General features: G+C 63.0%; 54 protein-coding genes (2 of these 54 cut by a window edge). 36 read left to right on the top strand and 18 right to left on the bottom strand.

Features of this window, described 5'->3' with window-relative positions:
* A protein-coding gene (locus BHQ40_RS01690; RefSeq protein WP_070151542.1) for a GDSL-type esterase/lipase family protein crosses the window boundary here: on the top strand, positions 1-350 show its 3' end. It extends 376 nt beyond the left edge of the window; only the last 350 of its 726 coding nucleotides appear in the window; its start codon lies beyond the left edge, outside the window; it ends in the stop codon at positions 348-350.
* A gap of 9 nt (positions 351-359) precedes the next feature.
* Here BHQ40_RS01690 and BHQ40_RS01695 read toward each other — a convergent pair whose 3' ends face one another.
* Both BHQ40_RS01695 and BHQ40_RS01700 read right to left on the bottom strand, forming a co-directional pair.
* On the bottom strand, positions 360-1,121 hold the full coding sequence (locus BHQ40_RS01695) for an enoyl-CoA hydratase/isomerase family protein (RefSeq protein ID WP_070151544.1): 762 nt from the start codon (positions 1,119-1,121) through the stop codon (positions 360-362).
* Positions 1,118-1,804: an HAD family hydrolase gene (locus tag BHQ40_RS01700; protein ID WP_070151793.1), complete on the bottom strand. Its 687-nt coding sequence runs from the start codon at positions 1,802-1,804 to the stop codon at positions 1,118-1,120. Before BHQ40_RS01700 ends, BHQ40_RS01695 begins: the two co-directional genes overlap by 4 nt.
* 183 nt (positions 1,805-1,987) lie before the next feature.
* Here BHQ40_RS01700 and glmU point away from each other — a divergent pair, with 183 nt between their 5' ends.
* Together glmU and BHQ40_RS01710 are read left to right on the top strand one after the other, a co-directional pair.
* On the top strand, positions 1,988-3,280 hold the full coding sequence (glmU, locus tag BHQ40_RS01705) for a bifunctional UDP-N-acetylglucosamine diphosphorylase/glucosamine-1-phosphate N-acetyltransferase GlmU (RefSeq protein ID WP_070151795.1): 1,293 nt from the start codon (positions 1,988-1,990) through the stop codon (positions 3,278-3,280).
* 315 nt (positions 3,281-3,595) lie between these two features.
* Positions 3,596-3,781, top strand: a complete 186-nt coding sequence (locus tag BHQ40_RS01710; RefSeq protein WP_070151546.1) for a hypothetical protein — start codon at positions 3,596-3,598, stop codon at positions 3,779-3,781.
* 190 nt (positions 3,782-3,971) lie between these two features.
* Here the strand turns inward: BHQ40_RS01710 and BHQ40_RS01715 are convergent, their stop codons facing one another.
* Together BHQ40_RS01715 and BHQ40_RS01720 are read right to left on the bottom strand one after the other, a co-directional pair.
* Complete coding sequence (locus tag BHQ40_RS01715; RefSeq protein WP_070151548.1) at positions 3,972-5,597, bottom strand: NAD(P)/FAD-dependent oxidoreductase; 1,626 nt, start codon at positions 5,595-5,597, stop codon at positions 3,972-3,974.
* Between the two features lie 196 nt (positions 5,598-5,793).
* Positions 5,794-6,927 (bottom strand): PQQ-dependent sugar dehydrogenase, encoded by a 1,134-nt coding sequence (locus BHQ40_RS01720; protein WP_070151550.1) that lies wholly within the window; start codon positions 6,925-6,927, stop codon positions 5,794-5,796.
* A 246-nt stretch (positions 6,928-7,173) separates the two neighbouring features.
* Here BHQ40_RS01720 and rimP point away from each other — a divergent pair, with 246 nt between their 5' ends.
* The 8 genes from rimP to BHQ40_RS01760 all read left to right on the top strand — a co-directional run bounded on the left by rimP (position 7,174) and on the right by BHQ40_RS01760 (position 15,287).
* Positions 7,174-7,698: a ribosome maturation protein RimP gene (gene rimP / locus BHQ40_RS01725; protein WP_070151552.1), complete on the top strand. Its 525-nt coding sequence runs from the start codon at positions 7,174-7,176 to the stop codon at positions 7,696-7,698.
* An 11-nt stretch (positions 7,699-7,709) separates the two neighbouring features.
* Positions 7,710-9,314 (top strand): transcription termination factor NusA, encoded by a 1,605-nt coding sequence (gene nusA, locus BHQ40_RS01730; protein WP_070151554.1) that lies wholly within the window; start codon positions 7,710-7,712, stop codon positions 9,312-9,314.
* A gap of 144 nt (positions 9,315-9,458) precedes the next feature.
* Complete coding sequence (locus BHQ40_RS01735; RefSeq protein ID WP_083276627.1) at positions 9,459-10,142, top strand: DUF448 domain-containing protein; 684 nt, start codon at positions 9,459-9,461, stop codon at positions 10,140-10,142.
* A gap of 65 nt (positions 10,143-10,207) precedes the next feature.
* Entirely contained in the window at positions 10,208-12,739 is a 2,532-nt protein-coding gene (gene infB / locus BHQ40_RS01740; protein WP_070151556.1) for a translation initiation factor IF-2, read from the top strand.
* Positions 12,740-12,839: 100 nt separating this feature from the next.
* On the top strand, positions 12,840-13,232 hold the full coding sequence (gene rbfA / locus BHQ40_RS01745; RefSeq protein WP_070151558.1) for a 30S ribosome-binding factor RbfA: 393 nt from the start codon (positions 12,840-12,842) through the stop codon (positions 13,230-13,232).
* 18 nt (positions 13,233-13,250) lie between these two features.
* Complete coding sequence (locus BHQ40_RS01750) at positions 13,251-14,153, top strand: alpha/beta hydrolase (protein WP_070151559.1); 903 nt, start codon at positions 13,251-13,253, stop codon at positions 14,151-14,153.
* Positions 14,153-14,737 carry a thymidine kinase gene (locus tag BHQ40_RS01755; protein WP_070151560.1) on the top strand — a complete coding sequence of 195 codons (585 nt, stop codon included), beginning with the start codon at positions 14,153-14,155 and terminating at the stop codon, positions 14,735-14,737. The genes BHQ40_RS01750 and BHQ40_RS01755 overlap by 1 nt, the downstream gene beginning before the upstream one ends.
* Positions 14,724-15,287: a GNAT family N-acetyltransferase gene (locus BHQ40_RS01760; protein WP_139139136.1), complete on the top strand. Its 564-nt coding sequence runs from the start codon at positions 14,724-14,726 to the stop codon at positions 15,285-15,287. The genes BHQ40_RS01755 and BHQ40_RS01760 overlap by 14 nt, the downstream gene beginning before the upstream one ends.
* An 83-nt stretch (positions 15,288-15,370) precedes the next feature.
* Here BHQ40_RS01760 and BHQ40_RS01765 read toward each other — a convergent pair whose 3' ends face one another.
* Entirely contained in the window at positions 15,371-15,898 is a 528-nt protein-coding gene (locus tag BHQ40_RS01765) for a hypothetical protein (RefSeq protein WP_070151561.1), read from the bottom strand.
* A 191-nt stretch (positions 15,899-16,089) separates the two neighbouring features.
* Positions 16,090-16,776 (bottom strand): twin-arginine translocation pathway signal protein, encoded by a 687-nt coding sequence (locus tag BHQ40_RS01770; protein WP_253183221.1) that lies wholly within the window; start codon positions 16,774-16,776, stop codon positions 16,090-16,092.
* A gap of 202 nt (positions 16,777-16,978) precedes the next feature.
* On the opposite strand from BHQ40_RS01770, the gene truB reads away from it, so the two are divergent.
* The 10 genes from truB (at position 16,979) to ligA (ending at position 28,638) form a co-directional block, all read left to right on the top strand.
* The gene (truB, locus tag BHQ40_RS01775) at positions 16,979-17,929 is read left to right on the top strand and encodes a tRNA pseudouridine(55) synthase TruB (protein ID WP_070151562.1); all 951 of its coding nucleotides are present in this window, start codon (positions 16,979-16,981) and stop codon (positions 17,927-17,929) included.
* 18 nt (positions 17,930-17,947) lie between these two features.
* Positions 17,948-18,217 (top strand): 30S ribosomal protein S15, encoded by a 270-nt coding sequence (gene rpsO / locus BHQ40_RS01780; RefSeq protein ID WP_070151803.1) that lies wholly within the window; start codon positions 17,948-17,950, stop codon positions 18,215-18,217.
* A gap of 291 nt (positions 18,218-18,508) precedes the next feature.
* On the top strand, positions 18,509-20,812 hold the full coding sequence (pnp, locus tag BHQ40_RS01785; protein ID WP_070151564.1) for a polyribonucleotide nucleotidyltransferase: 2,304 nt from the start codon (positions 18,509-18,511) through the stop codon (positions 20,810-20,812).
* Between the two features lie 163 nt (positions 20,813-20,975).
* Positions 20,976-21,689, top strand: coding sequence for a helix-turn-helix transcriptional regulator (locus tag BHQ40_RS01790; RefSeq protein ID WP_070151568.1), 714 nt, complete (start codon positions 20,976-20,978; stop codon positions 21,687-21,689).
* A 233-nt stretch (positions 21,690-21,922) separates the two neighbouring features.
* On the top strand, positions 21,923-22,336 hold the full coding sequence (locus tag BHQ40_RS01795; RefSeq protein WP_139139137.1) for a hypothetical protein: 414 nt from the start codon (positions 21,923-21,925) through the stop codon (positions 22,334-22,336).
* Between the two features lie 146 nt (positions 22,337-22,482).
* Positions 22,483-23,496 (top strand): sensor histidine kinase, encoded by a 1,014-nt coding sequence (locus BHQ40_RS01800; RefSeq protein ID WP_070151572.1) that lies wholly within the window; start codon positions 22,483-22,485, stop codon positions 23,494-23,496.
* Positions 23,497-23,571: 75 nt separating this feature from the next.
* A complete protein-coding gene (locus BHQ40_RS01805; protein WP_070151574.1) occupies positions 23,572-24,357 on the top strand; it encodes an outer membrane protein assembly factor BamD in 786 nt (261 codons plus the stop codon).
* A gap of 19 nt (positions 24,358-24,376) precedes the next feature.
* Entirely contained in the window at positions 24,377-26,041 is a 1,665-nt protein-coding gene (gene recN, locus BHQ40_RS01810) for a DNA repair protein RecN (protein ID WP_070151576.1), read from the top strand.
* A 36-nt stretch (positions 26,042-26,077) separates the two neighbouring features.
* Positions 26,078-26,455 carry a putative quinol monooxygenase gene (locus BHQ40_RS01815; RefSeq protein WP_070151578.1) on the top strand — a complete coding sequence of 126 codons (378 nt, stop codon included), beginning with the start codon at positions 26,078-26,080 and terminating at the stop codon, positions 26,453-26,455.
* 50 nt (positions 26,456-26,505) lie between these two features.
* Positions 26,506-28,638 (top strand): NAD-dependent DNA ligase LigA, encoded by a 2,133-nt coding sequence (ligA, locus tag BHQ40_RS01820; RefSeq protein WP_070151579.1) that lies wholly within the window; start codon positions 26,506-26,508, stop codon positions 28,636-28,638.
* Between the two features lie 10 nt (positions 28,639-28,648).
* Here ligA and BHQ40_RS01825 read toward each other — a convergent pair whose 3' ends face one another.
* A complete protein-coding gene (locus BHQ40_RS01825) occupies positions 28,649-28,873 on the bottom strand; it encodes a hypothetical protein (RefSeq protein ID WP_070151582.1) in 225 nt (74 codons plus the stop codon).
* Between the two features lie 84 nt (positions 28,874-28,957).
* Positions 28,958-29,629, bottom strand: a complete 672-nt coding sequence (locus BHQ40_RS01830; protein WP_070151584.1) for a TIGR02117 family protein — start codon at positions 29,627-29,629, stop codon at positions 28,958-28,960.
* A gap of 279 nt (positions 29,630-29,908) precedes the next feature.
* On the opposite strand from BHQ40_RS01830, the gene BHQ40_RS01835 reads away from it, so the two are divergent.
* Both BHQ40_RS01835 and BHQ40_RS01840 read left to right on the top strand, forming a co-directional pair.
* Positions 29,909-32,227, top strand: a complete 2,319-nt coding sequence (locus BHQ40_RS01835; RefSeq protein ID WP_070151586.1) for a TonB-dependent receptor — start codon at positions 29,909-29,911, stop codon at positions 32,225-32,227.
* A 2-nt stretch (positions 32,228-32,229) separates the two neighbouring features.
* Positions 32,230-33,294, top strand: coding sequence for an alkaline phosphatase D family protein (locus BHQ40_RS01840; RefSeq protein ID WP_070151588.1), 1,065 nt, complete (start codon positions 32,230-32,232; stop codon positions 33,292-33,294).
* Between the two features lie 90 nt (positions 33,295-33,384).
* Here the strand turns inward: BHQ40_RS01840 and BHQ40_RS01845 are convergent, their stop codons facing one another.
* The 3 genes from BHQ40_RS01845 to BHQ40_RS01855 all read right to left on the bottom strand — a co-directional run bounded on the left by BHQ40_RS01845 (position 33,385) and on the right by BHQ40_RS01855 (position 36,491).
* Positions 33,385-34,392 (bottom strand): 50S ribosomal protein L11 methyltransferase, encoded by a 1,008-nt coding sequence (locus BHQ40_RS01845; protein ID WP_070151590.1) that lies wholly within the window; start codon positions 34,390-34,392, stop codon positions 33,385-33,387.
* Complete coding sequence (locus BHQ40_RS01850) at positions 34,382-35,065, bottom strand: SDR family NAD(P)-dependent oxidoreductase (RefSeq protein WP_070151592.1); 684 nt, start codon at positions 35,063-35,065, stop codon at positions 34,382-34,384. The genes BHQ40_RS01845 and BHQ40_RS01850 overlap by 11 nt, the downstream gene beginning before the upstream one ends.
* Before the next feature lie 91 nt (positions 35,066-35,156).
* Positions 35,157-36,491, bottom strand: a complete 1,335-nt coding sequence (locus BHQ40_RS01855; RefSeq protein WP_083276629.1) for a methyl-accepting chemotaxis protein — start codon at positions 36,489-36,491, stop codon at positions 35,157-35,159.
* A 218-nt stretch (positions 36,492-36,709) separates the two neighbouring features.
* Here BHQ40_RS01855 and sdhC point away from each other — a divergent pair, with 218 nt between their 5' ends.
* From sdhC to BHQ40_RS01880, 5 genes are all read left to right on the top strand, one after another.
* The gene (gene sdhC, locus BHQ40_RS01860) at positions 36,710-37,105 is read left to right on the top strand and encodes a succinate dehydrogenase, cytochrome b556 subunit (protein WP_070151594.1); all 396 of its coding nucleotides are present in this window, start codon (positions 36,710-36,712) and stop codon (positions 37,103-37,105) included.
* Entirely contained in the window at positions 37,105-37,497 is a 393-nt protein-coding gene (gene sdhD / locus BHQ40_RS01865) for a succinate dehydrogenase, hydrophobic membrane anchor protein (protein WP_070151596.1), read from the top strand. Before sdhC ends, sdhD begins: the two co-directional genes overlap by 1 nt.
* On the top strand, positions 37,497-39,314 hold the full coding sequence (sdhA, locus tag BHQ40_RS01870) for a succinate dehydrogenase flavoprotein subunit (RefSeq protein WP_070151598.1): 1,818 nt from the start codon (positions 37,497-37,499) through the stop codon (positions 39,312-39,314). The genes sdhD and sdhA overlap by 1 nt, the downstream gene beginning before the upstream one ends.
* Positions 39,315-39,460: 146 nt before the next feature.
* Positions 39,461-40,195 (top strand): phosphatase PAP2 family protein, encoded by a 735-nt coding sequence (locus BHQ40_RS01875; RefSeq protein WP_171905730.1) that lies wholly within the window; start codon positions 39,461-39,463, stop codon positions 40,193-40,195.
* Between the two features lie 146 nt (positions 40,196-40,341).
* Complete coding sequence (locus BHQ40_RS01880; protein ID WP_070151602.1) at positions 40,342-41,031, top strand: VIT1/CCC1 transporter family protein; 690 nt, start codon at positions 40,342-40,344, stop codon at positions 41,029-41,031.
* On the opposite strand, the gene BHQ40_RS01885 is transcribed toward BHQ40_RS01880, so the two are convergent.
* Positions 41,028-41,348 carry a hypothetical protein gene (locus BHQ40_RS01885; RefSeq protein ID WP_070151604.1) on the bottom strand — a complete coding sequence of 107 codons (321 nt, stop codon included), beginning with the start codon at positions 41,346-41,348 and terminating at the stop codon, positions 41,028-41,030. The genes BHQ40_RS01880 and BHQ40_RS01885 overlap by 4 nt on opposite strands.
* A 197-nt stretch (positions 41,349-41,545) precedes the next feature.
* On the opposite strand from BHQ40_RS01885, the gene BHQ40_RS01890 reads away from it, so the two are divergent.
* Positions 41,546-42,853 carry a M20/M25/M40 family metallo-hydrolase gene (locus tag BHQ40_RS01890; RefSeq protein ID WP_070151606.1) on the top strand — a complete coding sequence of 436 codons (1,308 nt, stop codon included), beginning with the start codon at positions 41,546-41,548 and terminating at the stop codon, positions 42,851-42,853.
* Between the two features lie 5 nt (positions 42,854-42,858).
* Here BHQ40_RS01890 and chrA read toward each other — a convergent pair whose 3' ends face one another.
* Positions 42,859-44,163, bottom strand: a complete 1,305-nt coding sequence (gene chrA / locus BHQ40_RS01895) for a chromate efflux transporter (RefSeq protein ID WP_070151807.1) — start codon at positions 44,161-44,163, stop codon at positions 42,859-42,861.
* A 208-nt stretch (positions 44,164-44,371) separates the two neighbouring features.
* Between chrA and BHQ40_RS01900 the strand changes: the two genes are divergently transcribed.
* Complete coding sequence (locus BHQ40_RS01900; protein ID WP_070151608.1) at positions 44,372-45,400, top strand: aldo/keto reductase; 1,029 nt, start codon at positions 44,372-44,374, stop codon at positions 45,398-45,400.
* Between the two features lie 26 nt (positions 45,401-45,426).
* Here the strand turns inward: BHQ40_RS01900 and ypfJ are convergent, their stop codons facing one another.
* A complete protein-coding gene (gene ypfJ, locus BHQ40_RS01905; protein ID WP_070151610.1) occupies positions 45,427-46,323 on the bottom strand; it encodes a KPN_02809 family neutral zinc metallopeptidase in 897 nt (298 codons plus the stop codon).
* A gap of 176 nt (positions 46,324-46,499) precedes the next feature.
* On the opposite strand from ypfJ, the gene BHQ40_RS01910 reads away from it, so the two are divergent.
* The 4 genes from BHQ40_RS01910 (at position 46,500) to BHQ40_RS01925 (ending at position 51,641) form a co-directional block, all read left to right on the top strand.
* Positions 46,500-47,693 (top strand): DUF3734 domain-containing protein, encoded by a 1,194-nt coding sequence (locus BHQ40_RS01910; protein WP_070151612.1) that lies wholly within the window; start codon positions 46,500-46,502, stop codon positions 47,691-47,693.
* A gap of 8 nt (positions 47,694-47,701) precedes the next feature.
* On the top strand, positions 47,702-48,487 hold the full coding sequence (locus BHQ40_RS01915; RefSeq protein ID WP_070151809.1) for a 3-hydroxybutyrate dehydrogenase: 786 nt from the start codon (positions 47,702-47,704) through the stop codon (positions 48,485-48,487).
* A gap of 105 nt (positions 48,488-48,592) precedes the next feature.
* The gene (locus BHQ40_RS01920; RefSeq protein ID WP_070151614.1) at positions 48,593-50,257 is read left to right on the top strand and encodes a hypothetical protein; all 1,665 of its coding nucleotides are present in this window, start codon (positions 48,593-48,595) and stop codon (positions 50,255-50,257) included.
* A gap of 67 nt (positions 50,258-50,324) precedes the next feature.
* Entirely contained in the window at positions 50,325-51,641 is a 1,317-nt protein-coding gene (locus BHQ40_RS01925) for an amidohydrolase (RefSeq protein WP_070151616.1), read from the top strand.
* Between the two features lie 9 nt (positions 51,642-51,650).
* Here BHQ40_RS01925 and BHQ40_RS01930 read toward each other — a convergent pair whose 3' ends face one another.
* The 3 genes from BHQ40_RS01930 to BHQ40_RS01940 all read right to left on the bottom strand — a co-directional run bounded on the left by BHQ40_RS01930 (position 51,651) and on the right by BHQ40_RS01940 (position 53,896).
* Positions 51,651-52,049 carry a hypothetical protein gene (locus BHQ40_RS01930; protein ID WP_070151618.1) on the bottom strand — a complete coding sequence of 133 codons (399 nt, stop codon included), beginning with the start codon at positions 52,047-52,049 and terminating at the stop codon, positions 51,651-51,653.
* A 74-nt stretch (positions 52,050-52,123) separates the two neighbouring features.
* Positions 52,124-53,068, bottom strand: a complete 945-nt coding sequence (locus tag BHQ40_RS01935; protein WP_070151621.1) for a hydrogen peroxide-inducible genes activator — start codon at positions 53,066-53,068, stop codon at positions 52,124-52,126.
* A 39-nt stretch (positions 53,069-53,107) separates the two neighbouring features.
* Complete coding sequence (locus BHQ40_RS01940; protein ID WP_070151623.1) at positions 53,108-53,896, bottom strand: sulfite exporter TauE/SafE family protein; 789 nt, start codon at positions 53,894-53,896, stop codon at positions 53,108-53,110.
* A gap of 159 nt (positions 53,897-54,055) precedes the next feature.
* Here BHQ40_RS01940 and epsC point away from each other — a divergent pair, with 159 nt between their 5' ends.
* A complete protein-coding gene (epsC, locus tag BHQ40_RS01945) occupies positions 54,056-54,766 on the top strand; it encodes a serine O-acetyltransferase EpsC (RefSeq protein WP_070151624.1) in 711 nt (236 codons plus the stop codon).
* Entirely contained in the window at positions 54,766-55,110 is a 345-nt protein-coding gene (locus BHQ40_RS01950) for a DUF2794 domain-containing protein (protein WP_070151626.1), read from the top strand. The genes epsC and BHQ40_RS01950 overlap by 1 nt, the downstream gene beginning before the upstream one ends.
* An 18-nt stretch (positions 55,111-55,128) precedes the next feature.
* Here the strand turns inward: BHQ40_RS01950 and BHQ40_RS01955 are convergent, their stop codons facing one another.
* Positions 55,129-55,976 carry the 3' portion of a hypothetical protein gene (locus BHQ40_RS01955; RefSeq protein ID WP_070151628.1) on the bottom strand. The gene runs 217 nt beyond the window's last position, so the window shows 848 of its 1,065 coding nt (coding positions 218-1,065); its start codon lies off the right edge, out of view; its stop codon occupies positions 55,129-55,131.

The following is a 55,976-nucleotide window of genomic DNA, read 5'->3' on the forward strand; positions in this document are numbered from 1 at the left end:
ATCTGAAAGCGTTTCTAGCCGTCAAGGATCGGAAATTTCCCCATACGCCGCTTTTCTTCATATCCACCAAGCCCAGCCCGACGCGCTGGGCGAGTTTTGCGGAACAGACCCGCTATAATAGCGCCGCGCGCGCATTGATCACCGCCCGCAAGGATGCGGCTTACGTCAATATCGTGCCGATGCTGCTGACAAGGGGCCGGCCCGGCAATTTCTATGTGGCTGATGGGGTGCACCTCAACCCGGAAGGATATAGGCGGGTGGCCGGCGTCATCCGGGGCGCTCTGGAAAGCGATCTGCCGGTCGAGAGGGTGCGGCAATGCCTGAGCGAACCGCTGGCGGGCCGCGACTGAGGCGCTGCTTCAGAATGAAGGACGGCGCTTTTCCCGGAAGGCGGCGACACCCTCGGCGAAGTCCGGCTTGGTGAAGGCGTCCCGGAACATCGCCAGCGTTTCGGCGTCGTCGTCCGTCTGCCCGTCAAGGATGCAGCGGATGATTGCCTTGGACGAGCGCACTGCATGCTGCGCATTTCCGGCGATTGTCTCAGCCAGCGCCATCGCCGCAGTCATCGGATCGACCGCCAGCTCATCCACCAGCCCGATCGTCAGTGCTTCCTCCGCCGATGCCAGCGCCCCGGTAAACAGGATGCGCTTGGCGCGCGCCGGGCCGACGAGATCGACCAGCAGCCTAGTATCGAACAGCGAATAGACGATGCCCAGTTTCGCTGGCGTGATGCCCAGCCGGGCGTCTGGCGATGCGATCCGCAGGTCGCAGGCGATGGCAAGGCCGCATCCGCCACCCACACAATCGCCATCTATCGCAGCAATCACCGGTTTCGGTGCATGGGCGAGGGCATATTGGCTGGCGCGGATCGCCGCCTGATTGGCGACGCGCCAGTCTTCCCCGCCGCTCTTTTCCGCAAACTCCCCGATGTCCGCGCCCGCGCAGAACATGCGGGGTGTGGCCGAAGCGAGAATGAGAACGCGCACCGCATCGTCCTCCATCGCCTCCCGCACCAGAACGGGCAGCAATTCCCACATCGCCTGATTCATGGCGTTGCGCCGTTCCGGCCGGTCGATCAGCAGCCGGGCGATCGCACCCTCCCGCTCCAGCCGCAGCGTCACGGCCGGGGCCAGCTTTCGAGCAGGGGCACCAACTCATCGAAATGGTCGATCACTGCGTCCGCGCCCAGATCCTCTATCGCGCCGTCGACGAAGCCGAAGCTGACCGCGATGCTGGGAATGCCTGCGTTGCGCGCGCCCGCAATGTCGTTGATCGTGTCGCCCAGGAAGATGCAGCGCCCGCCGCCCGCCCGTGCGATCATCGCTTGGATCGGGGCAGGGTCGGGCTTCGACACGCCCACTGTGTCCCCGCCCACGATTGACGCGAACCGGTCGGCAAGGCCGATCTGCTTCATCAGCGGCACGGTGAACCGCTCCGCCTTGTTGGTGCATATGGCGAGCTTCACTCCAGCCGACTCCAGAGCGTCCATCGCATCCAGCAGGCCGGGATAGGGGAGGGTGTGGATGGCGAGGTTCTGCTCATAATAGTCGAGCAGCACCGGGAGCGAGTCCGCCAGCATTTCGGCCGTGCATCCGCCGGATGCCGTCAGCGCCCGCTCCAGCATCACCTTGGCGCCCTTGCCGACAAAGGGCTTGATCTCCGTCACGGGGAAAGGCGGCCGGTCCAGCTTGCCGATGGCATAGTTCACGGCCGCTGCCAGGTCTCCGCTGGTGTCGAACAATGTTCCATCCAGGTCGAAGCCCACAATATCGAACGGGATAGGATCGAAAGGGATTTGCGCCATGCCGCCGCCCATGCCTTCAGCCCTGTGGCAAAGGCAAGCCAAACATGGCAGAGGGGCGGCATCTTTTTCCCGCCTTCGGGGCTTTATATCCGGGGGAATGGGCAGAACAGGAATGCATAAGTGACCTCTACCCCCAATCGTCCCCTTGCCATCGTCATCCTTGCCGCCGGGCAGGGCACGCGGATGAAATCGGCGCTGCACAAGGTGCTGCACCCGGTCGCCGGGCGGCCGATGCTGTTGCACCTGTTGGCGAGCGCCGCTGAGCTTGCCCCGGAACGGCAGGTGGTCGTCGTCGGCGCCGGGCGCGAACAGGTGGAGTCCGCAGTTGCGGGCATGGGCGTCGCCGTCGCCGTGCAGGAGCAGCAGCTCGGCACCGGGCATGCGGTTGCGCAGGCGCATGACGCGCTGGCCGGGTTCGCGGGCGATGTGCTGATCCTCTATGGTGATGTGCCGCTGGTCAGCACCGCGACGATGAAGGCCATGGTTGACCGCCTGAACCGGGGCGACGAGCCGCGCGCCGTTGTGCTGGGCTTCCGCCCCGCCGATGCCGCCGCCTATGGCCGGATCATCGCGGACGGGCAGGGCGTCATTCAGAAGATGGTGGAATTTAAGGATGCGAGCGAGGCCGAGCGCACCGTGACGCTCTGCAATTCGGGCCTGATGGCGGTGCGATCGACCGATCTGTTCGTGCTACTCGACAGCATTGGCAATGAGAATGCGGCGGGCGAATATTATCTGCCCGATATCGTCATGCTGCCGGGCGGACAGAGCGCGGTGATCGAGACGGACGCGATCGAGGTGGCCGGAGTCAACAGCCGCATCGAACTGGCGGGCGTCGAGGCGGCGTGGCAGGTGCAGCGGCGACTGGCGGCGATGCGCGACGGAGCGACGCTGGTCGCGCCGGATACGGTATTCTTCAGCCATGACACGGTGCTGGGCCGCGATGTCGTGGTGGAGCCGAATGTCGTGTTTGGTCCCGGCGTGACGGTGGAGGATGATGTCGTCATCCACGCCTTTTCCCATATCGAGGGGGCGACCGTGCGGACAGGTGCGGAAATCGGCCCCTATGCCCGGCTGCGGCCCGGCGCGGACATCGGCCGCAAGGCGAAGGTCGGCAACTTCGTCGAGATCAAGAAGGCGGTGCTGGGCGAAGGCGCGAAGGCCAATCACCTTTCCTATATCGGCGACGCCAGCGTCGGCGCGAACGCCAATATCGGCGCGGGCACGATCACCTGCAATTATGATGGCTTCCTGAAATATAAGACGGAAATCGGCGCGGGAGCGTTCATCGGCTCCAACAGCGCGCTGGTCGCGCCGGTGAAGGTCGGCGACGGTGCGATCGTCGGCGCGGGATCAGTGCTGACCAAGGATGTGGAGGGCGATGCGCTCGCCGTGGCGCGCGGCAAGCAGGCGGTGATCGCTGGCTGGGCGGCGAAATTCCGCGCAACGATGGCGGCGAAGAAGGCCGGGAAGTAGAGTATTTTCAAGCGGGTCGTGCGTCTTAATCCGTTCGGGCTGAGCTTGTCGAAGCCTTCTACTGAGCGCAGCGAAGTGCCTTCACTTCGTTCAGGCGTGCCCTTCGACTTCGCTCAGGGCGAACGGAGGGGTGTGGCGTGCTCCTGCGAAAGCAGGAGCCCAGTTCCACCGTTTGATGTGAACTCCTGCGTTGGCTTCGCCGCCCTTCGGGTTGCAGGAGCACGATCCTCTAGATCGCGGTAAAACCCTCCCCGAACCGTTTGTAATTGCCGTCCAAGGCCCTAGGATGCTCTCCCAATATAATAGGAGAGCGATATGATCGTGATGTTCGTCGGCGTCGATCGGGTCGAAACGGCAGTCAATGCCTCGCAGGTCACTTTCATCTCATCCGTTACGGACGGCACCCGCATCCGCTTTGGCGAGGGACGCAGCGTAACGGTGACGGAGCCGATCGCGGAGGTCGTCGAGACCCTGAACCGCACGATCCGCCCGCACGAATAGGGGCGGTTTCTCTCTCGCTTCCGTTCGTTTCGAGCTTGTCCGGGAACAGGCGCAGGCTTCTCGACTGTGCTCGAAGCGAACGCGGTTCAGGTTTTTCCCTACCGTAAGCGTGCTCCTGCGCAGGCAGGAGTCCAGGCCCGCCGTTCGAACTGGGTTCCTGCGTTCGCAGGAACACGCCGGATTCCAGTCCTCACCCCTCAGCCAAAATCCGCTCGGCGACCGCCTCCGCGACCTTGATGCCGTCCACGCCGGCGGACAGGATGCCGCCCGCAAAGCCAGCCCCTTCACCCGCCGGGAAGAGGCCGGCCGTGTTGACGCTCTGGAAATCCTTGCCCCGGCTGATGCGTATGGGGGAGGAGGTGCGGGTCTCCACCCCGGTCATCACTGCGTCGGGATGATCGTAGTTGGGGATTTGGCGGCCGAAGGCGGGCAGGGCCTCGCGGATCGCATCGGTCGCGAAATCGGGCAGGCACTGGCGCAGGTCGGTCAGGTGAACGCCCGGCCGGTAGGAGGGCAGCACCTCGCCAAATTCGCTCGACGGGCGTTGGGCCAGAAAGTCGCCGACCTTCTGCCCCGGCGCCTGATAATTTGACCCGCCCGCGACGAAGGCGAGGGACTCCCAGTGGCGTTGCAAATCTATGCCCGCGAGCGGGTGGCCGGGATAGTCGCGCTGTGGGTCGATGCCGACGACGATGCCGGAATTGGCGTTGAACTCCTTGCGGGAATATTGGCTCATGCCGTTGGTGACGACGCGGCCGGGTTCCGATGTCGCGGCCACCACACGGCCACCTGGACACATGCAGAAGCTGTAGACGGTGCGGCCGTTGCTGCAGTGATGAGACAGGCTGTACGCCGCTGCGCCGAGGTCCGGGTGTCCGGCGCAGGGGCCAAAGCGCGCCTTGTCGATCCAGGATTGCGGATGCTCGATGCGGACGCCGATGGAGAAAGGCTTCGCCTCGATATCGACGCCGCGCTCGTATAACGTGCGGAACGTCTCGCGCGCGCTGTGGCCGACCGCGAGCACGACATGATCGGCGGCCAGATAGTCGCCGGTATGAAGATGCAGACCGCGCAGCCGCCTCGCCCCGTCCGGCGCGGTCTCGATATCAAAGTCCTCGACCCGCCGCTCAAACCTGTATTCGCCGCCCAGTTCCTCGATCGTCCGGCGCATGCTCTCCACCATAGTGACGAGGCGGAAGGTGCCGATGTGCGGATGCGCCTCGGTCAGGATTTCCGGCGGAGCGCCTGCCTTTACAAACTCGGTCAGGACTTTGCGGCCAAGGAAACGCGGGTCCTTGATCTGGCTGTATAACTTGCCGTCGGAGAAGGTGCCTGCGCCGCCCTCGCCGAACTGTACGTTGGATTCCGGATTCAGTTCGCTGCGCCGCCACAGGCCCCATGTGTCCTTGGTCCGCTCTCGCACCACCTTGCCGCGTTCCAGGATGATCGGGCGAAGGCCCATCTGCGCGAGGATGAGGCCCGCGAACAGGCCGCAGGGGCCGGCGCCGATGACGACCGGGCGCTTGTCGCGCGTCACGCCGTGGAAGTCAGCGACGGGGCGATAGGCAGTGTCCGGCGTTTGCCTGACATGCGGGTCGTTGGCGAACTTCGCCAGTATCGCCGCCTCGTCCGCCAGCGTCACATCGATCGAATAGACCATGAGGATCGCGGATTTCTTGCGCGCATCATTGGCGCGCCGGGCGATGGCGAGATCGATCAGTGCCTCATCGGCGATGCCGAGCCGCTCCAGCACGGCAGAGCGCAGAGCTTCGGGCGGGTGCCCGAGCGGAAGTTTGATCTCGGAGAGGCGGAGCATGGCGGCCGCCTTTAGCGGGTTGGGAGTGGTTATGCCATAAGGATGGGTGGAGTCGTTTTTACTCAGCTCTGTGTATTTCGTCATCCCCGCGAATGCGGGGACCCAACATGCCTTGGGCAAGTTGGTCGCATGGGGAGAGATGGGTTCCCGCTTTCGCGGGAATGACGATTAATGGTGTAGGAATACCCACCGCGATCTATCCCACAGGCGTCAGTTTCAGCAGCCGCCCTTGCGATCCCTTACCCCCGTCCTCCAGCAACCACAGCGCGCCGTCCGGTCCCTGTTCGACCTCGCGGATGCGGGCACCCATGTCCCACTGGTCAGCCTTCGATGCATTCTCGCCGTCTATCTTCACGCGGATCAGGGCCTGGCTCGACAGGCCGCCCAGGAACAGCGAGCCCTTCCACTGCGGGAACATGGCGCCGCTATAATAGATGAGGCCGCCCGGGGAGATGGCCGGATTCCACCAGACCTTCGGGGCTTCGAAACCGTCCCCGGCCTTGTGGTCGGGGATATCGCGGCCGTCATAATGCGTGCCGTTGGACGCCTTGGGCCAGCCATAGTTGAGGCCGGGCTTGATGAGGTTGATCTCGTCACCGCCCTGCGGCCCCATCTCCTGCTCCCACAGCCGCCCGTCGCTATCGAAGGCGATGCCCAGCAGGTTGCGGTGGCCGTAGGACCAGATGGCCGGGTTGAACCCCTTGGACGATAGCGGGTTGCCGCGCGCGGCGGTGCCGTCCGGATTGAGGCGCAACACCTTGCCCAGCGTCGACTTTGGGTCCTGCGCCGGATCGAATTTCTGCCGGTCGCCATTGGTGAAGAACAGGTAGCGGCCGTCGGGCGAGAAGGCGATACGGCCGGAATAATGGCCGTTGCCATCCACCTTGGGATCGCCGCGGAAAATGACTTTCACGCCGTCCAGCTTCGTCGTGCCGTCGCTCGCCTGATCGAACCTGCCGGTGGCGAGGGCCACGCCCTTGCCGCCTTCGCCTGCCTCGGAAAAGCTGAAATAGACCATATGGTTGTTGTCGAACTGGGGCGAGAGAACCACATCCATAAGTGCGCCCTGGCCAGCGCTATCGACCTTCGGAATGCCGGAAACGGGAATTTTCGTGCCGTTCCTGGGATCGAACAGCAGCATTTCGCCGGCCTTTTCCGTCACCAGCATGCGGCCGTCGGGCATGAAGGTCATCGCCCAGGGGGAGTCGAAGTCGGCGATAATGGACGTTCTGAACGGCTTGTCCGCGGCGGGTGCATTCTGGCCGGTCGCGTTGTCGGCCGAACAGGCGAGAAGGATCAGGGGGAGGGCGGTTGCCGATATTTTTCGCATAATCTCAACTCCGTTCGCCCTGAGCATGTCGAAGGGCCGTACTTCTTAAGAAAAGTCAGGGATTCGACAAGCTCAGCCCGAACGGAGTTGGGGATTCCGTGAAGGAGATAATGACTGTCGCGCAAATCAGTTGCGTAACATTGCATGTCTGCCTATATCGCCCCTGCTTACCTACATCGTCAAACATGAAGGGCCGGCTCCGAAAGGGACCGGTGGCAACGAACCTACCTGTCTTACGGAGACCCGATGGCGGATATCGCCGCACTGACGCAGATGATCGAACCGGAGGTGAAGGCCCTGGGTTTCGATCTCGTGCGCGTGAAGCTGTTCGGGTCAGGCGACGAGCGCACGCTGCAGATCATGGCGGAGCGCCCGGACACGCGGCAGTTGGTCATAGAGGATTGCGCGACGATTTCGCGCCGCCTGTCGGACCTGCTGGACGAGACCGATCCCATCGAGGAAGCCTACCGGCTGGAAGTCAGTTCCCCCGGCATCGACCGGCCGCTGACACGTCTGCACGACTTTGCCGACTGGGCCGGGCATGAGGCGCGGATCACCACGCATGACGCGGTCGAGGGGCGCAAGACGTTCAAGGGATTGCTCGTCGGACTGACGGGCGAGGACGTCGAACTGCACGATGCCAAGGTAGGCGAGGTCGTCATCGCCTTCGCCAATATCAACAGCGCGAAGCTGGTGCTGACCGACGCGCTCATTTCTGCTACCATGCCGCTTTCCTCGCAGGGCGCGGACGAAATCGAAACGGAAGGATAAGGGTTCCAACGATGGCCAACGCCATTTCCGCCAACAGGGCCGAACTGATCGCGATCGCAAACAGCGTCGCCAGCGAGAAGATGATCGACAAGTCCATCGTCATCGAGGCGATGGAAGACGCGATCCAGCGCGCGGCCCGTGCCCGCTACGGCGCGGAGAACGACATCCGCGCCAAGCTGGACCCCGACACTGGCGACCTGCGCCTGTGGCGCGTGGTCGAAGTGGTCGAACTGGTCGAGGACTATTTCAAGCAGGTGGACCTGAAGCAGGGCCAGAAGCTGCAGAAGGGCGCCGCCATCGGCGACTTCATCGTCGATCCGCTGCCCCCGATCGACCTAGGCCGCATCGACGCCCAGTCGGCCAAGCAGGTGATTTTCCAGAAGGTCCGCGACGCCGAGCGCGAGCGCCAGCATGAGGAATTCAAGGACCGCGTGGGTGAGATCATCACCGGCGTCGTCAAGTCGGTCGAGTTCGGCCATGTCGTCGTCAACCTTGGCCGGGCCGAGGGCGTCATCCGCCGCGACCAGCAGATCCCGCGCGAGGTCGTGCGCGTCGGCGACCGCATCCGGTCGATCATCCTCAACGTCCGCCGCGAAAACCGCGGGCCGCAGATTTTCCTCAGCCGCGCGCATCCCGACTTCATGAAGAAGCTGTTCGCGCAGGAAGTGCCGGAAATCTACGACGGCATCATCGAGATCAAGGCCGCCGCCCGCGATCCGGGCAGCCGCGCGAAGATCGGCGTCATCAGCCGCGATTCCGGCATCGACCCGGTCGGCGCCTGCGTCGGCATGAAGGGCAGCCGCGTGCAGGCTGTCGTGCAGGAAATGCAGGGCGAGAAGATCGACATCATTCCCTGGTCGGAAGATACGGCGACCTTCGTCGTCAACGCCCTCCAGCCCGCGACTGTCAGCCGCGTCGTCATCGACGAGGATGAGAGCCGGATCGAGGTTGTCGTTCCCGACGATCAGCTCTCGCTCGCCATCGGCCGCCGGGGCCAGAATGTGCGTCTCGCCAGCCAGCTTACCGGTTCGGCGATCGACATCATGACCGAGGCGGACGCGAGCGAGAAGCGCCAGAAGGAATTCGTGCAACGGTCGGAGATGTTCCAGAACGAACTGGACGTCGACGAGACGCTGTCGCAGCTTCTGGTGGCCGAGGGCTTCGGCGAGCTGGAAGAAGTCGCCTATGTCGGTCTGGACGAACTGGCCTCGATCGAAGGCTTCGACGACGAACTGGCCGAGGAACTGCAGAGCCGCGCGCAAGAAGCGCTGGAGCGCCGCGAAGCCGCCGCCCGCGAGGAACGCCGCGGTCTGGGCGTCGAAGACGCACTAGCCGACATGCCGCACCTGACCGAGGCGATGCTGGTCACGCTGGGCAAGGCGGGCATCAAGACGCTCGACGATCTGGCCGATCTCGCCACCGACGAACTGGTGCAGAAGAAGCGCGTCGACCAGCGCCGCCGCCGCGAGGCGCAGGAGGACAAGGGCGGCGTTCTCGCCGAATATGGCCTCAGCGACGAGCAGGGTAACGAGATCATCATGGCCGCTCGCGCGCACTGGTTTGCGGACGAGGAAGCGGAAGCCGGGGAGGACGCGGTTGCGGAAACTCCCCAATGATAGGCTGAAAACCGCCTTAGCGACGGTAGGCGCTCGTGCTCCTGCGAAAGCAGGAGCCCAGGTTGCTTGGCGCATCCATCTTGTCTGGAGGCCCTGGGTTCCTGCGTTCGCAGGAACACTGTGCTTTGGCAGGGAGGCGCGCATATGACGGAGCGCCGTTGCGTAATATCCGGTGATCGCGCTGATCCCGAAGGGCTGGTGCGCCTTGCGCTCGGCCCGGACGGGCAGGTCGCGCCCGATGTCCGCGCCAAGGCCCCCGGCCGTGGCGCGTGGATCGGCGTGTCCCGTGCGGAGCTGGAAAAGGCGCTCGCCAACGGCAAGCTGAAGGGCGGGCTGGCGCGCGCGTTTAAGACTGGCGATTTTACGCTGGAATCTGACCTGCCCGAGCGGATTGACGCGGCATTGCGACAGGCGGTTCTGGACCGGCTGGGGCTGGAGGCGCGGGCTTCGATGCTGGTGACGGGATCGGAAAAGATCGACGTCGCGGCGCGGCGGGGGCAGGTCGTCATGCTGCTCCATGCGGCCGATGCGCGCCCGGATGGCAGCCGGAAACTCGACCAGGCTTTGCGCGTCGGCCAGGAGGCCGAGGGCAGCGATCTGGCGGGCATCGTCTTGCCTCTGGAGCGGGACGCCCTATCTATGGCGATGGGCCGTGAGAATGTCGTCCATGTCGCGGTGACCGATCAGCGGGCGGCCGGCCGCCTGGCGGCCGTCCTTGGCCGCTGGCAAAGCTATCTCGGATGCGCTAATGGGGCGCCTTCGCGCGCGATTTCGACCGGAATGGACGGAGTCGATGCCGGCGGGGGCGTGGCAGCCGATCAGGTTTGAAACTATCGGCCGTGGCCAATGCGCCGCGCGCCTGCATATGTGAAGTGAAGGGTTCAGTTTAGTCGATGAGTGACAGCAAGGAAGACAAGCCGGTTCTGGGCCGCAAGCCGCTGGGCATCAAGCGGACCGTGGAATCCGGCCAGGTGCAGCAAAGCTTCAGCCACGGCCGCAAGAATACGGTCGTGGTCGAGGTGAAGCGGCGCCGTATCCTGGGCAAGCCGGGCGAAGCGGGCGTCGAGGCGGCTCCGGCCCCTGCGCCTGAGCCGGTTGTCGCCGCGCCTGCTCCCCGTCCGGCTGCGCCTCCGCCGCCGCCCGCCCGTTCAGCTCCGCAGCCGAGCCTGCTTTCGCGGCAGGAAATGCAGGCGAAGCTGCTGCGCGAGGCGGAAGAAGCCCGCATGGCTGCGCTGGAAGATGCGCGCCGTCGCGATGACGCCCAGCGTCAGGCCGCCAGCGAAGAAGAAAAGCGCCGTGCGGAGGAAAACCGCCGGGCCGAAGCGGAAGCGCCAGCCGTTGCCGCTCCCGAACCGGAAGCCGCTCCGGCAGTAGAAGCCGTGGCCGAGGTGGAAGCGCCCGCCGCGACCGAGGCGACGGAAACCGCGCGCACCGGCGATCATCCGCCGCCGCGCCGCTTTACGCCCGTTGCTCCGGTCAAGCGCCCGGAACCGGTGAAGCCGGATCGCACGAAGCGCAGCGAACATGATCGCCGCCAGTCCGGCAAGTTGACCGTCACGCGCGCCCTCGCCGATGACGACAGCGCCCGCGCGCGTAGCCTAGCGGCGCTCAAGCGCGCCCGTGAAAAGGAACGCCGCGCCCATTCCGGCGGCCGTCAGCAGCCGCGCGAGAAGCAGAGCCGCGACGTGGTGGTGCCAGAGGCGATCACCATTCAGGAACTCGCCAACCGCATGGCGGAGAAGGGCGCAGATCTGGTCAAGGCGCTGTTCAAGATGGGCACGCCCGTCACGATCAACGATGTGATCGATCAGGATACGGCCGAACTGCTGGTCGAGGAATTCGGCCATCGCATTCAGCGCGTGTCGGAATCCGACATCGAAATCGGTATCGAAGGCGATCAGGATGCGCCTGAGACGCTGAAGCCGCGTGCGCCCGTCGTGACCATCATGGGCCATGTCGATCATGGCAAGACGTCGCTGCTGGACGCCCTGCGCGGCACTGATGTCGTGCGGGGCGAGGCCGGCGGCATCACCCAGCATATCGGCGCCTATCAGGTGAAAACCAAGGGTGGCGACATCATCACCTTCCTCGATACGCCGGGCCATGAGGCTTTCACGGAAATGCGCGCCCGCGGCGCGAACGTCACGGATATCGTCATCCTGGTGGTGGCGGCCGATGACGGCCTGATGCCGCAGACGATCGAGGCGATCAACCACACCAAGGCGGCCGGCGTGCCGATGATCGTGGCGATCAACAAGGTCGACAAGCCGGAAGCCAATCCGCAACGTATTCGCGAACGCCTGCTGGAGCATGAGATCGTCGTCGAGGATCTGGGCGGCGACGTTCAGGATGTGCAGGTGTCGGCGCTCAAGAAGACCGGCCTCGACGAACTGATCGAGAAGATTCTGCTCCAGGCCGAACTGCTTGAACTGACCGCCAATCCCGATCGCGCAGCCGAAGGCAATGTGATTGAGGCGAAGCTGGACAAGGGCCGTGGTCCAGTCGCGACCGTATTGGTCCGTCGCGGCACGCTGAAGGTCGGCGACAATTTCGTCGTCGGCGCGGAGAGCGGCAAGGTGCGCGCCATGGTCAACGACAAGGGCGAGAATGTGAAGGTCGCCGGTCCGTCAGCGCCGGTCGAGGTGCTTGGTCTGTCCGGCGTGCCGATGGCGGGCGATCAGCTCTCCGTCGTCGAGAATGAGGCGCGCGCCCGCGAGGTTGCCGCCTATCGTTCGGAACTCGCCACTAAGAAGCGCACCACTGCCGCGCCGACCAGTGTGGAGCACATGTTCTCCGCCCTCAATGCGACAGTCATCGAATATCCGATCGTGGTGAAGGCGGATGTGCAGGGTTCGGTCGAAGCGATTGTCGGCGCGCTCAACCGGGCGTCCACCGACGAGATCAAGGTGCGTGTCCTGCATTCGGGCGTCGGTGCGATCACTGAGTCCGACGTGACGCTCGCCGCCGCGTCGCGCGCGCCGCTGATCGGCTTCAACGTCCGCCCGAACGCCAAGGCGCGCGTCCTGGCGGAGCGGGACAAGGTGTCGCTGCGCTATTATGACGTGATCTACGACCTGATCGAAGAAGTGAAGGGCGAGATGGCTGGCCAGCTCGCGCCCGAACGCATCGAGACGATCGTCGGCCGCGCCGAGGTTCTGCAAGTCTTCCCGGCTGGTAAGAAGGACAAGGCGGCTGGTCTGCTCGTCATGGACGGCATCATTCGCAAGGGCCTCAACGCGCGTCTCACCCGCGACGATGTTATCGTTTCGCGCACGACCATCGCATCCCTCCGCCGTTTCAAGGACGATGTGTCCGAAGTCCGCGCGGGCATGGAATGCGGCGCGATGCTGCAGGACACGAACGACATCAAGGTGGGCGATACGCTCGAACTGTTCGAGGTCGAGGAACGCCAGCGCACGCTGTAACGGGAGGCGCATCGCCCTGGCAAATACCGGGGGGGGTGCGCCTGCTGGCGGTTACTTGCTCCTGAGATTCCGGCGCTCGCCGGGATGACGAGGATTGGTTATGGCAATTCCCTCATCCGAAGGTCCGTCCGTCCGCGTTCTGCGCGTGGGCGAACAGGTGCGGCACGTGCTGTCGGAAATCCTGATGCGCGGGGACGTGCATGACGATGTGCTTGCCAGCCATGTGGTGAGCATTACCGAGGTGCGCATGTCCCCGGACCTGCGCCATGCGACCGCCTTCATCAAGCCGCTGCTGGGCAAGGATGAGGAAGCGGTGCTGAAGGCGCTGCGCACCAATACCGCCTATCTGCAGCGCGAGGTGGCGAAACGCATCAAGCTGAAATATGCGGCGAAGCTGAAATTCATCGCGGACGAAAGTTTCGATGAAGGAAGCCATATCGACAAGTTGCTGCGCGATCCGAAGGTGGCGCGCGATCTGGACGGCGACGACTGAACAACGGGAGTATCGGGCATGCGCAGGATAATGGTAGCGGCGGTTGCATTGCTTTCCCTCTCGCCAGTCCATTCATCTCTGCAAGCCAAGGAAACCGTCCACCGCGCCGTTATCACCGATCCCGCTGTTGATGCGGCCATTCCGGCGGGCATGAGCGCATTCGTCATTCCGGCGAAGGACGGCGCGATGAATGCGGTCATGTATACGGCCGCGGGACGCGGGCCGCATCCGACATTGCTCCTGCTGCACGGTTTTCCGGGGAACGAGCAGAATCTGGATCTGGCACAGGCCGCCCGGCGGGCCGGATGGAATGTGCTGACGCTGCACTATCGGGGTTCCTGGGGCAGCCCCGGACGCTTCAGCTTTGGCGGAGCGGCGGAGGATGCGCATAGCGCGCTCGCTTTCCTGCGGGACCCCGCGACCGTTTCTAAATATCGGATCGACACCAAATATATCGCCGTGGCGGGCCATAGCATGGGCGGGTTCATGGCGGCCGATGCGGCCGCGGATGATCCGCAGGTGGCGGGCCTATTCCTGATCGACGCCTGGGACCCTTCCGCCACGGTCGAAGCGCTCTCAACGCCCGCCGGTGTCGCGGCATGGAAAGAGGAGGTCGCGGGCGACCTGCCGCCGCTCGCGGGAACGAGTTATGATGCGTTGACCGCCGAGATCAGCGGCAATGCGGAGCGTTTCGACCTGGGCAGGCGCGTGCTGTCCTATGGCAACCGGCCGCTGGTGCTGGTGGGGGCCGAGCGTGGCATCGGCGCGATGTCGCGGGCGGTGGCTGGGGAAGCGCAGTCCGCTGGCGCGGCAGCCCAACTGTCAATCTGGCCGACCGATCACAGCTTTTCCGACAAGCGCATCGCGCTGGCCGATCTGCTGGTCCGCTGGCTCGACCAAGTAGCGCCGCCAATCCCCTGATGGCCAAGCTCTATTTCTATTATTCCTCGATGAATGCGGGGAAATCGACCACCTTGTTGCAGTCCAGCTTCAATTACCGGGAGCGGGGCATGCACACGATGCTGTGGACCGCCGAGATTGATCACCGCTATCAGGCTGGACATATCACCTCCCGCATCGGCCTGGACAGGCAAGCCAATAGCTTTGGCGCCGATACGGATATCCGGGCGGCGGTGGAGGCCGAGCATGTGCGAAGGCCGATCGCCTGCGTGCTGGTGGATGAAGCGCAGTTTCTGACGCGGGCGCAGGTGCTGCAGCTTGCGTCGATCTGCGATCAGCTCAACATTCCGGTGCTCTGCTATGGGTTGCGGACGGATTTTCGCGGTGACCTGTTTGAGGGGAGCGCGCAGTTGCTTGGCATCGCGGACACGCTGAGCGAGATCAAGACAGTCTGCGATTGCGGCCGCAAAGCGACGATGAACCTGCGCGTGGATGGGGAGGGGCGGGCCATCCGTTTCGGCGACCAGACGGAGATTGGCGGCAATGACCGTTATATCGCCCTGTGCCGTCGGCATTTCATGGAGCGGGTCGATGGCTATCGCTGATGTCGCTGCGCTCGCCGCGCCGCTGGAGGCAGGCGACGTGCGTCTTGAGCTGCTGGCGGAGCGTCATGTCGAACCGTTGCGGGCGGCCTGCGCGCGGGACGCGGATATATGGCACATCTATCCAGTGTCATGGGCGGGCGAGAATTTCGACAGCGCGCTGGCGCAGACGGAGCGGTTCCATGGCAGCCGGGGATGGGTGCGTTTCGCCGTACTGCACCGGGGCGTTGTGGTGGGCATGACCAACTATATCGATCCCGATAGCGTCAGCAGGACCCTGGAGATTGGCGGCACCTATATAGAGCCTTCGGTGCGGGGCAGCGGTTTCAACGGCGTCATGAAGTGCCTGATGATCGAGCATGCCTTTGCCTGCGGCTTTACCCGTATCGAGATACGGGTGGACACGCGCAACAAGCGGTCCATGGCGGCGGTGCTGAAGCTCGGGGCGATGCATGAGGGCACCCTGCGCCGTAATCGCGTGACCTGGACCGGCTATGTGCGGGACACAGCGATATTCGGCCTGCTGAAAGAAGACTGGCGCGGCGGATATTAGGGCGTGGAGTCTATGGGGTGAGGGGTGGGAAGCGGAATGGCGGCTTCAGGATTGAGCAAAATGAAATATGGTCATTCTGTGGGTCACCAAATATCACTGACCGCGTTTTCGGAATGGATTGAACAGTCTTTGAGCCATTTGATGGGAAGAACATTTACAGCCGCATCGGCGGGCAGTCGATAAAAACTCAAAATGCGATAGCTCCACGCGTAAGGGATACAGCGCTTCATTGCTGCTGCGTGGAGGAAGAACTGATATTCGTCCGGCGCATTTCGGATCGACGACAAAAATGAGTGCTGTAATTCTCGATCTGCGCCAAACTGCTTCAAGGCATTTGCCCTGAGATAGTCTGCGTAAGCTCCTACGGAAAACAGGGAACCCAGAAGCGCGATTGCGACAAAAGCAGGCACTCGAACCAAACGAAACCGATTGGGAATAAGAAAGCTCGAACTCGCGACAACAATGCTGGCGAATACTAATCCTGGCCACTGCGGAGCGCCAAATCTGTCGGACCACATGGTCGCGAACGCTATAGGTCTAACCGGGTCACCAAAAGCGAGCCAAGCGACAATTACATATACGAGAAAGCCAAGGCCAATTGATTTCATCATTTGGACAACCCGCTATCGCTTGTGCCGGAACGTACTCCTTTAGAAGCTTGTATGGCGGGTTTCGGGAAGATCAATGTTCGGCATCAATTTCCGATTTTGGCTGTTTCCGGTGAGGCATCTTCTGAGAACAACGGGCCACGCTTGGCGCGCGCATGAAAGGCGAACGACTATTCGCCTAGTCGATCGCGCGTTCAGTTTTTCTGCCCTTCTGCGGCGGCCTTTCTGGCCTTGTTGGCTGCTACGGCTGAATCCCATGTGGCCCAATCGATTGCGCGTCCGGGATAGGCGACTTTTGCGAAGGGCCAATCCTTTCGCATCCACCCGACGACCCAATCATAAAGCTCGGCATCGAAGCCCGCGTCATATTCGTCCTTGGTCACCCACAGCCTGACCACAGCGTCATAACCTTCGACGGTGCTGGGATAGACATAAACGCAACCGCGCTCGCGGCTGCCATCCGGCGTGAGTATGGCATAGGCGAAGGACGTACGGTTCCTGAATCTCGCTTGTTCGGTTTCCATGTCCCGCATGGCATCGGCATCGGAGATGTCCTTGTGCGGCCAATCAGTGCTGCGCGTGAACGTCTTTTGCAGATGTTCGATCGACGACATATAGGCCTTGAAATCCACCTTCGCCAAATCGGGGCCGAGCGGCACGATCTTGAATTTTTTGGTTTCCACCAGAATGGGAACGGTGAAATCTTCAGGGACAAAAGGTGAAGCCGGCTTGGCTTCTTGCGTTACCGCCGCCGCCTGTCCCGTGACCGGTGCAGGGGCCTCGTTCGCCGCTGATGCTTCTACCGGGGCCAGGCACCCCGCCATTGTCAGCGTCGTTAAAGCCAGACCCAGAGCCGCGTTCCTGACATTCAAACCCATCATGTCTGCTCCTCAAGATTGCGCGTACCCATGCCGCGTGAAGTCGATGCGATCAGGCGCCCTGTGGACGGCAACTTCATGATGGAAAATATCATCGATCACATCAAAACCTAGTTCCTGGTCACTGCCAGACCGGCGATCATAAGTCTAAGAGTTACGATTCTCCCACGTTTCCAGTAGCCGTAAAATGCTTTAGGGCGCGCCGATGCACGGCTGGATCATCCTCGACAAACCCCATGGCCTTGGTTCGACACAGGCCGTCGGCGCGGTGAAGCGCGCTTTGCGGGAGGCGGGCGCGGGTAAGGCGAAGGTCGGACATGGCGGGACGCTGGACCCGCTGGCGACAGGCGTGTTGCCGGTCGCGATCGGCGAGGCGACGAAGCTCGCCGGACGGATGCTGGACAGCGACAAGATATATGATTTCACCTTAGCCTTCGGTGCGCAGACGGACACGCTCGACCTGGAAGGGGCCGTGATTGCGGACAGCGATGTGCGGCCCACACTGGCGGAGGTGGAGGCTATATTACCGCGCTTTACCGGTGCGATAGAGCAGGCTCCTCCCGCCTATTCCGCTATCAAGGTCGATGGCCAGCGCGCCTATGATCTGGCCCGCGCCGGGCAGGATGTGGAGATGAAGCTGCGGGCTGTCACTGTTCAGGCGCTTACTCCCGTTCGGTTCGAGCTTGCCGGGAACGGCGGACCGGAATTTCCGACAGGCTCGAACCGAACGGAGCAGGGGAGCGAGATACCCTTGTCGTCGGTCACCCTCACCGCCCATGTGTCCAAGGGCACCTATATCCGCTCTCTTGCGCGCGACATTGCGCTGGCGCTTGGCACCGTCGGGCATGTGACCATGCTTCGCCGCGTGAAAGCGGGGCCGTTCACGCTGGATCCGGCGATTTCTCTGGACAATTTGCGCGATGCTGCTAGGGAGCGCGCCATCGCGCAGCTTATGCTGCCGTTGACGGCGGGGCTGGACGACATCCCGGCTCTCTCCGTCACTCCCCAAGAGGCACAGGCGCTCCGTCAGGGACGCACTCTCGTGGGGAAACCCTGCACGCAGGGCCTCCTGCTGGCGACGGAAGGCGAAACGCCGGTCGCGCTGGTCGAGGCTTCCGGCCCGGAAATCCGGGTGGTGCGGGGCTTTAATCTCTAGTTTTCAGAAAGGATGACGATGTCGATTACTGCCGAGCGCAAGGAAGCGCTGATCAAGGAACATGCCCGCGCCGAGGGCGACACCGGTTCCCCCGAAGTCCAGGTTGCGATCCTCTCGGAGCGCATTTCCAACCTGACCGAGCACTTCAAGGGCCACCACAAGGATAATCACAGCCGTCGCGGCCTGCTGATGCTAGTCAACAAGCGCCGTAGCCTGCTGGACTATCTGAAGGCGAAGGATGCGGGCCGCTACAGCGACCTGATCGCAAAGCTGGGACTTCGCAAGTAAGACCCGGACGAAGGGACGGCCCCCGCGCGGGGCCGTTTCTGATTCTGAAACATGGCGCTGGGCAATCCGGCACGGCGTTCATGATCTGGGGATGTTCCCCATCACCGTTCGGGCTGAGCGAAGTCGAAGCCCGCGGCCGAACGAAGTGAGGCCCTGTCTTCGCTTCGCTCAGACGAGCCCTTCGACAAGCTGAGGGCGAACGGAGGAGAGTTAGACGCTCTCTATTCATGGGCCATTGGTCCACTAAAGGCCCCGCCCGGCAATAGGGCCCGGCGGGCGTAAGGAAACCATATGTTTGATGTAAAGAAAGTCTCCATCGAGCTGGGCGGAAAGACCCTCACGCTCGAAACCGGTCGTATTGCCCGTCAGGCCGACGGCGCTGTGCTGGCCACCTATGGCGAGACCGTGGTGCTGTGCGCCGTGACCGCCGCCAAGTCCGTGAAGGAAGGGCAGGACTTCTTCCCGCTGACCGTCCACTATCAGGAAAAATATTCGGCTGCCGGACGCATTCCGGGCGGCTTCTTCAAGCGTGAGCGCGGCGCGACCGAGAAGGAGACGCTGGTCTCCCGCCTGATCGACCGTCCGGTCCGCCCGCTGTTCCCGGAAGGCTTCTACAACGAGATCAACGTGATCGCGCAGGTCCTGTCGTTCGACGGCGAGTCCGAGCCGGACATCGTTGCGATGATCGCCGCTTCCGCTGCGCTGACCATTTCCGGCGTGCCCTTCATGGGGCCGATCGGCGCGGCGCGCATTGGTTACAAGGATGGCGAGTATAGCCTGAACCCGTCGCTGGACGAGGTGAAGGAAGGCGAGCTCGACCTGGTTGTCGCAGCCACCCATGACGCCGTGATGATGGTCGAATCCGAAGCCAAGGAGCTTTCGGAGGAAGTCATGCTGGGCGCTGTCGGCTTCGCGCATGACGCATGCAAGAAGGTCGTCGAGGCGATCATCAAGCTTGCCGAGAAGGCCGCCAAGGAGCCTTGGGAAATGGCCGCTCAGGCTGACCTGTCGGCCGCCAAGGACAAGCTGAAGAAGCTGATCGGCAAGGACATTGCCGCCGCTTACAAGCTGACCGACAAGTCCGCCCGTTCGAATGCGCTGAACGCCGCCCGCGCCAAGGCAAAGGAAGCCTTTGCCGACGCGACGCCGCAGGACCAGATGGCGGCTCAGAAGCTTGGAAAGAAGCTGGAAGCCGAAATCGTCCGTGGCGCGATCCTGAAGGACGGTAGCCGCATCGACGGCCGCACGACCACGCAGATCCGTCCAATTGAGGCGATGGTCGGCTTCCTGCCGCGCACCCATGGTTCGGCGCTGTTCACCCGTGGCGAGACGCAGTCGATCTGCACCACCACGCTGGGCACCAAGGATGCCGAGCAGATGATCGATGGCCTGACCGGCCTGCATTATGAAAACTTCATGCTGCACTATAACTTCCCGCCCTATTCGGTCGGTGAAGTCGGCCGCTTCGGTGCGCCGGGCCGCCGCGAAGTGGGTCATGGCAAGCTGGCATGGCGTGCGCTGCACCCGGTGCTGCCGACCAAGGACGAGTTCCCCTACACGATCCGCGTCCTGTCCGACATCACGGAGTCCAACGGTTCCTCCTCCATGGCGACCGTCTGCGGCGGTTCGCTGTCGATGATGGATGCCGGTGTGCCCCTGAAGCGCCCGGTCTCCGGCATTGCCATGGGCCTGATCCTGGAAGGCAAGGAGTTCGCGATCCTGTCCGACATTCTGGGTGATGAAGATCATCTGGGTGACATGGACTTCAAGGTCGCCGGTACGTCCGAGGGCATCACCACGATGCAGATGGACATCAAGGTCGCCGGCATCACCGAGGAGATCATGCGCGTCGCCCTGAACCAGGCGAAGGAAGGCCGTGCGCATATCCTGGGCGAGATGGCCAAGGCGCTGGATCACACCCGCACCGAACTGTCGGCCCATGCCCCGCGCATCGAGACGCTGCAGATCGACAAGTCGAAGATCCGCGAAGTCATCGGCACCGGTGGCAAGGTCATCCGGGAGATCGTCGCGGAAACCGGCGCGAAGGTGGATATCGACGATGAAGGTCTGATCAAGATCAGCTCGTCCGACATCAACCAGATCGAAGCCGCCAAGAAGTGGATTCTCGGCATCGTCGAGGAAGCGGAAGTCGGCAAGATCTACAACGGCAAGGTCGTCAACATCGTCGACTTCGGCGCGTTCGTGAACTTCATGGGTGGCAAGGACGGCCTCGTCCACGTTTCCGAGATGCGCAACGAGCGCGTCGAAAAGCCGACCGACGTCGTGTCGGAAGGCCAGGAAGTGAAGGTCAAGGTGCTGGAGATCGATCCGCGCGGCAAGGTTCGCCTGTCGATGCGCGTTGTCGATCAGGAAACCGGCGAGGAGCTGGAGGACACCCGTCCGCCGCGCGAACCCCGCGAACCCCGTGGTGATCGCGGTCCGCGCCGTGAGGGCGGTGACCGTGGCGATCGTGGGCCCCGCCGCGACCGTGGACGTGACGGCGGTCGCGACCGTGGTCCCCGCCGCGAGCGTTCCGAAGGCAAGGATGACGGTGGCGACGCCGGTCTGCCGAGCTTCATCACGCAGGAAGATTGATCCGGCGTATAGCCGTCAATCTCTTGATCAAGGTTAAGGGGCCGGTTTCCGGCCCCTTTCTCTTTTTGTGGACTCCTTCCGCCGATACCATCGACATGATAAGTTATGCGGTGGCCTTCGGGCAGAGCGATACGATCCGATGGCCATAAGGGTGGAGGACGGGATGGAGAAGATATTCTCCTCGCTCGATGCTGTGTCCGATGTGCCCGCTCTCTGGGATTTGCTTGTCGGCTTTTTCCAGCGGCAAGGAATAACGCGCATAGTCGCCGTCCACTTTCCGCCGGTGGGTTCTGCGGATCAGGACAGGGTCCGCATACTCGCCTTCGGGTTTCCCGAAGCCTGGATGGAGGATTACAGAGCCGGCCGTCATTTCCATGATCCGGTCAGGGCGCATGCGAAAATCCACCCGGTGGCGTTCCGCTGGTCGGACATCCGGTCCCTCCGCGCGATCACGCCGGAGGAGGACCAGTTCCTTCGAGATTTCGGAAAAGTGCAGAAGGGGGACGGCGTCGCCATCCCGGTATTCGGACCCTATGGGCGGAACGGGTTCATCGGCCTGTCACTGCCTGCGGGCCTGAAGGCGATGCCGCCGGACATGATGAGACTGTGCAAGCTTGTCACCCAATATGCCCATCAGCGCTATTGCGAGATTGTGGCGCCAGACCTGGATGTCCACCAGCCGCTTTCGCCGCGTGAACTGGAGGTGCTTGGCTGGGTTGCGCGGGGCAAGAGCAATTCAGTGATCGCAGAGATCATCGGTGTTTCCAGCAATACTGTGGATACGCATCTGCGACGGATTTACGCGAAGCTGAATGTGACTGACCGGGTGTCCGCAGCACTGGCCGGCCTTGGCCATGGATTGGTCAACCTGCCCTGACAAAAAGTGTATGACAGCCGTATGTCACCCAATCGCGGGACATGTCATCGTTGTCATTACCTTCTAGGCGGTCCCGTAATGAAAAGGCCTTCCCCAAGAGGCCGCATAAAAACACATATCCGGATAATCGACGGAAAATGATGGGGCATGCGGCGAAGGCCGCCGTGCCGGTTGTTTTTCGCCGGTGTTCGTCAGGGATGACGGGCTTTTCGGGTCGCAATGGAACGAATGTAATGACCAGCGATAACGTGGTGCGCCTGCCCGGTCAGGACGCCCCGGAATCTCCCGCTTCCCCGGCGGCGCGCGGCGATGGCATGGCAGCGGACAATCATGCGCTTGCCCTGCGGATGCATCGTTTCAGCCTGGATCGCGATGCGCAGTTTCAATCCGACGCCCTGCGCAATCCCGCCTGGGACATTCTCCTGTCCCTTTACGTGGCGCAGATGGAAAAGCTCGACGCGCCTTTCGCGACGCTCTGCGTCGCCAACCGGCTGTCAGCCGATATGGGCGCTGCAGCGGTCAAGGCGCTTCACGCCCTCTCACTCGTCGCCTGGCGGGAGGGTGAACCCAACAGCCCTGTCGCGCTGACGCCACGCGGCGCGGCCCAGATGAACCAGTTCCTGCAGCGGGTCGCACTCTCTGCTTGAGGGCCTTTCGGGGCGCATGTTACCCCCACAACATGCGCCCCGGATCGTCGCTTTCATCCCCTTGCCGTAAAATATGGCGGTTTGATCCATGTTTATGGCGGGCGCGTAACGATGTGGTATAGCCGCCTCTCTAACAAGGCGGTGGCATGCACAGGAAGAATGAGCGGTTCGTTGAGCGGCTGCCGCTGATTCCGGAAAGGCCGGGATTGGCCTATGCCGTAACGACCCTATTGTGCATGGCGGCGCTGTTCGCACGACTTGTGGTGGAAAATGTGTTGCCGACGGGTTTCCCGTTCGTCAGCTTCTTTCCCGCCGTCATCCTGTCCTCATTTCTATTCGGCGTCGGGCCGGGAATTTATGCGTCGGTCATATGCGGTCTGATATCCTGGTACTTCTTCATTCCGCCGACGATGACATTCTCTCTGCAGGCCAACACCATCGTTGCGCTGATTTTCTACGCGGTCGTGTGTGCAACGGATATCGCCCTGGTCAACTGGATGCAGCGCGCCAATTACAGCCTGGCTGTTGAACGGGAAAAAAGTCGCGCACTGGCCGAAAACCGGGAGATGCTGTTCCGCGAGTTGCAGCATCGTGTGTCGAACAACATTCAGGTGGTCGCCGCGCTCATCTCCCTCCAGCGCCGCAATGTCACGGATGAAGCGGCGTGCAAGGCGTTGGATGAGGCTTATGCGCGCCTCAACCTGATCGGAAAGATCGGCAGGGCCTTGTACGACCCGAACGGCCAGAGGCTGGGCGTCAGAAGCTTCATGGAGACGTTGACGGAGGACATATTGGAGGCCAGCGGCCGCCGTGATCTGGCCGTTCATCTGAACGTCGATGAGGAAATCACTTTCCATCCCGATACGGCCGTGCCGCTGGCCTTGATCGTGGCGGAGGCGATCAGCAACGCGATCGAGCATGGTTTTCCGGGCAGCGATCGCGGCACCATCGCCGTCGATCTTCACAAGTCCGATGCGGGCAAGCTGGTCCTTGAGGTCGCGGACGACGGGAAGGGACTTCCAGCCGATTTCCAGCCGGAACGCGGCGGCAATCTGGGCCTGCGCATCGCAACGGCGCTGGCCCAGCAATTGGGCGGTGCTTTTTCCATGACGCCCGGCGCTCGTGGAGGGGCGCGGGCGATGCTGGAAATCCCCGCCTGATCCCGTTTTCGCCCTATGCCGTCATGACGTCCAATCCCGCTTGGCGGCGGGTGCAGGCTCCGCTATGACCCCCCGATGCACAAGATTCCGATGAAGCCGTTTGTCTCCCTTGGTTGCGCGGCCGCCGCCCTTGCCCTGCTTGCCGGTTGCGCCACCAACAAGAACAAGGCGGACACGCAATATGTCGCGCGCGATGTCAGCACGCTGTATAATGCGGGCAAATACCGGCTTGATCGGCGCCAATATAAGCTGGCGGCGGCGCTGTTCGACGAGGTGGAGCGGCAGCACCCCTATTCGCCTTGGGCGCGCCGGGCGCAGCTTATGTCTGCGTTCAGCTATTACATGAACCGCGATTACAACCAGGCCATCGCGGCGTCGCAGCGCTTCCTGTCGATCCATCCGGGCAACAGGGATGCGCCCTACGCCTATTATCTGATCTCGCTCTGCTATTATGAGCAGATCGCTGACGTGACTCGCGACCAGAAGATCACGCAACAGGCGCTCGATTCGCTGGGCGAACTGATCCGCCGCTATCCCGACACCCGCTACGCGTCGGACGCGCGCCTGAAGGTCGATCTGGTCAATGATCACCTGGCGGGCAAGGAAATGGAGATTGGCCGTTTCCACCAGCGCCGTGGCCAGTGGCTGGCGGCGACGCTGCGGTTCCGCACCGTCATCGACAAATATCAGACCACCACCCACACGCCGGAGGCGCTAGAGCGCCTGGTCGAGAGCTATCTGGCGCTTGGCGTGCCGGAGGAAGCGCGCAAGGCGGCGGCTGTGCTGGGCGCCAATTATCGCGGTTCCAAATGGTATGAGCGGTCATACAAGCTGATCAGGGACCATGCGCCGACGGCGTGACGGCCTTTAGGGGGTCGTCATGCTGACCAACCTCTCCATCCGCAATGTCGTGCTGATCGAGGCGCTGGACCTGGAATTTGGTCCGGGCTTGGGCGTGCTGACCGGTGAGACGGGGGCAGGCAAGTCGATCCTGCTGGATTCCCTTGGGCTGGCCCTGGGGCAGCGCGCGGACAGCGGCCTGGTGCGGCAGGGCGAGGCGCAGGCCAGCGTCACGGCCACCTTCGCCGAACCACGGGCGGATCATCCCGCGCGTGTGGCGCTGACCGGCAATGAGATCGATCTGGAACCCGGCGAGCCGCTGATCATCCGCAGGACATTGAAGGCGGACGGGGGAAGCCGGGCCTTCATCAACGACCAGCCCTGTTCCGCCGCCCTGCTGCGCGAGATCGGCGGCATGCTGGTGGAGATTCACGGCCAGCATGATGACCGCGGGCTGCTCAATCCACGCGGGCATCGCGCATTGCTTGATATTTTCGGTAGATGCGACAGCGCGGCGGTTGGGGTGGCGCACACTGCCTGGCGCGCCGCCGAGGCCGCTTTGGCGCAGGCGCGGGCGGAAGTGGAGGGCGCGGCGCGGGACAGGGACTATCTGGATCATGCGGTCGCGGAACTGGCGGCGTTTGCGCCGGAACCGGGCGAGGAGGCCACTCTGGCCGGAGAGCGGGCGGACATGCAGAAGGGCGCGCGCCTGACCGAAGACCTGTCGGCCCTGTCCGATCTGTTCGACGGGTCCGAAGGGGGCCTGGCCCGCTTGCGGCAGGCGGGCAGGCGGCTGGACCGGATCGCGGCCGAGCACCCCTTGTTGGCGGAAGCGCTGGCGGCGCTGGACCGCGCGGTGATCGAGGCGAGCGAGGCAGAGGAGAAGCTGGCGGCGGCGGGCGAGGCGCTGAGTTTCGATCCGGCCCGGCTGGATGCGATTGAGACACGGTTGTTCGATCTGCGGGCGCTGGCGCGCAAGCATCAGGTGCAGCCCGATGATCTGGCGGCGCTGATGCAGGAAATGCGGGGAAAGCTGGAGCGGATCGACGCGGGCGAGGAGGGGTTGGCGGCGCTGGAGAATGATCTGGCTGCCAAGGCGGCCGCCTATCGCACAGCGGCGGCGGCATTGACGGAACAGCGGAAGGCGGCGGCCGCCAGGCTCGATGCAGCGGTCGCGGGCGAACTTGCTCCCTTGAAGCTCGACGCCGCCCGTTTCCGTACCTATGTCGAGGCGCTGGACGAGACGGCATGGGGACCGCATGGCGCCGACCGGGTGGAGTTCGAGATTTCGACCAACCCTGGCGCGCCGTTCGCGCCGCTGGTGAAGATTGCTTCCGGTGGCGAACTGTCCCGCTTCATCCTGGCGCTGAAGGTGGCGCTGGCCGAGGAGGGCGGCGCGGATACGATGATCTTCGACGAGATCGACCGGGGTGTCGGCGGTGCGGTCGCCAGCGCGATCGGCGAACGGTTGGCCCGGCTGGCCCGGCATACCCAGCTCCTGGTCGTGACTCACAGCCCGCAGGTCGCGGCGCGTGGAGCAGGCCATATGCTGATCGCCAAGTCGAGCGAGGGCACAGTGACGCGCACCGGCGTTCATGCGCTCGATGAGGGCGCGCGCCGGGAGGAGATCGCCCGGATGCTGTCCGGCGCGGAAATCACCGCCGAGGCGCGGGCGCAGGCGGGACGGTTGCTGGAGGGGGTGTGATGCACCGCTCGAACCGAACGGACGAAGGAGAACGACATGCATGACCGCCGCGAAATGCTGACCTTCGCCGTCCTTGGCCTGGCCGCCGGCGCTCTCCCGCTTCCCGCTGCAGCAGCCGAGAGTAGCGCAAAATTCGGATTGATTGGCCAGATGCTGGCCAAGCCAGGCAAGCGCGACGAACTCGTCGGCTATCTGAAAGAAGCGACGGGCGCGATGCCCGGCTGTCTGTCCTATGTCGTGGCGCTGGATACCGCCAATGCCGACGCCATCTGGATCACTGAAGTCTGGGACAGCCGGGAGAGTCATGCGGCTTCGCTGAAACTCCCCGCCGTGCGCGCCGCGATAGAGAAAGCCAGACCCGTTATCGCAGGCTTTCCCCAGCATTTCGAGACGGTTCCCGTAGGCGGGGTGTAGGGCAAGCGCTCCTGCTTTCGCATGCGCGCAACAGGGGCTAAGGAGTCCCGATGACCGATCCCGCCACCCTGTCCGAAGCCGATGCCGCCAACCGCCTGATGCGGCTGGCGAAGGAGATCGGCAAGCATAACAAGCTGTATCATGACAAGGACGCGCCAGAGATCAGCGATGCGGACTATGACGCGCTGATCCGCGAGAATAACGCGCTGGAGGCTGCGTTCCCACATCTGGTCCGGTCGGATTCTCCCAATGCGCAGGTGGGGGCAGAGCCGACATCCGCGCTGAAGAAGGTGGCCCATGCGGTCCGGATGATGAGCCTGGACAACGGCTTTTCGGATGAGGACATCGCCGAGTTCATCGCCCGCGTCCGACGATTCCTGAACCTGTCCGAAGATACGCCGGTCGCCCTGACGGCGGAGCCTAAGATCGATGGCCTGTCCTGTTCCTTGCGCTACGAGAAGGGCGCGCTTGTGCTGGCCGCGACCCGCGGCGACGGCACGACCGGAGAGGATGTCACGGCGAACGTCCGCACCATCGCGGACATCCCAGGCACGTTGACGGGCGAAGGCATACCCGATGTGTTCGAGATCCGCGGCGAGGTCTATATGGCGAAGGCGGATTTCGCCGCTCTCAACGCCCGGCTGCTGGCGGAGGCCGAGGACCCGACCAAGGCGCGGCAGTTCGCCAACCCTCGCAACGCCGCCGCCGGGAGCCTGCGGCAGAAGGACCCGGCCATTACGGCCAGCCGCCCGTTGCGGTTTCTCGCCCATGGTTGGGGCGAACATAGCGCGGTTCCGGCCGATACGCAGATCGGCGTGATGCGCGCCATCGGCGGCTGGGGCGTGCCGGTGTCGGAGCGTCTGACCTGCGTCGATACGCTGGAGGCGCTGATCGCCCATTACCGCCGGATCGAGGCGGAGCGGGCGGACATGCCCTTCGATATTGACGGCGTGGTCTACAAGGTGGACCGGCTCGACTGGCAGCAACGGCTGGGCTTTGTCGCCAAGTCGCCGCGCTGGGCGATCGCACATAAATTCCCGGCGGAGCGGGCGCAGACGACGCTGGAGGCCATCGACATCCAGGTTGGCCGGACGGGCAAGCTGACGCCGGTCGGGCGGCTGACCCCGGTGACGGTGGGCGGCGTGGTGGTATCCAACGTGACGCTTCACAATGCCGACGAGATCGCGCGGCTGGGCGTGCGGCCGGGAGACCGGATCGTCGTGCAGCGCGCGGGCGACGTGATCCCGCAAGTGGTGGAGAATTTGACGCGGGAGGAACCGCGTGACGCTTTCGTCTATCCCGACCACTGCCCCGTCTGCGGATCGGAAGCGGTGCGCGAGGAAGGGGAAGTCGACATCCGGTGCACCGGCGGGTTGATCTGCGGCGCACAGCGGTTCGAGCGGCTGCGGCATTTCGTCAGCCGGGGGGCGCTGGACATTGAGGGGCTGGGCGAAAAAACGATCCAGGAATTTCTCGACCTCGGCTGGATCAAGGAGCCGGCCGATATTTTCCGGCTGAAGGCGCATCGCGACGATCTTCTCAGCCGTGAGGGGTGGCAGGAGAAGTCGGTCGATAATCTGCTGGCGGCGATCGAGGCGAAACGGGAACCGGATGCGGCCCGCCTACTGTTCGGTCTCGGCATTCGTCATGTGGGGGCGGTTACGGCGCGGGATTTGCTCAAGCGCCTGACCAGCATCCGTGCAGTGCGGACGCTGGCCGGGGAGATCATCGCCTTGCGAGACGCCGCAACAGCCGTGGATGGCGAGGCGGAGACGCGATTCAGAAACCGGCTGGACAAAGCCATCGCCGAAACGATTTCTGTCGAACAGATTGGCGCGGCGGTTGGCCATGCACTGGCCGATTTCTTCCACGAACCGCATAACGTCGAAGTGTGGGAGGATCTGCTCTCCGAGGTATCGCCGCCCGACTATATCGTCGAGACGCGGGCCAGCAGCGTGTCGGGCAAGACGGTTGTGTTCACCGGCAAGCTGGAGACGATGAGCCGCGACGAGGCGAAGGCGCAGGCGGAATCGCTCGGCGCGAAGGCGGCCGGGTCCGTCAGCGCCAAGACCGATCTTGTCGTCGCGGGACCGGGCGCGGGCAGCAAGCTAAAACAGGCGGCGGCTCTGGGCATCGAGGTGATCGACGAGGCCGCCTGGGCGGAGATCGTGCGGGGCGCCTAGAAAAGCGCAGCTACACCGCCTGTGCTACGTGCTGGATATCGATCGGCATCGGGCCGGGCGACTGCGCGAAACGCTTCATCCGCAGCCTTATCCGGTACCATTTCTTGAGGTCTGGCCAATTCTCCGCGTCACGCGCGCGACGGATGCTTTCCTCAACCAGAAATTCCGCCTTTCGCGAAAAGCTGTAAGTAGACGGCCCCGCAATCTGTGCGGCATCATAATGTGCGGCGTACATGGATATACTCCTGACACATCCCCGCCGATTCAATGATGATCAGTCAGATAGGTTCCATTTTTTCTTATCTTAACAATAATTTAACTACGATTCTTTTGTTGGAGCTGGAAACCAGCGCATTACGCCCGATGCAGTTGGCGTCCAGACGCCGATACGGACGCCGATCGCGCGCAGCTTTGCGCCTGTCCATTCGTTGCAGGTCGTGACCGCACTGTATCGGCCGCGGCCGGGATAAAAGACATCGTCGGCGGCATAGCCCCTGACCGCTGCGCCAGGTGCGAACTCGGATTCCAGCAACCTGGTTAGCCTGAGATATTGATATTCCGTCAGAAGAATGGGGCGCAAGTCCGGGCCATTCCAGACGCGGCGAAGATGATCGACATGAACAAGCGTCCGGTCGCTGCCGATCATCGCGCGAAGGGCCGTGCCGATCCTGACGTCCGACCAGCGCGGCGTGTTCAGGTAAAAGTCCCGCTGACCCCAGCCAAAGATCAGCCAGCTTCCGGCCCGGCGCGGATCGGGCAGATCGCTAGCCCGGATGCGGTTGCGCCAATCGTGGAGCGGGTTGACGGCGGGCAGGACTAGGCCGGTATGGACGCCATTGGTATAGACATAGATGGTGATGCCGGAGCGGGGCGGGACCCAGCCGCGATTGGCCGGGATGATGGAACCCGCGAGGACGGCGAGCAGGATCAGCAGGGGAAGGGCAATGAAGGCAATGCCTGCCCTCAGCCATCGACTGTGCGGCCAAAGCATAGTGTCCAGTATATCGTTCGGACTGGAGCTTGTCGAAGCTCAGACAGGATTACGCCGAGAGAAGAGGGGGGAGGCGGACAAAGAAGCGGGATCCCGGATCAGGTCCGGAATGACGAATATGGGTGGGCGAGGGCCGGTATGACAGCGGAAAACTGTTGCATTGCAGCATCGTCACAAACTGCCTTTCAAACGTAACCGATCCGTCATCGCCTTGCCGCGCGGCAGTCATTTCGCTGGCGCAAAGGCCCCTCCGTGCATTTCCACGAAGGGGGAACGATCATGTCACATTCCAAACTATCCCTGTTGGCGGCCGTCGCCACTATTGCCCTTATTCCATCGGCGTTTCCGACGCTTGCGCTCGCGCAGGATGTCGCGCCGGCCGCCGCAGCCGCTGCCGACGCATCGGCCGACTCAGGCGATGACATCATCGTTCTGGGCTTCGGCGAAGTCCGTCAGGTGCAGACGATCGGCAAGGACGACATCGCCCTGCTGACGCCCGGCACCACGCCGCTGAAGGCGATTTCGAAGCTGCCCGGCGTCAATTTCCAGTCGGCCGACGCTTTCGGCGCCTATGAATGGTCGTCGCGCATCTCGCTGCGCGGTTTCAACCAGAACCAGTTGGGCTTCACGCTGGATGGCGTGCCGCTCGGCGATATGAGCTATGGCAACTATAACGGCCTGCACGTCAGCCGCGCGATCATCTCCGAAAATCTGGGCACCGTCGCCGTCAGCCAGGGCGCAGGCAGCCTGTCGACCGCATCGATCAGCAATTTGGGCGGCACGCTGCAGTTCACCTCGCGCGACCCATCGGCAGACATGGATATCGTGGCGTCGGGCACTTATGGCAGCGATGAGACGATGCGCGGCTTCGTGCGTGTCGAGAGCGGCGACATGGGCGGCGTGCGCGGCTACGCCAGCTACGGCTATCTGAAGGCCGACAAGTGGAAGGGCGTCGGCAAGCAGGAGCAGCATCAGGCCAACGCCAAGATCGTTGCTGACATTGGCGACGGCAAAATCACGGGATTCGTCAACTTCTCCGACCGTCGCGAGAATGACTATCAGGACATGTCGGCCGCGATGATCCAACGGCTCGGCAGCAACTGGGACAATATCTCCGGCGACTGGGCGACCGCCTACCGGCTGGCCGCGATCTACCAGAACCAGAATGCGGGCACGGCCGATCCGGCTTTCCTGCCTTACCCGACCTATGGCACGACATTTCCTGCGCCGTTCGAAACGGTGGACGACGCCTATTTCGACGCAGCGGGCCTGCGCCGCGACTGGCTGACCGGCCTGACGTTCGAGACGCCGGTGACGAGCAGCGTGCGGTTCAAGCTGCAGGGATATTACCACAACAATCACGGCCAGGGCCTGTGGTGGACGCCCTATGTCGCCAGCCCGACTGGCGCGCCGCTCTCCATCCGCACCACCGAATATGACATGGACCGCATGGGCACACTGGCCAATGTCACCTGGGAAATGGGCGCGAACACCCTGGAAGTGGGCGGCTGGTTCGAAAATAACGACTTCCACCAGGCGCGGCGTTTCTATTCGCTGGCAAATACGCTGGGCGGCTCCTCACGCGACAGCACGAAGTTCCAGACCAACCCGTTCGCGACGCAGTGGGAGTTCAAATATTCGACCGAGACCGTCCAATATTATGTCTCCGACAAGATTGATCTGGGCAGCCTGACGCTGTCGGGCGGCTGGAAGGGCGTGCGGGTCCGGAACACGGCGAACCCGATCGTCAAGGGCGGCCTTGCCTCCGGCAAGATCGAATCGAAGGACTGGTTCCTGCCGCAGGTCGGCGCGCTGTTCCGCGTCAATGACAATGCCGAACTGTTCGCCAACTATACCGAGAATTTCCGTCCCTTCGTGTCGGCGGCGACATCGGGTCTGTTTGGCGTGAGCCAGGCGAGCTTCAACGCCAGCGCCACCAATCTGAAACCGGAAACCTCAAAGACGATCGAAGGCGGCGCCCGCATCCGCGCAGGCAGCTTCCAGGGATCGCTGGCGGCTTATTATGTCGACTTCAAGGATCGCATCCTGAGCGTCCAGGTCGGTTCGCCCATCGAGGGTCGTCCTTCCGAGTTGCAGAATGTCGGTTCCGTCCGGTCCTATGGTTTCGAAGCTGCGGGCACATTCACACTGATGCATGGCCTCTCGGCCACGGCATCCTACGCCTATAACGACTCCACCTATCGCGATGACGTTCTGAACGGCGTGACCGTCGTTCCGCTTAAGGGCAAGACCGTCGTGGACAGCCCCAAGCATATCGCATCGGGCGAAATCGCCTATGATGGCGAGATGTTCTTCGGCCGGATCGGCGCAAACTATATGTCGAAGCGTTACTACACCTATCTCAACGACCAGTCGGTCAAGAGCCGGGTGCTTGTCGACGCCAGCATCGGCATCAAGGTGCCCGAAGGCATGGGCTTCCTGACGGGCTTCGCGATCGAGGCGTCCGCCACCAACCTGTTCGACAAGGAATATGTCTCCACGGTCGGTTCGGGCGGCTTCAGCAACAGCGGCGACGGCCAGACCCTGTTGCCCGGCGCGCCGCAGCAATTCTTCGTCACGCTGCGCCGGGGGTTCTAATCATGACAAAGGAATTGGGCCGCCGCGATGTCCTGAAAGCCGGTGTGGCCGCGACATCGTTCGCGGCCCTTTCCCCCGCCTTTGCCGCTCCGGCGGACAAGGCGCTGACCCGGATCGCCTTCGGCTCCTGTGCGCATCAGGACAAGGAGCAGCCGATCTGGGACAAGGTGAATGCCTGGGAGCCAGAGCTTTTCATCTTCCTGGGCGACAATATCTATGGCGACACGCAGGACATGAACGTCATGCGGGCCAAATATACCAAGCTGTCGGAAAAGCCCGGATACCGGACGCTGCGCAAGGCGACGCAGTGCATCGCGACCTGGGACGATCATGATTATGGCGTCAATGACGGCGGCTTCGAATATCCGAAGAAGAAGGAATCCAAGGAGTTGTTCCTGGAGTTCTGGAACGAGCCGGCCGACGGCTTCCGCCGCAGTCATGAGGGTATCTATACCAGCTATTTCTTTGGGCCGAAGGGGCGGCGGGTGCAGGTGATCCTGCCCGACAACCGCACCTTCCGCACCGGCCTGATGGGATATACGACACCGCTTCCGCCATCCGGGCCGTACCTCGTCAACAGCGATCCCAAGGCGACGATGCTGGGCGCGGCGCAATGGGAATGGCTGGAGGCGGAACTGCGCAAGCCCGCCGATCTGCGCATCCTCGCCTCATCGACGCAGGTGGTGGCCGACCATCCGGGTCATGAGGCGTGGTGCAATTTCCAGGCGGATCATCAGCGGCTGCTCGACCTGATCGACTTCGCGCAGGTCGAGAACCTGATCGTGATTTCCGGCGACACCCATTATCCGGAACTGTCGCGTCTGGCCGAGGGGATGCCTTATCCGCTCTACGATCTCACCTCATCGGGTCTGACGGAAGTGTGGGAATCCTTCGGTCCGAACAAAAACCGCATCGCGCAGGGGCCGCTGGCGCCGAATTTTGGGCGACTGACCATCGATTGGAGCGGCAAGGAGCCGTCCGTGTTGATGGAGGTGCAGATGCTCGACGGGCAGGTGGCGATCAGTCACCGGGTGCCGTTTGCGGAGCTGAAGCAGGGATTACGATGAGTTAGCCTCCGTTCGCCCTGAGCTTGTCGAAGGGCTGCACTTCTTTCTAGAAGGGCAAGGCTTCGACAAGCGCAGCCCGAACGGCTCGAATCACCAGCTTCCAAACCCCGGTGTTTCTCCGGTAACCTGCGTGGCGACGCGCACCGGGCGCTGGCGGCCGATGGTGGGGCGCTTGCGCAGGCGGAGCGTTGGCCATTGGCCATGCTGGTTGCTGTTGTCGATGCGGTCGGCGAGGCGCATGCCCTGCCTGCGATAGGCTGCGATGACCCGATCCGCCTGCGTGTCGAGAAGTCCCGCGAGGATCAGCGTGCCGCCATCCTCCAACAAAGCGCAGAGCGAGGGCGCGAGATCGATCAGCGGTCCCGCCAGGATGTTCGCGATGATGAGGTCGTAAGGCGCTCGGCCGATAATCGCGGGATGGTGCGCGCCCGCCGCCGTCACCAGAGCAAGCTGCCCGCCGCCATTGCCCAGGGGCACGGCGTTCACCCGCGCATTCTTCTCCGTAACCTCCACCGATACGGGATCGATATCCGATGCGATGGCATAGGCGCGGGGCCACAAATGCATGGCGGCGAAGGCGAGGATGCCGGTGCCGGTGCCGATGTCCACGATATTGCCGAAACGGTGGCCAAGGCGGCGGGCGCGATCCAGCATGCGCAGGCAGCCTGATGTGGTCTCATGCTGCCCGGTGCCGAACGCCTGCCCTGCAGTGATCAGATAGTTACGGAAACCTGCCTGTTCCGGGTCGCTTGCCATGTTGCGGACGTAAAATCGACCGGCGGCGACCGGCTCCAGGCCCTGCTGGCTGAGCGTGACCCAATCTTCGGCGGGAAGCTGCTCCAGAATCGGCGTCGCCGCAGCCGCGCTCGGCACCAGGGTACGGACGAGCGCGATGGTCTCCTTGCCCGGCTTGCCCTCAAAATAGGCATCCAGCCGCCATTGCAGCGGATCGTCCGGCTCCACTTCGCTGGTCATCAGCGCGGGCGGATTGTCGAGCATGGCGAGCAGGCCGATATCGTCCGACAACGCCTCCGCTTCCTCGCGGGTGCAGGGGAGGGTGAGTTTCCAGCTTTCGGCTGCGGCTGGATCAGCGGACATAGCTGGCTCCATTGGCGTCGAGTATGGCGCCGGTCATGGAGGGCGGGGCGCCCTTCGCAAGAAAGGCGGTGATCGCGGCGATTTCCTCCGGCGTCGCAACGCGGCCGAGGGGAATGTCGGCGAGGAGCTGATCGCCGCCGCGGCTGGAGAGATAATCCTGCGCCATACCGGTTATGGTAAAGCCGGGGCAGATGGCGAAGGCCAGGATATTGTCCAGTGCATAGGCCCGCGCGATCGTCTTGGTCATGGCGACCATGCCGCCCTTCGACGCCGCATAATGCCAATGGGCGGGCGAATCGCCGCGATAGGCGGCCCGGCTGGCGATATTGATGATGCGGCCAGGCGTGGCCTTCTCCCGCCAATGCAGGACGGCGCGGCGGCACAGAATGGCCGATGCCTCAAGATTGATCGTCATGGTGCGCCGCCAATTGTCGAGCCAGCCATCCCCGTCGAGCGGCGCTTCCTCAAAAACGCCCGCATTGTTGATGAGGACGTCTATACGTCCGCCAAGAGCATCCAGCGCATTGTCCCAGAGCGCGTCGGCGGCGCCCTCAGCGCTCAGGTCCGCATCGCGGCTGCTGGCGGCAAAAAGGCGGTTGCCGGGTTTCAGCGTTTCCGCAATGGCCGCGCCAATGCCGCGCGACGCGCCGGTCAAAAGGATATGCTGTGTCATCGCGCCCGCTTAGACGAGCGCAGGTCCGCGGGAAAGAGAGACGGTGAAAACCGGCTCTGGCGCGGTTATAGGGCCAGATTCAGGCTTGGCCTCAGGCCACGCGGCGGCCAAATTCGGCTGAAGCTTCGCGCAGGGTCGACAGTTTGCCCTCGACACTCACGAAGCCGCGCTCAAGCTCGTCGATTTCCGAGGCGACGACTTCCGTGTCCTGGCGGATGGCGGAGATGGTCGAGGACATGGAGTCGGCGGCCAACGCCGTTTCGTCGACGGCGGCGGTGATCATGGTGACGGTCTGCGCCTGCGCGTCCATCGCAATGCGGATGCGGTCGGCGGAGGTCTGCACCTCGTCCACCGTGTCGCGGATGCGCTGGTTGGTTTCGACCGACTGGCGGGTCGATACCTGAATGGCGGAAATCTTGCCGGCGATGTCGTCGGTCGCGCGGGCCGTCTGGCTGGCGAGCGACTTCACTTCCTGGGCGACGACCGCAAAGCCTCGGCCTGCGTCTCCAGCGCGGGCGGCCTCGATGGTGGCATTGAGCGCGAGCAGGTTGGTCTGCCCGGCAATGTCGCGGATGAGGCCAAGGATCGATTCGATCGACTTGGCATGTTCCGACAGGGTGGTTGACATGGTGACGGCGTCACCGGCCTGGGCCGACGCGCGGGCGGCGACTTCGGCCGCGCCCTCGACTTCGGCGCGGGCGTCCTCGATCGCGCGGATGAGGCCGGCGGAGGTCTGAGCCGCCTCGCGCATGGCGAGGGCGGATTGTTCGGCGGCGGCGGCGACTTCCGACGCCTTGCCCAGCATGCCGCGGGTGGCGGCGGATGCATCCTTGGCCTGTTCGCGCAGACCCTCGCCCAGCATCGATGCGCCGTCGATTTCTCCAACGATGCGCTTTTCGAACAGGGTGCCGTTCAATTCGCGTTCGGCCTCTTCTTCCTCCGCCACATGGGTTGCCAGGGCGGCGCAGATCAATTCCGATTCCACCATTGAGAGACGCAGCATTGCGCGCATCAGGCGGCGGCGTTCGCCATCATCCTGACCAGTCTGGTCCCATATAACGTCGCACACGCTTTCGTTCGCGGTGGACATCGCCACCAGCACAGTGCGGATGGAAATGCTGTGCTTGCGTGCGTGAATGACGCAGGCGCGGCCCGAATTGGCCCAGTTCTCCGAGCGGAGATTGGTGAATTTCTCGCGGACGTAGCGCAGAATTTCAGCCTGCAGCTTTTCGAGCGCAGCCGCGGACAGGCGATCCGCAAGCCCGCTGCTGGCGAGATAGGCGTCCAGGAAGACCTTGGCCGTGCTGCGCCCCTGATCGGGCAGCAGAGCGAAGATGGCCGCGCAATCTTCCGCCAGCGTGTCGCCGGGATCGAATTCCTTCAGCCGTTCCTGCATCGTCACATCCACCTTTGCGCGCCGCGCCATTTCCGGTTCTCCAGAACATCCCCCGCGGGTATCTTTGGACCCGTCACCACGGTCTTATCCCGGAACTGGTTAATCATCTCTTATACAACCATCAGTTTTCCCCCCCGCGAAGGGGGTGAAGTGACGGCAAGTAGCAAAGATGGTTCTGATAATTGCGCGATGGAGGGGTGCGCGCTAAGGGGATCGGGAATCATAGACGCTCAAGGGACCCACACCGCATGGCGCGATCCACCAACAGGCCGTTATCTCCGCATCTTACGATATGGAAATGGGGGCCGCATATGGCGATTTCCATCTTCCACCGCATCACCGGCAGCGGCCTTGCGACCGTAGGCGCGCTTGGGCTGGTCTGGTGGCTGTGGGCGGCGGCGAGCGGCAAGGCGGCTTATGAAACCTTCATCGCCTGCGCGACTTCGCCGATCGGTTATCTGGTCCTGATCGGTTTGACCTGGGCTTTCTTCCAGCATCTCTTTTCCGGCCTGCGCCATTTCGTGCTGGATATCGGCGCGGGATATGAGCTGAAGACCAACAAGAGCTGGTCGATCCTCGTCTTTGTTCTGGCCATCGCTGCCACCGGCATCCTGTGGCTTGTCATTCTTGCGGGGAAAATCTGATGGGCACGGGAACCGGCATCGGCCGCGTAAGGGGCCTCGGCAGCGCCAAGACGGGCGCGCATCACTGGATTCAGCAGCGCGTGACGGCGGCGGGCAACGTCCTGCTGCTCGTCTGGTTTCTGATCAGCCTCTTCAAGCTGCCCGGCCTCGAATATGCGGAGGTCGTCGCCTGGCTCGGTCAGCCGCTGGTCGCGGTGCCGATGATGCTGATGCTCGCCAACCTGTTCTGGCACCTGCGTATGGGCCTGCAGGTCGTGATCGAGGATTATGTCCATGAGGAGGGCACCAAATTCGGCACGCTCCTCCTTCTCAACTTCTACGCCATCGGCGGAGCCGCGCTCGGCATCTTCGCCATCGCCAAGATCGCATTTACCGCAGGGGCCGCTTCCTGATGTCGACGGACAGCTACAAGATCATCGACCATACCTATGACACGGTGGTCGTCGGCGCAGGCGGTTCCGGCCTGCGCGCCACCATGGGCAGCGCCGAGGCGGGCCTGAAAACCGCGTGCATTACCAAGGTATTCCCGACCCGCAGCCATACGGTCGCGGCGCAGGGCGGCATCGCCGCCAGCCTTGGCAACAACACGCCGGATCACTGGACCTGGCACATGTACGACACCGTCAAGGGGTCGGACTGGCTGGGCGACCAGGACGCCATCGAATATATGGTGCGCGAGGCGCCTGCCGCGGTCATCGAACTGGAGCATGCGGGCGTGCCGTTCAGCCGTAACCCGGAGGGCACCATCTACCAGCGGCCCTTTGGTGGTCACATGCAGAATATGGGCGCTGGTCCGCCCGTGCAGCGCACCTGCGCCGCCGCCGACCGCACCGGCCACGCCATGCTTCACGCGCTCTATCAGCAGAGCCTGAAATATGATGCGGACTTCTACATCGAATATTTCGCCATCGACCTGATCATGGAAGATGGCCCGAACGGCAAGGAATGCCGCGGGGTCATTGCGCTCTGCATGGAGGACGGCTCCATTCATCGCTTCCGCAGCCATGCGGTCGTGCTGGCGACGGGCGGTTATGGCCGGTCCTATTTCTCCGCAACATCGGCGCACACCTGCACCGGAGACGGCGGCGGCATGGTGCTGCGCGCCGGCCTGCCGCTGCAGGACCTGGAGTTCGTGCAGTTCCACCCGACCGGCATCTACGGCGCTGGCGTGCTGATCACCGAGGGCGCGCGCGGCGAGGGTGGGTATCTCACCAACTCCGAGGGCGAACGCTTCATGGAGCGCTATGCCCCGTCCGCGAAGGACCTGGCGTCGCGCGACGTTGTCTCCCGCTCGATGGCGATGGAGATGCGCGAAGGGCGCGGCGTCGGCGAGCATAAGGATCATATCTTCCTGCACCTCGACCATATCGATCCCAAGGTGCTGGCCGAGCGCCTGCCGGGCATCACGGAGAGCGGCAAGATTTTCGCGGGCGTCGACCTGACCCGTCAGCCGCTGCCGGTGACGCCGACCGTCCATTACAATATGGGCGGCATCCCCTGTAACTATCATGGGCAGGTGGTGACGAAGAAGGATGGCGATCCCGAAGTCATAGTGCCGGGCCTGTTCGCCGTGGGCGAGGCCGCCTGCGTGTCGGTGCATGGCGCCAACCGCCTTGGCTCCAACTCGCTGATCGACCTTGTCGTGTTCGGCCGCGCGACCGGCCTGTTCCTCAAGGACAATGTGAAGCCCAACAGTTCGCACAGGGCGTTGCCGAAGGATTCGGCCGATCTGGCGCTTGGCCGCCTCGACCATTATCGCAACGCCAAGGGCGGTTCGCCGACCGCGCAGGTCCGTCTGGACATGCAGCGCACGATGCAGAAGCATGCCGCCGTGTTCCGCGACACCGCGCTGCTGGCCGAGGGCGTCGAGCGGATGCAGAAGGTCAACAAGCGGATGGAAGACATCGGCGTGACCGACCGTTCGCTGATCTGGAACACCGATCTGGTCGAGACGCTGGAGCTGGATAATCTGATGGCGCAGGCTGTGTGCACCATGGAAAGCGCAAACAACCGCAAGGAATCGCGCGGCGCCCATGCGCATGAGGACTTCCCGGATCGCGACGATGCGAACTGGATGAAGCACACGATTAGCTGGTTCGACGGCTGGGGCGGCAAGGGCGGCAAGGTGACGCTCGATTACCGTCCGGTGCACGACTATACGATGACCGACGAAGCGGAATATGTGAAGCCCAAGGCGCGCGTATACTGAGTTGATGCTTCAGCGGTAGGGAATGACAGGGGCCGGTGATGAACCGGCCCCTTTTCCTATTTGGCAACATGCCGGGCGGTCCCAATAAGGCACGGCCGTTAACCATTTATCCGTGTTTACGGAAGTGGTTAACGGGTTCATGACATTTGCATGACAGACGCAGCGTCAGCATAGCCATGGGAGGGCTGGACACAGCCGTTGCCGGTCTATGCTCCCGCTTGCAGGGCCAATGGCCGCTATTCGATCATATCGTCCTGGACCTGTTCCAGATGGACACTTTCAAATTGATGCCGATGATGACGGTCATCGTCGCGCTTTGGCTGTCGGCAACGGAAAATCCCGTCCGGCAGAAGGCGCTGTTTGATGGGGTTGTAGCGGGTTTCCTTGCGCTCATTCTGTCGCGCGTCATCCAGAATAGCGGGCCATTCCGGGCGCGGCCGGCTTTGTCCGGGCAATTCGTCTTTCCTGTGCCGGACGACGGGTTTCCGAACGACTGGAGCTCTTTTCCCAGCGATACGGCCAGTCTGGGCTTCGCCCTTGCCTTTGCGATCTGGAGGACGTCGCGGCCTCTGGGCGCGGCCGCCTTCCTGTGGGCGACAGTGGTCGTGACGTTTCCGCGCCTTTATGGCGGGTTCCATTATCCCAGCGATATCCTGGCCGGGGCGGCGATCGGCATGGGCTGCGCATGGCTCTATCCGCGCTCCGGCCGTGTGGCGGAATGGGTGTGGACAACCGCAGACAGGATAAGGGCATGGCGGCCGGTTTGTTTCTACGCCGCGCTCTTTGTCGTGGCGTTTCAGCTCAGCACCTATTTCTACGATATTCGCAGAGCGGGTCAGAAGTCACTGGAAACTGCGGGAATTGTGCGCACCGCCAATTGATCGCGGCTAGGTGGACCGCGCGTTCGACTATGATCTTTGCGGGAACAGGACCGCCGCAATCCTCTTTTCACCGGCGCAAAACAGGTCTGCATGTTGACGCGCGGAGAGCCTGATGCTCTGGTCCGGGCCGGAAGCAGAGGAGCGGCATGATCCATCGCGAGCGTCATTCGATCAACCGCATCGGCTGGTTGCGGGCGGCCGTGCTGGGCGCGAATGACGGTATCGTATCCACCGCCAGTCTGATCATCGGCGTGGCGGCCGCCGGAGCGGCGCGAGAGAATATCCTGCTGTCCGGCATCGCCGCTCTGGTGGCGGGGGCCATGTCGATGGCGGCCGGAGAATATGTCTCCGTCAGTTCCCAGTCCGACACGGAGCGCGCGGATTTGAAAAAGGAGCGGCGCGAACTGGCCGATGAGCCTGAGCTGGAGCTGCAGGAGCTGACCGCAATCTATATGGGCCGCGGGCTGTCGTCCGATCTGGCGAGGCGGGTGGCAGAGCAATTGACCGCGCATGATGCGCTGGCCGCGCATGCGCGTGACGAACTCGGCATTTCGCCCGAACTGGCCGCCCGGCCCCTGCAGGCGGCGGCGGCATCCGCCCTGACATTCAGCGCGGGGGCAGCGGCGCCATTGCTGGCCGTGGCGGCGATGCCGGTCGACGGGCTGCTCTACGCCGTGCCCGTGGTGGCGCTGCTGGGGCTGATCCTGCTCGGCTATCTGGGCGCATGGGCCGGTGGAGCGAAGGCGACGCGGCCCGTATTGCGCGTCGCCATCTGGGGTGTGCTCGCCATGGCCGTCACCGCCGGGATCGGGCGGCTGGTGGGAACGGTGGTCTAGGCGACCGCCGGCTGTTCCAGCAACAAACCGAGCGGCACTGCATTCACCACCACGCTGCCCGCATCCACGTTGGAAATGCGCAGTTTTGCCTTGGCGCTATAGGGAATCAGCGCGCAGATGGTCTGCGGCGAAATGGAAGGGTTATCGCCCATATAATCGGCGGTGACGCCCTTCGCGACCGTGGTTCCGTTTATGATGATTTCGCAGATGGTCACGAAGCGAACCTGATGTCCCGCAGCGAAAATGATGCTGGTGAAAGTTCCCGGCTTCAGGTCATATTCGCCCATCGCCGTGCCTATATTGGTCGTCTCAAACATAAGCCCTCCTGACGGAAGCCGGTATTGGCGTCCGCATGCAGGATAGGCCGATATCTCCGTTTCCGGACGCAGCAGTCTGCGCCATTCTGCTCCCGATCCGGCTGTGAATGGTTCGTTCTGAACCTTTGGGTTGCAGGCAGGGACGGTAGCGGGAATAGTCCAGACATATTCCGCCCCATGATGAAGGACTTGCCGTTATGAAGCGCCCGGCCGCCGCTCTATTCCTCGCTCTTTTGCTTTCGGCTGGAGCGCCTGCATTCGCCGCGCTGTCGCCCGCCGAGCAGAAGATGGGCGTGACTGTGGATACGGAATATGACCGGACGGTCGCCCTGTTGGAGAAGCTGGTCAACCAGAATAGCGGTTCCATGAATATCGCTGGGGTAACGGCCGTGGGCGACATGATCCGGCCGGAGTTGGAGGCGCTGGGCTTCAAGGTCGAATGGAAGCCGATGGCTGCGGCCAAGCGGGCGGGGCACATCGTCGCGACGCATAAGGGCAAGGCGGGTACGAAACGGCTGCTGCTGATCGGGCATCTGGATACGGTGTTCGAGGCGGACTCGCCGTTCCAGACCTTCGTGCGAAAGGGCGATGAGGCGGAAGGGCCCGGCGTGGGCGACGACAAGGGCGGCATGGTGGTGATGCTGTCCGCGCTGCGCGCCATGCAGGCGGCGGGCGCGCTGAAGGATGCGAATATCGAGATCGTGCTGACCGGTGATGAGGAGGATGCGGGGGATCCGGTCTCCATATCCCGTGCGGACCTGATCGCGGCGGGCAAGCGGGCGGATGCGGCGCTGGATTTCGAGGGGCTGGCCGTGGAGGACGGCAAGGATATGGGGTCCATCGCCCGGCGCTCCTCCAATAGCTGGACGCTGAGCGCGACGGGCAAATCCGGGCACAGCTCACGGATATTCTCCGAAGCGGCGGGAGATGGCGCGATCTATGAACTGGCGCGGATCATCACTGCGTTCCGGAAAGAGCTGCCGGAACCAAACCTGACGTTCAATGTCGGGCTGGTCGGCGGCGGGCAGAGTGCAGACGTCGACAAGGATGGCGTGCGCATCGCGGTGACGGGCAAGACCAACATCATCCCGCCTATCGCTGTGGCCAAGGGCGATTTCCGTACGCTGTCGCAGGAGCAGACCGACCGGGTGCAGGAGAAGATGATAAAGATCGTCGCCGCCCATTCGCCGGGCACGGACGCGAAGATCAGTTTCGAGCAGGGCTATCCGCCGATGGCGCCAACAGAGGGAAACAAGGCGCTGCTGGCCAAACTGAACGGTGTGAATGCTGACCTTGGCCTGCCGGAAATGCCGACGCTTGATCCGCTGAAGCGCGGGGCGGGCGACATAGCCTTTGTCGCGGCGGATGTGGACGGGCTGGTCGGACTTGGCGTGGCGAGCCGGGGCGACCATGCGCCCGGGGAAACGGCTGACCTCAACAGCATCAAGCGGCAGGCGAAGCGGGCCGCGATATTGATGACCCGCCTTTCCCGCGAGAAGCGTTAGGCTAGTCAGACTGCTGACAGCGCCAGTCCGGCGAGCGCTGCGATGCAGAGCAGTGGCATGATGCCGATCCTGAAACGGAACAGCAGGATTGCCGCGCCGACGCCGAGCAGGGCTGCCCGCCAGTCGAGGGTGGACCAGTCCGGGCTATAGAGGCGAAGCGGTCCCCACGCGCTTTCCCGCACCAGGCCGAACAGGACATGCAGGGCGAACCAGACAGTGAGGTTGGCGATCACGCCGACGACAGCGGCGGTCAGCGCAGCGAGGCCGCCCTGCAGCTTGCGGGCATGCTCAAGGCGCTCCATCCATGGCGCGAGCGCGAATATCCAGAGGAAGCAGGGGGCGAAGGTTACCCATGTCGTCAGGACCGCGCCGATGATCCCGGCGGTGAGCGGGCTGAATGGGGCAGGCGCGCGGAATGCGGCAAGGAAACCGACGAACTGCGTGACCATGATCAGTGGGCCGGGCGTCGTTTCCGCCATGCCCAGGCCATCGGCCATTTCCCCGGCCGTCAGCCAGTGGTGGGACTGCACTGCCTCCTGCGCCATATAGGCCAAGACAGCATAGGCTCCGCCGAACGTGACGACGGCGAGTTGCGAGAAGAAGGCGCCGATCGTCCAGAGCACATGTCCGGGACCAAGCGCGGCAAGGATGAGGAGCATGGGCGCGGCCCATACCAGCAGCCAGCCGAGAATGGTGTAAAGCGACCTGCGGACAAGCGCTCCGCGCGGCGCGGGGGCGGGGCTCTCGATCGGGGGTTTCAGCCGGAGCCATTGCGGGCGATATGCCGCCGCCGCCATGCCCAGTGCGCCGCTGCCCAGGACGACGAGCGGGAAGGGGAGATTGAGGAAGAACAGCGCGATGAAGGATGCCACGGCGAGCGCAACCTTGAACCGGCTGTTTAGCGCCCGCTTGCCGATGCGGATCAGCGCCTGCGCCACTATGGCCAGCACAGCCGCCTTGATCCCCAGGAAAAGAGCCGCGAACCAGCCGAAGTTGGCGGCATAAGCATAAAGGATCGACAGGCCCAGGATGACCAGTGCGCCAGGCATGACAAACAGCAGGCCAGCAACAAGGCCGCCTCTCAATCCATGCAGCCGCCAGCCGATCCATGTCGCAAGCTGCTGCGCCTCCGGTCCGGGCAATAAGTGGCACAGGTTGAGCGCGCGCAAATATTGCTCCTCATCGACCCACTTGCGCTTCTCAACGATCTCCTCATGCATCAGTGCGATCTGTCCGGCGGGTCCGCCAAAGCTGATGAGGCCGATGCGGCCGAATGTCCCGATCATCTCACGAAAGGATGGCAGCGCCATATATACGTCCCCCTCGGCCCGCATGGGCCGGTTTTGCCGCAACACTTGGGCGGGGACGCCTGATCGGGAGGTCGCCTGATCCCGATGGTTGATCCTAACAACAGCGACGGCCTGTTTTCAAGTGGCGTGATGAGGGTTGTTTGCATGCAATGTCTTGCCTAGTCTTGCCCCAAATCACCGGATCACAACCCATCAGGAGAGACTGTCGATGCGCTACGCCACCCTTGGGAACACCGGTCTTATCGTTTCGCGGCTCGCATTCGGAGCGATGACCTTTACGCAGGGCAATCGCGACAATGGCGCGATCTTCAAGGTGGGGGAGGAGGTGGCCGACCAACTGGTGGGCCAAGCGCTGGATGCCGGGATCAATTTCTTCGACACGGCGGACGGTTATGCTGGCGGCGAGTCAGAAATATTGTTGGGCAAGGCGCTGGCCAGCCGCCGCAAGGATGTGGTGATCGCCACGAAGGCCGGTTTCCGATCCGGTCCTTCGCCCACGCAATCCGGCCTGTCGCGCCGGCATATCCTGTGGTCGGTCGACCAGAGCCTCAAGCGGTTGGGGACGGATTGGCTGGATATCTATATCGCTCACCGCGAGGACCCTTTCACGCCGCTGGAGGAAACGCTGGAGGCGCTGGATGCTGTCGTCCGGTCGGGCAAGGTGCGGTATCTGGGCTTTTCCAACTGGTCCGCGTGGAAAGTCGCCGCCGCCATGGAAATCCAGAAGGCAAACGGCCTTGCGCCCTTCACCCACGGCCAGATGTATTATTCGCTGTTGGGCCGCGACGTTGAGCGCGACATCATCCCGATGATGCAGCGATACGGGCTGGGCATGACCATCTGGAGTCCGCTGGCCGCCGGTTTTCTGAGCGGGAAATATACGCGCGAGACGCTCAGCGATCCCGAAAACCGCCTGTCCGGCTTCGACCTGCTGCCGTTCGACAAGGAGCAGGGTTTTGCGCTGGTTGAACAGATGCGGCCGATCGCGCAGGCGCATGGCGCCAGCGTCGCCCAGGTGGCGATTGCCTGGCTGCTGACCCGCAATGCCGTGACGAGTGTGATCCTTGGCGCCAGCAAGCCGCACCAGTTGGAGGACAATCTGGGCGTCGCCACACTGACATTGACCGCGGAGGAACTGAAAACCCTGGACGATGCAACGCCGTTACCGCTGGTCTATCCCAACTGGTTTGCCGAGAAGATGGCCGATCAGGATACGAGAAAGGCGCTGGGCAGGTAGCGCGGGGGCTCACGCCACTTTGCCCCTCAGATAGCGCCCTTGAACGTGTCGCATTGCGAGGGGTCGCCGGTGGACAGGCCCCTGCGCAGCCACTCCATCCGCTGGGCCGAGCTGCCATGGGTGAAGCTGGCCTCAACCGGACGGCGGCCAGCCGCCTTCTGGAGCGTATCATCGCCAATCGCATGGGCAGCGGTCATGCCTTCCTCCAGATCGCCCTGTTCCATGAGGCCGGTGTCCTTGGCCCAGACGCCCGCATAGCAGTCGGCCTGCAACTCAACCCGCACCTGCAGGGCATTGCCCTGTTCTTCGCTGACCGAACGCTGGCGTTTGTTCACGTCGCCCAGCGTGCCTTCCAGGTTCTGGATATGATGGCCGACCTCATGCGCGATCACATAAGCCTGCGCAAAGTCGCCGGGCGCGCCGAAACGCTGGCGCAGTTCTTCGAAGAAATCGGTGTCGAGATAGACCTTCTGGTCGGTCGGGCAATAAAATGGTCCCATCGCTGATTGCGCCGCGCCGCACCCCGATGTGCCGCTCTGCGAATAGAAAGAGAGGATGGTTGGCCGGTATTGCTGGCCCGATTGCTGGAACAGCTTGCCCCATGTCCGCTCGGTTGACCCCAGCACCTTGAGCGACCAGTGCTGAATTTCCGTGAGTTGCTGCGGATCGTTGCTGGCAGGCGCGCTCTGCTGTGTCGGGGCCATGCCGGTGCCGCCGCCCAGCAGCGATAGCGGATTGACGCCCATCACCAGCATGATGCCGACGACAACGACGATCCCCATGCAGCCGAAGCGGCTGCTGATCAGCGGCAGCAACAGGCCGAGCATCCCACCGCCGCCGCCTCCGCCAAAGCCCCCGAACCCGCCGCTACCGCGGCCCTGCACCTCGAAATTGGTGCTTTCCTGTTCGTTGTCGAGGCGCATGCAGGAGTCTCCCGGAGCTTGGTTTGACCAAGCTTAGGACATAGCGGCGGGGGCGAACAGGGTAAACGCGCTTGGACGGTCAGCGATGACTATCTGAGATTTATTACCGGGATTTCATTGGAACTGTCACGCGGACGGTTTATATTGCACTGCAACAGCGTGAAAGGACCCCCGCCTTGGCTGACATCGACCCCACCCGCCGCTTCAAGGGGCAGAACGCCCCCGTTCCTCTCCCGGACAATGTTGCGCTGCTGTTGCAGGGCGGCGGCGCATTGGGATCGTTCCAGGCTGGTGTCTATGAACGGCTGGACGATCTGAAGATCGAGGTGGACTGGGTTGCGGGCATTTCCATCGGTGCGGTCAACGCGGCGATCATCGCGGGCAACCCGCCCGAACGGCGCATGGAAAGGCTGCATCGTTTCTGGGACTTGGTGAGCGGCGGCATGCCGAATTTCTGGATACCGGAGAATGATCATATCCGCGAGGCTGCGCATCTGGCGGCCGCCGGCGCGGTCGCGATGTTCGGCGTACCCGGCTTCTTCCGCCCCCATATCATACCCCCGCAATTCATGCCGGAGGGATCGCCGGAGGCCACCAGCCTTTACAATGTGGGCATGCTTGAGGCGACGCTGAACGAGCTGATCGACTGGAAGCTGCTGAATGACGGCCCGGTGCGGCTGTCGGTTGGCGCGGTCGATGTGCAGAGCGGCGATTTCGTCTATTTCGACACGCGCGGACGGGATGGCGAGTTCGGCGCGAATACGAAGATCGATGCGCGGCACATCATGGCGTCCGGCGCGCTGCCGCCCGGCTTTCCGGCGATCAAGATCGGCCGCCGCTATTATTGGGACGGCGGCATCGTGTCGAACACGCCGCTTGCTCATGTGCTCGACCATGCCAGCGGCGATACGCTGGCGTTTCAGGTGGATCTTTTCCCGGCCGAAGGACCGCTGCCGAAGGAACTGACAGACGTCTATTCGCGGCAGAAGGATATCCAATATTCCAGCCGCACCCGGCAGGTCACCGATCAGTATCTGCGCATGCGGCGCGAGCATAAGATGGTGCGCGATGCACTGCGCACCCTGCCGCCGGAGATGCAGGACCATCCGAAGATCAAGGCGGTGTGCGAGACGCTGCGCGACGAGGCGGTCAATATCGTCCATCTGATCTACCGCAGCCGCAACTGGGAAAGCGGCGCGCGCGATTTCGAATTTTCGCGCGCGACCATGCTCGATCACTGGCAGCAGGGGCGGGACGCGGTGGATGGCGTGATGTGCAAGGGCGATATCCTGGCGCAGAACATCCTGAACGGCGAGAGCGCGGCGTTTGATCTCGACCGGCACGATCATCTAACGGAGAAGAGCATATGACCCAAGGCATGTCGCTGGCTGGCAAGACCGCCCTCATCACCGGTTCCACTTCCGGCATCGGTCTGGCCTATGCCAAGACGCTGGCCGGGGAGGGCGCGAATGTCGTCATCAACGGGTTCGGCGACAAGGATGCGATCGAGAAGGAGCGCGTCGGCCTGGAGGCGATCAGCGGAGCGAGGGCGCTCTACAGCGGTCATGACCTGACCAAAGTGGACCAGATCGAGGCGATGATGGCGGAGGCTGCGGCGGCGTTCGGCGGCGTCGATATCCTGATCAATAATGCAGGCGTGCAGCATGTCGCCCCGGTCGAGGAATTCCCGATCGACAAATGGGACCTGATCATCGCGCTGAACTTGAACAGCGCCTTCCACACCTCGCGCCTGGCAATACCCTATATGAAGTCGAAGAAGTGGGGGCGGATCATCCAGACGGCGTCGGCGCACTCGCTGACTGCCTCGCCTTTCAAGAGCGCCTATGTGACGGCGAAGCACGGCCTGGCCGGCTTCACCAAGACGCTGGCGCTGGAGCTGGCGACATTCGGCGTCACCGCCAACTGTATCTCTCCTGGCTATGTCTGGACTCCGTTGGTGGAGGCGCAGATCCCTGACACGATGAAGGCGCGCGGCATGACGCGCGAGCAGGTGATGAATGACGTGCTGCTCGCCGGTCAGCCGACCAAGCAGTTCGTGACATCCGAACAGGTGGCTGCAATCGCGTTGTTCCTGTGCGGAGACGCGGCCAGCAACATTACCGGCGCGAATATCTCCGTCGATGGCGGGTGGACGGCGCAGTAGGCCAGCCAATCGTTATTCACCCGAAACGGACCAGTGTCGCCTTGTCTGCGATGCGCGAATCGGTGACCCTCTCCCTGGTTGTGCTGGCTATTGGGGGGCGGGGACATGGCGCGTTTTCAGGCATTGGCAGCAGGTGTTTCGATCGTCGCTTTTCTGGGTGGATGTGCGACCGTCACGAGTAAGGATGGTCGAAGCATCGGGGGACAGGAAGGAGTCGCCTATTATCTGCCCAAGCGAGATGTGAAATTTTCCGCCGAGCGCAAGCTCGTCACTAAGAAGGAAATCGACAAGCAGAAAAGCGATGCGAGCGACGCGCTGGACTCGGCGAACGCCGCGAAGAAGGCCGCAGAGGCGGATTTGGAAAAGTGGAAGCAGGAACTTAGCCATCTAGCCGATACGTCCAAAGCGTTCGAGCCTACGCTGGCAAAGCGGGACAGTGCGCAGGCTGCGGTCACGGTCGCAGACCTGGAGGGTAAGGCCGCCAAGGCGAAACTGGATGAAGCCGACGCCCTGATTGGGAAGATGAAGGCCACCGGAGGCGAGTGTCTCTTCACCTACAGCGCCAAGATGGAATTGATGGACGCCGTGGCCGATCCGGCGCAGCCTTTCACGGCGGACTTCTCCCATAACATATTGCGTGATGATGATGGTACGTTGACAGTGACAAAGGACGGCCTGTTGTCGTCCGGCAAGGCTGTCGCGACCGACCGGACCGGAGACATTATCGTAGAGCTTGCGGGTGCATTGAGCGGGCTCGGTATCATCCCTGTCGGAGGAGAATCCGGTCAATTATTCAGCATGCCTAGCCAGAAGCCAGCTTCTGCGCCGGATTGTGCGACGCGGCTTGAAATCACCAAATTCGTCTACTTGTTCGACCCTGTGAATGCGGGGCAGGCAGTCGGATTCAGTCAATCACCAAGATCGCCATTTTCGGCGCAGGCACCAGAAACGACGACTGCGCCGGACGCAAGCCCACCGCCTGAGGCAAATGCGACAGAGGCCGCTCCGGCAGCGCATTCTGCAGAGCAGTCGAGTCATCAGGAAGCGCCCGCCCAAGACGGTTCGGGACTTGTATTTGAAGGCGACGCGCCCGCCCCCTCCGTTCCAGAGGCAATAGCGGAGGCTGATGGGGATGCCCGCTCCCGTATAACGGACATGGCCGCGAAATTCGATAAGCAGAACCCTTTTCCCGAGGGCACGCTCAATGCACTGAACTGGGAACTGCACGCGGCGGGGTGGCCGTTCAACGTGGCGGTTCAGGGTGGTGGTGGCGATGCCGGGCCGCCGAGGGACGTTGCAGGGCCGGGTAGTGCCGGCGCGCTTTTCTACCGGACGGCAGCCCCGGTCCTGCTGCAGCTTCGGCAGTGCGCGACGGGGCCGTGCTCCGAAATCGGCCAGCCAGTCGATGCGGCGATCGTATCGTTGCCGCAGGCGGGAAGAATATCCTATATCCCGATGCGATCCTCCGCATTCGTCAAGACGACCGACGACGTCGCCTTTGAAAATGGCATGCTGACGAGTTGGAGCGCAAGCAGGCCGAGTGAGGTTATGGAGATTGTCCGTCTGCCGGTCCGGGTGTTGACGTCAATCGTCTCCGTCCCCGCGCAGCTCATATCTTTACGCTTCGATCTTTCCGACAAGCAGAAAAGTCTGGCGGACATCCAGCAATCGCAAATCGAATCCCGGTCCAGACTCGACGCTCTTCGCCTTTGCCTGACAAACGCCCGCAGCCAAGGCACCGACGCGCTCTCCTGCTTCCCGGAAGACTGAGGGGCCTTTTCCCGCTGGCATCCCGCACGGCGCTCCCTATTCTGCTTTCCAAGCAAGGGAGACATTGATGCGCCACACCTTCACGGCCGTTCTGACCGCCGTCCCGTTCATATTCACGACGCCTGCCATCGCCCAGGATATCGCCGGCACGATCAAGGGCGACATGCCCGGGCTGATGGAGCTTTACCGGGACCTGCACAGCAACCCGGAGCTTTCCCAACAGGAGGTGAACACGGCGGCTAAGCTTGCCGCGCGTGCAAAGGCGATGGGCTTCACGATTACCGAGAAGGTCGGTGGGACCGGCGTGGTTGCGGTGCTGAAAAATGGGCCGGGACCGGTGCTGCTGATCCGTGCCGACATGGACGGGCTGCCAGTGGTGGAACAGACGGGTCTTCCCTTCGCGTCCAAGGTCAAGGCGACGACGGCGGGCGGCATAGAGAGCGGCGTCATGCACGCTTGCGGCCACGACACGCATATGACTGCCTGGGTGGAGACGGCGAAGCTGTTGACCTCCATGAAGGACAAATGGTCGGGCACGTTGGTCATGATCCTGCAACCCGCCGAGGAAACGGGGAAGGGCGCGCGGATGATGCTGGAGGACGGACTTTATACCCGCTTCCCGCGTCCAACCCATGCGATCGCCTTTCATGATGCCGCGAATTTCGAGGCCGGGCGGATTGCCTACACGCCGGGGCCGGCGCTCGCCAATGTCGACAGCATCGATATCGTCGTGAAGGGCGTGGGTGGGCACGGGGCCTATCCGCAGACGACAAAGGACCCGATCGTGCTGGGCGCGAAGATCGTCATGGCGCTGCAGACATTGGTCAGCCGGGAGCAAAACCCCCATGACCCGGCAGTGGTGACGGTCGGCAGCTTCCGCGCCGGCGCCAAGCACAATATCATTCCCGATGAGGCGACATTGCTGCTGACGGTGCGCAGCTATTCGGACGAAACGCGGGCGAAGCTGATCGACGGGATCAAGCGCATCGCGCGGGGCGAGGCTATCGCGTCCGGCATGCCGGAGGACAAGATGCCCGTGGTGACCGTGCAGGACGAATTTACTCCGTCCACCTATAATCCGCCCGAATTTGCCGAGCAGATGGCGACAGTGCTGCGGGGGCATTTCCCGCCGGGAACGGTGGTGAAGGCTCCGGCGGTCATGGGTGGCGAGGATTTCGGCCGCTTCTGGCGGGAGGACAAGTCGATCAGGAGCCTGATCTTCTGGGTCGGCGGCGTACCATCCGCACAAATGGCGGAGGCGGCGAAAGGCAAGGCGTTGCCATCCCTGCACAGCCCGTTCTGGGCGCCGGAAGCGGAAAAGGTCATTCCGACCGCAGCGGAGGCTATGACCGTGTTGGCACTGGATATTCTGAAGAAGAAATAGGCGGCAAGCTTATTTGCGGCTGTCCGCCTGGAAAGTGCTCGTCAGTATCTTGCCGGGAGGAAATTTGTCGCCCGTGGGAATCGGGTTGATTTCCGGGGCTGTCCTGGGAGTGGTGGGTTGGGCGGCCGGCTGGGTAGGAGCCTTTTGCTCCGGCGGTGTCGTATAGCTGTCCAGCACCAGCGTCGGCGCGGAAGCACTGGCCAGCGGTGCGGAAGGGTCGGCAGGCGGCGTCTGCGAAGGCCGGGGCATTGGTGCGGCCTGTGGAGCGGCGGCTTGCTCAACCATGTTCGATGCGGCTTCTTCCGACGCATTCGTCGCATTGTCCGCGCCGCCCGTTGGCAGGTTGCCGGCGAATGCGCCTACGGCGAGCGCGATCAACACGGTGATGATGGCGAAGCTCTTATACATCTTCAGACCGGACCATGGTGGAAAAGGCAGCCCTTATCGCGCCGTCACGGTAAAGATTTGGTGAGCGCCCCGGCTCAGGCGGGTTCGGGCGTCCTTTCCTTCGCCTGCTTCCGTGGAACGGACGCGGCGTCGCGCAATATGTCGGCCAGCATCCTGAACTCCTCACCCCTTGGGCTGTTCTTGCGCCAAACGAGAGCGATATCGCGCCGGGCATGCTCCGACTTGAGCGGACGGGCGACAATATGCGTGTTATTCAAAATGCCCCCCTGGATCGCCATTTCCGGCAGCATGGTAAGGCCGAGGCCATTTTCCACCATCTGCACCAGCGTATGGAGGGACGTGCCCATCATCGTCGCCTCCGCGCGCAATTCGGGCCGGTTGCACGCGGCGAGCGCATGATCCTTCAGGCAATGCCCGTCCTCCAGCAGCAGCAGGCGGCTTTCATCGATCATTTCCGGCGCGATGGCGGCGGGCGGATCGCGCGGATCGTCTTTCGGGAAGGCGACGAACAGCGCGTCGGACATCAACAGTTCGCTCTCCACCTCTCCGGTGGCGTAGGGCAAGGCCAGCAGAACGCAGTCGACATGGCCGTGGCGAAGGGATTCTACCGCCGCATGGCTGGTTTCCTCCCGCAGATAGAGTTTCAGCTCCGGCTTATCCGTGCGCAGGCGGGGCAGCAGCCTGGGAAGAAGGAAAGGGGCGATGGTTGGAATGACGCTCATGCGCAATTCGCCGCAGAGGGGCTTGCCGGACGCCTGGGCGATGGCGGCCAGTTCCTCCGCTTCGCGCAGAACGCGGTGGGCCTTCTCCACGATCCGGTCGCCCAATGCGGTGAAGCGGACGACGCGGCGCGTGCGTTCGACCAGCGTGATGCCGACCAGGGATTCCAGTTCGCGGATACCGGCCGAAAGCGTCGATTGGGTAACGAAACAGGCGTCCGCAGCCTTGCCGAAATGCCCCTGTTCCTTGAGCGCAACAAGATATTGCAATTGCTTGAGGGTGGGCATGTAACTGGACATTCATCGATCCCTTCGATTGAATGTCTAAATATAATCGCTCTACCCGATATATCCAGCCCATTTGGCAAAGCCGAACAGCGAAGTGAGCGTCAGGATGATGCCGACTGCGGTCAGCAGAACGCGGGGCGCGATATGGCGGGCGAGCATGGCGCCGAACGGGGCCGCGATCACCCCGCCGATCAGCAGGCCGACGGTGGCAAGCGTGAACGCGGTTAGGCCGATGTTGAAGATGAAGGCGATGCTGATGCTGAGGGTCAGCACAAATTCAACGCTGTTGACCGTGCCTATGGTGTGACGCGGGCTGGCCCCCTGGATCAACAGGTTGGACGTCACGATCGGACCCCAGCCGCCGCCGCCTGTCGCATCCATGAAGCCGCCGATTAGGCCGAGCGGCGTCACGATCTTCGGGCTGCGGCTTTGCGGCGGATAATGGAAACCGCGCCAGATCAGCCAGATGCCGATGCAGATAAGATAAGCCTGAATGAATGGTTTTATGAAACCACCGTCGATGTTCGACAGCACATAGGCGCCAAGCACCCCGCCAATGACGCCGGGAATGACCAGCCGGGAAAAGAGTTTCCAGTCCACATTGCGGTGCCAGATATGGCTGATCGCCGAGACGCCCGTCGTGCATGTTTCGGCCGCGTGCACACCGGCCGAGGCCGCAGCGGGGGGGACGCCCATCGTCAGCATCAGGGTGCTGGAAATCACGCCATAAGCCATGCCGAGCGCGCCATCGACCATCTGCGCGCCGAACCCCACAAGGATGAAAGGAAGGATGTCCTGAAAATTGATGGATGCCGCATGCGCGGCAAGCGAATCAAGCATGACTTCCCCTAGGCCGTAATTGTCTACTTCTCTGCTTAGCTTTCCAAAAGCCTCCAAGCAAGTTTCTCTTGGGGGATCAGAAGGCAAATAGCGACCCCATCTGGAATTATTAAGGGGCAATGACTATTATCCGGTCTGTTCAGGGATAAGGGCGGGCTTATGCTCAACAGGCTGATTGCATATCTGGATTCGGTGAAGGCGCGGGACCCCGCCCCGCGTTCGCGCGCTGAGATTCTGCTTTATCCCGGCGTCTGGTCGCTGGCCTATCATCGCATTGCGCACGCCCTGTATCGCCGCCGACTCTATTTTCTGGCGCGGGCCGTCAATCACTGGTCGCGCTTTCTGACGGCCAACGACATTCATCCAGGTGCGAAGATCGGCCGGAATCTTTTCATCGATCATGGCTTTACGGTGATCGGGGAGACGGCCGAGATCGGCGATGACGTTACCATCTACCAGAATGTCACGCTTGGCGGCACGGACCCGGCCAACGGCATTGCAGGCAAGCGGCATCCCACGATCGCCGATGGCGTTATCATTGGGTCGGGCGCGCAGGTGCTTGGGCCGATCGTGGTCGGCGCGCGCGCGCGCGTTGGCGCGAATGCGGTTGTGACCAAGGCTGTGCCGGAGGGCGCGACTATGGTCGGCATCCCTGCACGCCAGGTGCTGGTCGACGTCACCGCCTATCAGCGCGAGTTCGTCCCCTATGGCACGCCGTGCAGCGACAGTTTCGACCCGGCCACGCAGAAGCTGGAGTTGCTCCAGTGCGAAGTGGAAAATCTTCGCAAGCGCCTGGCCGAACTGATCGAGGAGAAGGCGCAGCGTGAAGCGCCCGCCCCGGCTCCCGTTAAGGAGCGCGGTCGCGCCTGATGACCAATGTCACGCCGTTCCCTGCCCATGGCGCAACACCGGCGCAGACCGGGTTTGAGCGGCAGGAACTGATGCGGATCATGGACCTTTACGGGCGTATGGTTTCCGCCGGACATTGGCGGGATTACGCCATCGATCTGGGCAAGGATGCGGCGATCTTCTCCGCATTTCGCAGGTCGGCCGAGCGGCCGGAATATCGCATTGAGAAACGGCCGGCGCTGCGCAACCGTCAGGGCATGTGGGCGCTGATCGGCGAGGCCGGCGCAGTGCTGAAGCGCGGAGCGGATCTGGGACCGGTTCTAGCGCCCGTGGAACGCAAGCTGATGCGGCTGGTGGAGGAATAGGTCGGCGAGGGGCCGCCGTCAGGCCTTTACCGCCGCCTCCCGGTCCAGATAGGGAAGGCGGCCGCGAATATCCTCAGGCAATCCCTCCACCACCAGCTTTCGCGCCTTATGCCATAGCGCGGACAGCAGCAGCAGCGCCGAGCCGATGATGAGCGCGGTGAACGCCCAGGACAATTCCACCGCTCCGGCCTGTTCCATCAGCGCGTATAGGGCATAGAGCACATAGGCGAGGCTGGATACCAGCAGCGCCCGGCGATCGATCGCCAGAGCGACGAGGCCGAAGGCGACATAGAGCAGCAATACCGTTATCGCCGTGCCAACGCCCATCTCGCCATCGAATACGCCGAGCAGGTGGAACATGCTGTGCGCGATCATCGGGGCGGCGGTGAGGTGCAGCCAGAAAGCGACGTCGGACCGGCGGGTCGTGCGGCCCCGGTCGCTCATGTCCCACCACATCGCGGCGGCGAAGATGCCAAGCCCGGCCAGCAGAACAAGCCAGAAAAGCGCGCCCTCAATCCTGGGTATGGCCGCATAGACAAGCGCTATGCCCACGCCCGCGACCGCCAGCGCCCCTGCGGCTACAGTGATCGGCACCATGAAGCGCTTCCAGTGGAACCAGATGGCGATGGCCGTCGCCAGCGCGATCCCCGATGCCAGAAGTCCACCGGCGCGGGGGGCGGGATCAGGCGCGACCTGCAAGACAAGCGCGGCCAATGCAAAGGTGACGCCGCCTGCAAAGCCGAGGAGCAGCAGGATGCTGGGCAGCGCCATGCGCCGTTGCCGCGTGAAATATTCGGCCAGGCCCCAGGACGCGGCGGCAATGAACAGGCCGGATGCGACGGACGGCTGATAGTCCGCCGCGCCAA

It is taken from the genome of Sphingobium phenoxybenzoativorans (assembly GCF_001757355.1).
Taxonomy (GTDB): domain Bacteria; phylum Pseudomonadota; class Alphaproteobacteria; order Sphingomonadales; family Sphingomonadaceae; genus Sphingobium; species Sphingobium phenoxybenzoativorans.

What these genes read in the sequence shown, in the direction of transcription:
- BHQ40_RS01700 (WP_070151793.1), bottom strand. Translation starts at nt 1,804, where the DNA reads ATGGCGCAAATCCCTTTCGATCCTATCCCGTTCGATATTGTGGGCTTC.
- glmU (WP_070151795.1), top strand. Translation starts at nt 1,988, where the DNA reads ATGAAATCGGCGCTGCACAAGGTGCTGCACCCGGTCGCCGGGCGGCCG.
- BHQ40_RS01710 (WP_070151546.1), top strand. Translation starts at nt 3,596, where the DNA reads ATGATCGTGATGTTCGTCGGCGTCGATCGGGTCGAAACGGCAGTCAAT.
- BHQ40_RS01715 (WP_070151548.1), bottom strand. Translation starts at nt 5,597, where the DNA reads ATGCTCCGCCTCTCCGAGATCAAACTTCCGCTCGGGCACCCGCCCGAA.
- BHQ40_RS01720 (WP_070151550.1), bottom strand. Translation starts at nt 6,927, where the DNA reads ATGCGAAAAATATCGGCAACCGCCCTCCCCCTGATCCTTCTCGCCTGT.
- rimP (WP_070151552.1), top strand. Translation starts at nt 7,174, where the DNA reads ATGGCGGATATCGCCGCACTGACGCAGATGATCGAACCGGAGGTGAAG.
- nusA (WP_070151554.1), top strand. Translation starts at nt 7,710, where the DNA reads ATGGCCAACGCCATTTCCGCCAACAGGGCCGAACTGATCGCGATCGCA.
- BHQ40_RS01735 (WP_083276627.1), top strand. Translation starts at nt 9,459, where the DNA reads ATGACGGAGCGCCGTTGCGTAATATCCGGTGATCGCGCTGATCCCGAA.
- infB (WP_070151556.1), top strand. Translation starts at nt 10,208, where the DNA reads ATGAGTGACAGCAAGGAAGACAAGCCGGTTCTGGGCCGCAAGCCGCTG.
- rbfA (WP_070151558.1), top strand. Translation starts at nt 12,840, where the DNA reads ATGGCAATTCCCTCATCCGAAGGTCCGTCCGTCCGCGTTCTGCGCGTG.
- BHQ40_RS01750 (WP_070151559.1), top strand. Translation starts at nt 13,251, where the DNA reads ATGCGCAGGATAATGGTAGCGGCGGTTGCATTGCTTTCCCTCTCGCCA.
- BHQ40_RS01755 (WP_070151560.1), top strand. Translation starts at nt 14,153, where the DNA reads ATGGCCAAGCTCTATTTCTATTATTCCTCGATGAATGCGGGGAAATCG.
- BHQ40_RS01760 (WP_139139136.1), top strand. Translation starts at nt 14,724, where the DNA reads ATGGCTATCGCTGATGTCGCTGCGCTCGCCGCGCCGCTGGAGGCAGGC.
- BHQ40_RS01765 (WP_070151561.1), bottom strand. Translation starts at nt 15,898, where the DNA reads ATGATGAAATCAATTGGCCTTGGCTTTCTCGTATATGTAATTGTCGCT.
- BHQ40_RS01770 (WP_253183221.1), bottom strand. Translation starts at nt 16,776, where the DNA reads ATGATGGGTTTGAATGTCAGGAACGCGGCTCTGGGTCTGGCTTTAACG.
- truB (WP_070151562.1), top strand. Translation starts at nt 16,979, where the DNA reads ATGCACGGCTGGATCATCCTCGACAAACCCCATGGCCTTGGTTCGACA.
- rpsO (WP_070151803.1), top strand. Translation starts at nt 17,948, where the DNA reads ATGTCGATTACTGCCGAGCGCAAGGAAGCGCTGATCAAGGAACATGCC.
- pnp (WP_070151564.1), top strand. Translation starts at nt 18,509, where the DNA reads ATGTTTGATGTAAAGAAAGTCTCCATCGAGCTGGGCGGAAAGACCCTC.
- BHQ40_RS01790 (WP_070151568.1), top strand. Translation starts at nt 20,976, where the DNA reads ATGGAGAAGATATTCTCCTCGCTCGATGCTGTGTCCGATGTGCCCGCT.
- BHQ40_RS01795 (WP_139139137.1), top strand. Translation starts at nt 21,923, where the DNA reads ATGACCAGCGATAACGTGGTGCGCCTGCCCGGTCAGGACGCCCCGGAA.
- BHQ40_RS01800 (WP_070151572.1), top strand. Translation starts at nt 22,483, where the DNA reads ATGCACAGGAAGAATGAGCGGTTCGTTGAGCGGCTGCCGCTGATTCCG.
- BHQ40_RS01805 (WP_070151574.1), top strand. Translation starts at nt 23,572, where the DNA reads ATGCACAAGATTCCGATGAAGCCGTTTGTCTCCCTTGGTTGCGCGGCC.
- recN (WP_070151576.1), top strand. Translation starts at nt 24,377, where the DNA reads ATGCTGACCAACCTCTCCATCCGCAATGTCGTGCTGATCGAGGCGCTG.
- BHQ40_RS01815 (WP_070151578.1), top strand. Translation starts at nt 26,078, where the DNA reads ATGCATGACCGCCGCGAAATGCTGACCTTCGCCGTCCTTGGCCTGGCC.
- ligA (WP_070151579.1), top strand. Translation starts at nt 26,506, where the DNA reads ATGACCGATCCCGCCACCCTGTCCGAAGCCGATGCCGCCAACCGCCTG.
- BHQ40_RS01825 (WP_070151582.1), bottom strand. Translation starts at nt 28,873, where the DNA reads ATGTACGCCGCACATTATGATGCCGCACAGATTGCGGGGCCGTCTACT.
- BHQ40_RS01830 (WP_070151584.1), bottom strand. Translation starts at nt 29,629, where the DNA reads ATGCTTTGGCCGCACAGTCGATGGCTGAGGGCAGGCATTGCCTTCATT.
- BHQ40_RS01835 (WP_070151586.1), top strand. Translation starts at nt 29,909, where the DNA reads ATGTCACATTCCAAACTATCCCTGTTGGCGGCCGTCGCCACTATTGCC.
- BHQ40_RS01840 (WP_070151588.1), top strand. Translation starts at nt 32,230, where the DNA reads ATGACAAAGGAATTGGGCCGCCGCGATGTCCTGAAAGCCGGTGTGGCC.
- BHQ40_RS01845 (WP_070151590.1), bottom strand. Translation starts at nt 34,392, where the DNA reads ATGTCCGCTGATCCAGCCGCAGCCGAAAGCTGGAAACTCACCCTCCCC.
- BHQ40_RS01850 (WP_070151592.1), bottom strand. Translation starts at nt 35,065, where the DNA reads ATGACACAGCATATCCTTTTGACCGGCGCGTCGCGCGGCATTGGCGCG.
- BHQ40_RS01855 (WP_083276629.1), bottom strand. Translation starts at nt 36,491, where the DNA reads ATGGCGCGGCGCGCAAAGGTGGATGTGACGATGCAGGAACGGCTGAAG.
- sdhC (WP_070151594.1), top strand. Translation starts at nt 36,710, where the DNA reads ATGGCGCGATCCACCAACAGGCCGTTATCTCCGCATCTTACGATATGG.
- sdhD (WP_070151596.1), top strand. Translation starts at nt 37,105, where the DNA reads ATGGGCACGGGAACCGGCATCGGCCGCGTAAGGGGCCTCGGCAGCGCC.
- sdhA (WP_070151598.1), top strand. Translation starts at nt 37,497, where the DNA reads ATGTCGACGGACAGCTACAAGATCATCGACCATACCTATGACACGGTG.
- BHQ40_RS01880 (WP_070151602.1), top strand. Translation starts at nt 40,342, where the DNA reads ATGATCCATCGCGAGCGTCATTCGATCAACCGCATCGGCTGGTTGCGG.
- BHQ40_RS01885 (WP_070151604.1), bottom strand. Translation starts at nt 41,348, where the DNA reads ATGTTTGAGACGACCAATATAGGCACGGCGATGGGCGAATATGACCTG.
- BHQ40_RS01890 (WP_070151606.1), top strand. Translation starts at nt 41,546, where the DNA reads ATGAAGCGCCCGGCCGCCGCTCTATTCCTCGCTCTTTTGCTTTCGGCT.
- chrA (WP_070151807.1), bottom strand. Translation starts at nt 44,163, where the DNA reads ATGGCGCTGCCATCCTTTCGTGAGATGATCGGGACATTCGGCCGCATC.
- BHQ40_RS01900 (WP_070151608.1), top strand. Translation starts at nt 44,372, where the DNA reads ATGCGCTACGCCACCCTTGGGAACACCGGTCTTATCGTTTCGCGGCTC.
- ypfJ (WP_070151610.1), bottom strand. Translation starts at nt 46,323, where the DNA reads ATGCGCCTCGACAACGAACAGGAAAGCACCAATTTCGAGGTGCAGGGC.
- BHQ40_RS01915 (WP_070151809.1), top strand. Translation starts at nt 47,702, where the DNA reads ATGTCGCTGGCTGGCAAGACCGCCCTCATCACCGGTTCCACTTCCGGC.
- BHQ40_RS01920 (WP_070151614.1), top strand. Translation starts at nt 48,593, where the DNA reads ATGGCGCGTTTTCAGGCATTGGCAGCAGGTGTTTCGATCGTCGCTTTT.
- BHQ40_RS01925 (WP_070151616.1), top strand. Translation starts at nt 50,325, where the DNA reads ATGCGCCACACCTTCACGGCCGTTCTGACCGCCGTCCCGTTCATATTC.
- BHQ40_RS01930 (WP_070151618.1), bottom strand. Translation starts at nt 52,049, where the DNA reads ATGTATAAGAGCTTCGCCATCATCACCGTGTTGATCGCGCTCGCCGTA.
- BHQ40_RS01935 (WP_070151621.1), bottom strand. Translation starts at nt 53,068, where the DNA reads ATGTCCAGTTACATGCCCACCCTCAAGCAATTGCAATATCTTGTTGCG.
- BHQ40_RS01940 (WP_070151623.1), bottom strand. Translation starts at nt 53,896, where the DNA reads ATGCTTGATTCGCTTGCCGCGCATGCGGCATCCATCAATTTTCAGGAC.
- epsC (WP_070151624.1), top strand. Translation starts at nt 54,056, where the DNA reads ATGCTCAACAGGCTGATTGCATATCTGGATTCGGTGAAGGCGCGGGAC.
- BHQ40_RS01950 (WP_070151626.1), top strand. Translation starts at nt 54,766, where the DNA reads ATGACCAATGTCACGCCGTTCCCTGCCCATGGCGCAACACCGGCGCAG.